The following is a 57671-nucleotide window of genomic DNA, read 5'->3' on the forward strand; positions in this document are numbered from 1 at the left end:
GTTTTTATGCCTGAGCATTTACTAAAGGTGATGCTTGAGGATGAATCAGGTTTAGTTCAAGATTTAATAGGCGCTTGTGGTGGAAATGCGCAAAGTATTTCTGACGCTGTGAATAATGCAATAAAAAAGTTTCCAATAGTCAAAGGTCCAGGAAGCAATAGCCTTCAACTCTCAAGAGAAGTAGCAAAAGTCTTTGAAGATTCAATTGGTATGGCTAGAAGGAACAAAGATTCATTTGTCACCGTTGAGCGTTTACTGCAGGGATTGACTGCACAAAAAAATGATACTGTAGGTAAAATTCTGGCAGAGAACGGCATCACACCACAAAAATTAAATTCAGTTATTACAGAAATGAGAAAAGGTAGCAGTGCAGATTCGCCTAACAGTGAGGAAAATTTAAACGCAGCGAAGAAATATACAAAAGATGTTACGGAGCTTGCTATGCAAGGCAAGCTTGATCCCGTGATTGGTCGTGATGAAGAGATCAGAAGAACCATGCAAGTATCACTGAGGCGAACAAAGAATAACCCAGTGCTGATAGGTGAACCTGGTGTTGGAAAAACCGCGATAGTTGAAGGGCTTGCAAATAGAATTGTTGCAAATGACGTGCCACTTGGTTTACATGACGCAAAAGTTTTAGCCTTAGATCTTGGTGCATTAATTGCTGGGACAAAATTTAGAGGAGAGTTCGAGGAAAGACTAAAAGCTGTTATCAATGAGCTTGCAAAAGCAGAGGGAAAAATTATCTTGTTCATAGATGAGCTTCATACTTTAGTTGGAGCAGGAGCAACAAGTGGTGCAATGGATGCTTCAAATCTGTTGAAGCCTGCTCTTGCACGCGGAGAAATTCGCTGCATAGGAGCCACAACTTTAGATGAGTATCGTGAACATATAGAAAAAGATCCTGCACTTGCAAGGCGTTTCCAACCTGTGTTTATTTCTCAACCAACTGAAACTGATACCGTCTCTATACTAAGAGGTTTGAAGGAAAGGTATGAAGTACATCATGGTATCAGAATCACAGATGGTGCAATAATCGCTGCCGCAATGTTATCCAATAGGTATATAACAGATAGATTTTTACCTGATAAAGCAATTGACTTGATTGATGAGGCGGCAAGCAGGGTGAGAATTGAAATGGATAGCAAACCTGAGATTATTGATGAACTTGAAAGAAAGATTGTACAGCTAAAAATTGAGTCAGAAGTTCTGAAAAAAGAACGTGATGAAAATTCTAAGCAGCGCCTAAAGAAGATAAATGAGGAAATCGAAAACCTAAACAGTAAATTTACTGACTTAAACAGTAAATGGCAAATGGAAAAGAATAAAATAGCTAGAATACAAGAAACAGCTGAAAAACTAGATAATGCGAGAAAAGAGCTGGAGTTAGCTCAGCGCAGTGGAAAATTAGAAAAAGCAGGAGAACTGATGTATGGTGTAATTCCTCATCTTGAAAATGAATTAATGAATCAGGAGAAAGTTACCGATAGCTTCTTAAAAAAAGAAGTTACTGAAGATGATATTGCAAATATTGTTTCAAAGTGGACAGGAATTCCAGTTGATAATATGATGCACAGTGAAAAGGAAAAACTCCTTAGCATGGAAAATGAGATAGGAAAAAGGGTGATAGGACAAAAGGATGCAATAGAAGCAATAAGTAATGCAGTTAGACGCTCCCGCTCTGGTGTTCAGGATACTAATCGACCTTTTGGTTCATTCTTATTTTTGGGCCCAACCGGAGTTGGAAAAACGGAACTTGCGAAAGCCCTTGCTGAATTTCTGTTTGATGATCAATCAGCACTTCTGCGCTTTGATATGTCAGAGTACATGGAAAAACATTCCGTTTCAAAGTTAATTGGTGCACCCCCAGGATATGTTGGCTATGAGCAAGGTGGAAGATTAACTGAAGCAGTAAGAAGAAGGCCATATCAGGTAATCTTGTTTGATGAAATAGAGAAAGCGAATCCAGATATATTTAATCTATTGCTGCAGATTTTGGATGAAGGCAGGCTCACCGATAGCCATGGAAAATTAATTGATTTCCGTAATACTATACTAATTTTAACTTCCAACCTTGGCGCTGAGATAATGCTTAAAGGAGTTGCTGACTTTGTAAAAAGCGAAGTGATGCAAATAGTTAAATCAGCATTTCGTCCTGAATTTTTAAACAGACTTGACGAAATTATTATATTCCATAGTTTAACCAAGGACGACATTTATAAAATAATAGATGTTCAATTCCTCTATTTACAAAAAATAATTGTTAAGCGTAAGCTAAGTATAAGTTTATCGCAGGAAGCCAAAGAACTAATAGCACAAGCTGGCTACGATCCCGAATATGGGGTAAGACCACTAAAAAGGGTAATACAAGAATGCATTCAAAATAATCTAGCTAAGTTAGTTTTATCGGGAGAAGTAGCAGAAGGTGATAAATTAATAGTGTACGCTTTTAATAATGAAATCTTAGTTAAAAAGGTTTAAGTTCACTGTGTATTTACGTTAAAAAAATGTGTGTAGATTATAACGTTAACACTGAGTCTTTATTTAAGCTAGTTAATCAAGAAAACCAGAAAGAAAAGGCAAAAATTAAAGAATTTATCAGATACTTTTATAATTTTGTTTATAATAGTGACTTAAAGATCAATGATAAATTCCTTTTATACGTCGTAGAAGATGCATATAACTTCATTTTCAAAAAAGAAAAAGAAGAAAGCAAATTGATGGTAAGTAATGTAAATGACATACCGGGAATAGAAGGCGATTTTACTACAATTAAGATAATAAATAACGATATGCCTTTCTTGGTTGACTCTGTTATTGCTACCATCAAGTCGCACGACCTAACCATATGTTACTATAGTAATAGTGTAATTAATATCCAAAGAAAAAGTGGCCTTATCAACGAGATTTGTAATTTGGAAGAGAATAATGGTACCAAGGAGTCAGTGATATATGTAATTATTAAAGGCATAAGTAATAGTTTTGTTGATACACTAAGAAAGTCCCTGCAAAAAACATTAAAGGCAGTCAATTATGTTGTAAAAGACTGGCCATTGATGCTCAAGAGGCTTGATGAGGCAAAAGATCTTCTTTCCATTGCCCAAGCAGTTGACACTGAGATCCAACCAGCACCCTACACTGGAATGATATCAGGTAGAGATTTTCTGGTATGGCTGAAAAATAATAACTTCGTATTTTTAGGTTATCAAGAACGTATTGCCGACAAAGATGGAAAGCTTGTTCCTAATGATGAAGAAAATCTTGGGTTAATGAAAGCAAGCAGAGAGTATCAGAACTCATCGATTTCCTCTAAGGGCTTATATCCTTTATATATATTAAGATCAGATCTAACCTCAATAGTTCATAGGCGTACATACATGAATTGTATAGGTGTAAAAGAATCTAATAAGCAAGGTGATGTAGTAAAGGAACGGCATTTTTTCGGGTTATTCACTTCTGTAGCAGAGGTTCAAGACATTCGAACTATTCCATTAATAAAGGATAAAGTTAAAACAATAGAAAAGAGAGCAGGGTTTTTACCTGGTGGCCACAACAATAAAGCTTTAATTTCTATTTTACAAGCATTCTCCTGTGGTGAGCTATTCCAATCAAATGAAGATGAGTTATTTAAGGTTTGTATTTCAATTATGTCTCTTGCAATTAGGCCAAGAGTCAAATTATTTTTAAGAAAGGTAGGAGACTTTATTAGTTGCATAGTGCTGATACCGATGCGTTATGCAAGTGCAAGGTTAATGTTCAAGATACGCGATATATTAAAGGATGAAATAAACGCAGCAAGTTCAGATATTTACAACAATCACATTATCAATGAATATGATTTAATGAAGTTGCACGTAGTGCTAAAGGTTAAGGATGCTCGTGTTTTTGACGATGAAGTTTTGTGCATCGAAAACAAATTAAGAAATATTACGGAAAAATGGGAAGACCGTTTTATAGATAATTTATATAACACTCTTAGCACCGTTGAAGATATATTCATCCTTTATTGCAAGGCATTTCCGATAAGCTATCAAGAGAGTTTTGAACCTCACGATGCATATTATGATATGAAAAAATTGGAAATAGTGAGGAAGAAAGGAGCTAGTGAAGTTGATTTAAGGCTTACTCGTGATAATCTCAATTACCAATTAAAAGTTTACACTCCGGGTAATGGAGGCCTTGAATTGTCGAAGATATTAAGAATCACTAAGAATTTGGGAGCAAAGATTCTATCCCATAATGGTTATTATATAGAAATCAATGGTGGAATATGGATACACCATTTTGTGTTGTCAAGAGTCGACAAATTGATAGACAACATTACTCTAAAAGAACAATTTGAAATAACGCTTGCGAAAGTGTTTAGAATGGAAATTAAAAATGATCATTTCAACAGCTTAATCATTATTGCTGGTCTGGAATGGAAAGAAGTGCTTTTAGTGAGAGCGCTAAGTGCTTACCTAAAGCAGATGTCATTTAACTATAACCCAGAATATATTCAAAAAGTAGTCTCAGAATATCCAAAAATAGTAAAGTATTTGATACAGCTATTTCATGTAAGATTTGATCCTAGCATAGACATTGATAGAGCAGAAACTACAGACATTTTCAGAGAAAAAATCGAGGAACTCTTAAAAGAGATCAGTAACGTTTCACATGATTACGTTCTGCGCTCAATATTTAACTTGATAATGGCTATTTTAAGGACCAGTTACTATCAAGACGATAAACCCCGCTTATCTATAAAATTTGATTCAAGTAAAATAAATGGTCTGCCCGATCCGCGTCCATACCGCGAATTGTATGTTTATTCAAACCTTTTTGAGGGAATACATTTAAGAGGAGGGAAATTAGCACGTGGCGGTTTAAGATGGTCAGATAGGACAGAAGATTTTCGTACTGAAGTTTTAGGCCTTATGAAGGCTCAGATGACGAAAAATGCAGTCATTGTCCCTGTCGGTGCAAAGGGTGGATTTGTAATAAAGAAAGTGTATAGAGATAAAGATATCTTAAGAGAGAAAGGCGTTGAGTGCTATAGGGATTTTATCAGAGGCATGCTTGCTATTACTGATAACATAGTTGATGGTAAAATAATTCCACCAGAAAACGTAGTTAGATATGACGAAGATGACCCATATTTAGTAGTTGCGGCGGATAAAGGCACTGCCTCATTTTCTGACTATGCTAACCAGATAGCCCATGAGTATAATTTTTGGCTTGGTGATGCATTTGCATCCGGTGGATCAGCAGGTTATGACCACAAAAAGATGGGTATTACGGCTAGGGGAGCGTGGATTGCAGCACAGAGGCACTTTTGGAAGATGAATAAGGACATTTATCAGAATGTAGCTGTTGTTGGAATTGGAGACATGGCTGGTGACCTATTTGGGAATGGTATGCTGCTTTCAAAAAATATACGTTTAATCGGTGCATTTAACCATATGCATATTTTTGTTGATCCAAATCCTAGTGCAGAAAAGAGTTTTGCAGAACGTAAACGCCTTTTTGAGTTACCATTTTCAACTTGGATGGACTATAACAAAGATCTGATTTCCCAGGGCGGGGGAGTATTCGAACGCAGCAGCAAGCAAGTAAATGTCTCTCAAGAAATGAAAAAGTGCTTTGATATAATGGAAGATACGTTATCTCCGAGTGATTTGATTCGATATCTGTTGAAAGCAAAAGTGGATTTCATATGGAACGGAGGAATTGGTACTTTTGTTAAAGCAAGGAGTGAAAGCCACGATATGGTTGGTGATAAAGCAAATGATGAATTAAGGGTGAATGGTGAGAACATTAGAGCTTCTATGTTTATAGAAGGTGGTAATCTTGGTTGCACGCAGCTTGGAAGAATAGAATATGCTGAAAGAGGCGGATATATTAATGCAGATTTTGTTGATAATTCAGCAGGAGTAATATGTTCTGACCTTGAAGTTAATATCAAAATCGCATTCGTCTCAGTTATGAAGGGAGGTAGTATTTCTTTGGAAAAAAGGAATGAAATACTGGCTAGCATGGTGGATGAAGTTGCATCTAAGGTACTTGAAGACCATAACAGAATTGAAACAAAAGCATTACTTTTTGAGTGTTTGCAAGCTAAAGAGAGGTTGGAGCAGCACCACAGGTTACTACTCAGTTTGGAAAAATCTGGACTATTAAACCGAAGTGTAGAGTTTCTTCCAACAGATGAGGAAATAGCAAGAATGTTAACTGGAGCGGGAGGTTTTAGCTCTCCCCAGCTTTCCGTTTTAATGTCCTATTCTAGAACAGCAATAAAAAATGAAATTATACATTCTGACTTGCCTGAAAAAGATTTCTTGTGCCACGATTACTTATTAAATTACTTTCCACAAAAGATGGTAACGGAGTTCAAGGATTTCATATTAAAACACCAACTTCGCAGAGAAATCATTTCCACTTGTATTGTAAATGATGTAGTGAATAGAATGGGATGTATATTCATTAATAATCTAGTTGAAAGTACTGGAATTAAAGTGTATGAAGCGGTAAATGTGTATATTGTTGTTAACCACTTATATGGTTTAAATAGCCTATGGCAAGAAATTGATAAACTGGATGGAAAGATTAATATTGACTCATACTTGCAAATAGTGAGAAATGTACAGAAATTTATTGGTAGAGTATCATTTTGGTTAGTAAAAAACCTCGGCAAACTTAGCTTTGTAGAGCTAGATGATGTTACAAAATTTAAAGATGCAATTGAAACTTTAGGCCAGAATTTAACTGACGTTCTAGACGAACATCTATTAAAAACCTATAACCATGGATCTTCTTTTTTAGTAGAGCTCAATATAAATAAAGATCTAGCAAGAAAAGTTGCTGACCTATGCGTTCTTGCTTACGCACTAGATGTTATATCCATTGCTGAGCAAACGTCCTTATCTATCCTTGACGCCGGTAAAATATACTTTGAGTTAAAATCGCTGCTGAGGTTCGATCTGATTAGGACAATTGCTATTAAGATAAAAAGTTATTCTTCTTATTGGGATCGTAGTTTAATTAACGATTTATTGGATGATTTAAGCAATTACCACTATAAGCTAGCTGTCAAAGTTATAAGGGCAACTGATAATTACGAAAATAAGGTTCAAACCTGGGCTTGCAATGATAAGGATTACATAGAACGTTACAACAGTTTTTTAGATGAAATGATTGCTTCCAAACTTGATTTAAGCAAATTAATATTTATAATTAGAAGAATTAAAGTACTTGCCTTATAGGAAAAATGTTTAGTATAGGTCTTTCAGAAATTTTAGTTGTAGTTTTAGTTAGTATAATTGTTCTTGATAAAAATAAGGTACCTGTATTCATTGACCTTATTAAGAATATATATAGGTATCTTACGATCATAAAATCAAAAGCTAGAAGATTATTGAAAGATGCTGGAATTGAAGAGTTATATAAAGAGTATAACACCGAGAAAGTAAATTACATAATTGGTAAAGATGGTAAACTTTATCCTACTTACAATATAGATAATACGCCTAAAGATAATGACAGCGAGGATTCTAGTAGTAGACGACGTGCCATCTAATGTTAAGCTTTTAGAAGCTCGACTAAAAGCAGAGTACTACACGGTTATTGTAGCTCATGATAGTGAAGAAGCTATAGATTTAGTGGCAAAGCAACAGCCTGATATTATATTACTCGATATCATGATGCCAAAAATAAACGGCTTTAAAGTTTGTAAGAACTTAAAGAGCACCCCCCTGACAACCCATATTCCAATAATTATGGTGACTGCGCTGCATGACACTCACGATAGAGTGCAAGGCATTAACGCCGGCGCAGATGATTTTCTAACTAAACCAATAGATGAAACTGCCTTATCTGCGAGAATTAAGTCTCTCACACGCCTAAAGATGGTTATAGATGAACTACGTTTAAGAGGAGAAACTAATGCTGAGATTTGTGGGGTAGCAGGAAGCAGTATTATGGATTATTCTAATCAGATCTTTGACTCTAATATACTTGTTGTAGATGAGGATATCTTTCAAGCAGAGCAGATACATAATGTACTAAAGCAACGCTTTAAGTTAATTAACATACTGAACGATCCAATGGAGGCATTGAAGGTTGGTATTGAGGATAACTATGATCTAATTATCTCTGACATGCAATTTTCAGAAACTGATGGCCTACGCTTATGTTCTGAGTTTCGTAGTAAAGTAGAAACACGCTATACACCAATTCTAATCCTTTCTGAAGATTATAATAAAAACAACTTAGTAAAAGCACTTGACGTAGGAGCTAATGATTACTTAACAGTGCCCCTGGATGAAAGTGAATTAATAGCAAGAGTCAATTTACAAGTGAAACGCAAGAGATATCAAGATGCTTTGAGAATGAATCTATTCAACAATGCAGAAATGTCTATAAAGGATCCACTTACTAACTGTTACAACAGAAGATATTTTGATACACACTTAAGAAACATTATTAAAGACTCTGTAGAAAAAAATAGAAGATTATCTCTTATGATACTAGATATAGACTATTTTAAGATAGTAAATGACGATTTTGGACATAGTGCCGGAGATGAACTTTTAAAGCAGATACAGAAGAGAATTTCTGAAAATATCAGAGTGACAGACTTGTTAGCTAGGTTTGGCGGTGAGGAATTTGTTGTTGTAATGCCAGATACCAATATATCAGATGCATACATTGTTGCAGAAAGGATACGCGAAATTATTGCTACAGAACCTTTTATACTCTCGGATAAAAACACAACACACAATGTGACTGTAAGCATTGGGGTTGTAGAAATGCAAGAATCTGATCTTGATAATATTGAAAAATTTATAGTACGTGCTGATAGATATTTATATAAAGCAAAAAATAGTGGCAGAAATAGGGTGGTTACTAGCTAACTAGGAGTGCGATGTCATAGAATTACCATTAACGAAATTTACAATAGGCTTCTTGCAAACCATACAATTTTTGCCTGGCCATCATTTAGGTAAGCCGAAAAAACTACTTGACAAACCTCGCTAGCCCCCTTATCCCGATACTGGAGGTATTAAGTTACCTTCAATCTGTGCAGATTAAAATAATAAAGTGTTATATAGTTAGCATCTTATGTTTAATTTTTTGCACTATATGTACCTTATGTCTTCACAATATTTCTAATTTTTTACCTATATAAGTTGAAACTCGCTTATAAAGCGTTTAGGACAGTATAATATACTAATTTGCAGGATTAGAGAGTAAATACTATCACCATAATATATCTTTTGCCTTTTTTTTGCCTAGTAAATTTCTAAAACATTTATGACTAAAGGTTAGTTGCAATAAAAAACAACTAAGTCGCGATTACTAAGTATTTAAAACATAAAAAAACGCTAGTGTTTTTAAATAGATATTAACTAGGGCTTCTTTTGTCTTTTTCTTACTTGGTGGATTTCTTAAATATTTGTAGCTGAAGCGATTCAAGAGCACGCGACTTAATGTCAAGCCTTTAGTTCAAGTTATGCAAGAGACCTATTTATAATGGAGATTAAATTATGGAAGTACAGAGTTACAAACGACATAAATCCATAACAGGAGCAGAAGTTGCTGTAGGTATTAGCTCTTGGTTATATTAAATTTCATTGAGAAAGATAGGCATCTTATAAAAGCTTACAACAAAAATTTCATATAGTTATTACTATAGATAGCTATCTTATAAATAAGTAAAAAAAGGTTATGAAAAATAATAGACTATTATAAAATCTTATGGTAAGGTATATATTTATTTATATAAGAGAGCAATATGAGCAACTCTAATGATAGCGATGATAAGAAGCATTCTGATTCTTTAGGCTACAAAGTAGGATAAAGAGTGAAATATTGGAGCGAGGATATACTCAGAAGGATTTAGCAAAAAAGATCGGGGTAAAATACTGGAATAATAATTCAACATGAGAAAGGAAAGCGCAGAATACCAATTGAAAGGTTATATGACATAGCAGAGATGTTGTCAGTAAGTATTATGGATCTAATCCCTATACAAAGAGGGCCAAAAAATTGGCTTAAAGACAAAGGAGAAGAAATATTAAATCTAGTAAGAAATTATAAAAAGATTAGTGATCAAAAATTACGTAAGATATTTTATTTGTTAATTAAATCTGCCCAGCTTAGTAAAAAAAGTAGTAGAAAAGTAGAGATAATAGAAATAGCCAAGAATCTGTTCAAAGCAGGAATTTCTATTAACATTATCTCCCAAATAACTGGCTTATCAACTGATAGAATTGCATGACTTGAAGTGTTTAACTGTAAAGAAACAAAATTTAGTATGATCCAACCACGGAATAAACTAGTGAATCTTTTGAAAAGTATATAAAATTCAAGTTTGAGTAAAGAATATGGCAGTTAGGCTCATTCCAGACAATCTCAATATTAAATTTAGTAAATATAGAAAATTGACTGCATTAATTAGCATTATTCTTGTCATTTTTTCACTTTTTATTGTCGTGTTACGTGGAGTGAATTTAGGCATAGACTTCACAGGTGGAATTTTGATGGAAATAAAATCTTCAAGCGAAGACCATGCTGTCCTTAATATATTGAAAGAAAATGGTTTTACGATACAGAGTTCAAAGGCTGGTAATAATTTAGTCATGTATTTTAGAGAGGAAGGAAATGAAGGTAAAATTAAGAAGATCAAAAGTGTACTGGAAGAAAAGCTGGGTAGCTCAATAAGCTACCGTAAAATAGACTATATTGGCCCACGAATAAGTTCAACACAGATACTTGAAGGAATCTTGTCCATGTTTATTGCAATTGTTGGAATATTTTTTTATGTTTGGTTTAGATTTAATTGGCAATGTGGATTTGGTGGAACAATAGCACTAATTCATGACGTGATTTTAACTGTTGGTTTTGTCAGCCTGACTGGTATTAAATTTAATATTTCATCGGTTGCAGCTCTCCTTACTGTGATTGGTTATTCAATCAATAATTCAGTAGTTATATACGATCGGATTCGAGAATATCAAAAGAGTGGTAAAAATAGGCAGATGAGTGATATAGTAGATGCAAGTATTAATGTTACATTGTTTCGCACTGTCTTAACCTCAGGTACAACCCTTCTTGCTACTATTCCTTTGACATTAATTTGTACAGATACAGTCAGGGACTTTAGCTTGATCATCTTTTTTGGTATTTTAATTGGCACTTGTTCTGCAATATTTATCTCTGCTCCTATATTAACCTGTAAAGTCTTAATAAGTAGAATTGCAGTATAATATCAGCTTATTACCTCTTATAGTAAAATGAAAATATTTTAAAAAACTCATTCCAAGCAGTGAATGAGGCATAGAATGGGTGTTAACGCTGGCTTGTACATCATTAATCAAAAAATTTCCTATTTTAATTTGAGGTATCTGAACCACTCCAGCTCTTATTTGACCTTTTGCAGTTTCATATATTTTAAAATCCTGAATATCTTGCAACTTAATACCAGCATATAATGCATCTTTTTGCGATAGAACAATATCGGTTGCACCGGTATCTAGCAAAAACGTTATGTTATGACCATTAACTTGAGCTTGAATATAAAAGTGTCCATCATATGATTTTGTAAATTCAACACTTCTGCTATCTTGAATTCTTCCTCTATATGGTAAAAAAGTGCTGAGAAATCTGTTTCTTAGTCTGTCCTTTTGTGAATCAATAAACATTGCAGTAATGACTATTATTAGTAGCCAAATAACTAAATTTTTCACCGCGTTCATATCAGACCTTAAATAACCACTATTTGAACAAAAAGTTAATAATACATTTCCTGAAGTCATTTCAACTCATGACGTTGGAATTTAAAAAAAAGAACATATATCCAATATCAAGCTAACTGGATGACAGAGAGCAGCCTACTGTTAAAATTTGAAACCATTAAAATAAATTTTAAAGATTAGCGTTAAAAGTTATTATTAAAAATAAGTAAATTTTATTGTTTTGGTACAATATTTAGTATACCCTTTAAGGGGATACATTCAGCTTAAGTTTTATGTCAGAAGCAAGAAATCTAATTTTGGCAGCTATTCTTTCTATATTAATTATAGTATCTTGGCGCATTATTTACGATAACTTTCTCAATGCAGAACAAGATCACCCATTAATTGAAAATATTGAACACATAGAATCTTTTAACGATCTTGCTCCTGTAATACACCAAAGCCGTTCCGAAATTATTAATTCTACTCGAGAACAAAGGATTAATTTGACCAATAATATGGTTAAAGGGTCGATTTCTTTAAAAGGTGCAAGGTTTGATGACTTAATTTTAACTAATTACTGCTTAGAACCAGATCCTTCTTCCCCACAAGTAGTGTTGCTGTCACCTGCAGAATCAAAAGATGTATATTTTGCAGAATTTGGGTGGCTCGATCCAAATGGTAAAACCAAAGTTCCAGATTCCAAGACATTCTGGCAAGCAGAAAAAACTGAACTAACTAACCAAAAGGCAGTCAATTTATTTTGGAACAATGAAAATGGTATTGTATTTAGGATGAAAGTTAGCCTTGATAATAACTACATGTTTAAAGTTGAGCAAATTGTTGAAAATAACACAAAGGATAATGTAGTTTTGGTTCCTTATGGTAAAATTAACCGTAAGCGTGATAATATTAACGAGTCTTATTGGATATCACATGAGGGGATACTAGGTGCATTTGATAACAAACTAGAGGAGTGGACATATAAAAATGTTGCCAAGAAACATTTAATAAAAGCAAGTACAAGTAAAAAAAACTGGTTTGGTTTTGCCGATAAATACTGGCTTACAGCTATCATACCTGAAAAATTTGATAAAACAAATGTAAGTATTAAGCATACGAATGCTAACAATGTTGATAAATTTCAAGTAGATTTTGTCAAACCTTACAAGAATATACTTCCTGGTACTAGTGCTTCTAATGTAAATTACTTTTTTGCTGGAGCAAAAAAGTTGAATTTACTAGATTACTATAAAAGCACCCTCAACATACCTTTATTTGATAAAGCTGTAGATTTTGGTGTTCTTTATTTTATAACCAAACCAGTGTTTTTACTGCTTGAATATTTTAACTTCGTTTTAAAGAATTTTGGCTTAGCAATATTGTTGCTGACTTTAGTAATTAAACTTTTGATGCTTCCTTTATCCAATAGATCATATGTTTCAATGTTCAAAATGAAAAGCTTGCAGCCCGAGGTAGCTCGTATAAAAGAGTTATATAAAAATGATAGCTTAAAGCAACATAAGGAAACAATTGCATTGTTTAAAAAAAACAATGTGAACCCAATGTCAAGCATTCTTCCTATACTAGTACAAATACCGGTATTTTTTGCTTTATACAAAGTATTATTTGTTACCATAGAAATGAGACATGCTCCTTTTTGTTTATGGATTAAGGATCTTTCAACCTCTGATCCAACGAATATTTTTACATTATTTGGGTTATTTAATTACAATTTCCCTATTTCTATAGGTATCTTGCCTATAATTTTAGGTATTACCATGATAATTCAGCAGAAGATCGGTGAAAAAGGTCAGACTAACAAGGATGATATTCAAGCAAATGTTATGAAGTTTTTTCCTTACATTTCCATCTTCATTTTCTCTTCTTTTCCTGCAGGTTTGGTAATATATTGGATATTTAGTAATGTCATAACTTTAATTCAGCAATCATTAATAAAGTTGTTTTTAACAAGAAAGTTAGGAATAAATGTCGAAAATACTAATAGTTAATTCAATTTATTATACCGAAATAGCAAATCTTTTGCTTGAAGGTGCAACCGATAAATTAAAAGGCAGCAATGCTAGTTACAATGTAATTGAGGTTCCTGGTGCATTTGAAATACCAGCAGCAATTCTTTTTGCAGTCAAAAGCAAGCACTTTAATTACGATGGTTATTTGGCTCTTGGGTGTGTAATTCGTGGTGAGACGGATCATTATCAATACATTTGTAAAGGAGTAATCAAGGGCTTAAACGAAGTTGTTATGCATAACACAGTACCTCTTGGTATGGGTGTAATCACTGCTGATAGCAAAGACAAAGCTCTAGTAAGGGCTGATAAAGATAAAAAGAACATCGGCGGCCGTACAGCCTCAGCTGTTTTGCATATGATAGATTTATATAATAAATTAAGATAATGGAGGAAGAACCTGTAGAGAAAAAGTGGCGTATAAAAAGAAGTGCAGCAAGATTTCTTGCTGTGCAAGTTGCTTACTCAAATATTTTTATGGGTTACGACAAAAGCACTTTTGAGTTGGAAAACTGTGGGCTTAGGAACTATGTAGGTAAGTTAGCAGATATTTTTGAATGCGAAGAATTTGATTATCAATTCTTAGAAAAACTGTTATATAAAGTTATAAGGAGCGGTGGAGAATATGATAAAATAATAGAGTATTATTTACATCCAAGCTGGTCTCTTTTGCGGTTAAACCTCGTAAGCTTATCTATTTTACGTGTTGCAGTATGTGAGTTAGCTAATTGTGATACACCAGCTCCAGTTGTTATTAATGAATATACTAACATTGCATCTGATTTACTTGATAAACCAAGCGAAATTGGTTTCATCAATGGATTATTGGATAAAGCAAAAAGTGCAGTTAAGCTAAATAAAAATTCTTGACACGTGCCGATGCCTGGGTCACTAGTAACCAAAAGAGAAAAACTTGAGTGATAAAGAATAGTACAAAAGGTCTTCTGTATTCTTTAAGATCTATATAGACTGACGCAGATTATTGAATTTTTATTTAATAAATGGTAAAAGACGAAAAATCGAAAACACTTTTTGAAGTGGAAGGAGCGGTAACTGCTTTATTACCCGCAGCAGAATTTAGAGTGAAGTTGGATAACGAGCATGAGATCATTTGTCATGTATCAGGGAAAGTAAGAAGAAGTAAAATACGCATCATTATTGGAGATAGAGTGTTGGTAGAGATGAGCATTTATGATAGAAATGCAAAAAAGGGTAGGATAATCAGAAGGCTTAAAGGTACAAGTGATAGAACAATTTCTAAATAACCTTATTCTTGCTTCATCGTCAGAAAGGCGTATAGCTTTACTAAAACAAATAAATATTGAGCCAGGTTTAATTTTACCAGCGGATATAGATGAAATTCCTTTAAGAAAGGAACTTCCAAAAGATTACTCAATCCGCATGGCAAAAAGCAAAGCTGAGAAAATACAAAGTTCAAATCCAGATTATTTTGTGCTCGGTATTGATACAGTCGTTGCTTGTGGCAGAAGGATCTTGCTCAAAGCTAAAAACATCGAGCAAGCAGAAAAATATATTCGCTTATTATCGGGACGAAGGCATAGAGTATACACCAGTGTGTGTTTATTAACTCCCGATCGGTCCAAACAACATATTAGAACTGTAGTTACAATAGTGAAATTTAAACGCCTAAGTGAACGAGAAATTAAGTACTATTTAGCATCAGAAGAGTGGAAAAATAGGGCAGGGGGGTGTAATATGCAAGGCTTGGCTGGAATGTTCGTATTATTTCTACGTGGCTCCTATTCTTCTATTATAGGTTTACCACTACATGAAACCTATTGTTTGCTAAGTAATTACTTTAACCTCAATTTATATTGATATACCTTTACCTTTTTCTTGTTGTTGCTTAACATGTTTAGTCCAAAGTAATTTTCTGTTTTTGTTGCCTAATGTGATTCTATTTCGATCATAATTATCAGTGTGTTTTGCTGAAGCACCTTCTACTACTTTTTCTATTACCCTAACTTTCAGTTGTGTCTTATCTTTTTCTAGCAATTTATATAGCTCGCTATTTTTATCTGTAGTCGGACTAGTGTGAGCATTTTTTCGTTCTATCGCTTTTCTTATATCTGTTGAACTGTCTTTCAGCAGTTCAGCTTCCATTAGGTATTCTTTAGTTTGTGGGCTAATGTAGCGTACTTTAGAGCTGATTTTTTTTAACTCATAGTTCTTTTGACTTAATCTTTGCTCAAGCTCCTTAAACGAGGTTGAGCTGTTTACATTAGTTTTTTCTGGTGTACTAAGATTAGTCTCTTCTGATTGAGTGTGACTATTTTGTTCAGCATCCATATTTCCATCAGTACTAACTGAAGATAGAGGCTTGTTAATAGAGACACTTCCTTCAGCAACTTGTTGCACTGTTTTTTCTGATTCCCTGTCTAGTTTTTTCAACACTTTTTCTAGCTTGCCTACCATTTGGTTGGATGGGTTAGTAAATTGAATACTTTTCGACTCTTTACCAGCTGGTTTACTTGGCACCATACAAGTTTCACTATTATGATCCTTACTATTTTTTCCGTACTCCAGCTGTTTTGTATTCCTCTTATCAGTGCTGGTTGATATAGGTCTGTCACCATCTTCAGAAAGTGCACTAGGTTGTATACCTTTTACGTCTAAATTACCTTTGCTATCGGATTGTGGTCTAGAATGTGACTGACCTTGTTGCTGGATTTCAGGTTGTTGTTGATTATCAAGTTTTTGCTCATTTCTATGCAAGTCATCTGGTCTTTTACTTCCAGGTAAAGTGTATACAAACATAGCAAATGTATGGTTGTCATATCGTTTATCTCTTTGCCTGTTGTCTTGTTTATCATCACATAACCAATCTGTATTTTCGTAAATATGCTCTAGGTTGTCATTACAATCACAATTTTCATACTTCTCTCCTCGTTTCGCATTTTTATCATCTGATTGAGGGTTTAAAAGCGTTAGATACTCATCTTTGTTACCGCTCCTATCATCTTCGGGATCAGAAAGCCCATCACCACGCTCACTCTCACTATATAAGAATTCAATTTCTGCTCTTCTCGCAAGAATTGAAGCTACACCATCTTGCGATGTTTGCTTATCTCTCATATTGTCTGACTTCTTAGCATCTTCAGACTTAAATGTACCTTCAACTTTTTTTAATGTTACATCTTGTGTTGGTAGTGCAAACACAGCGCTTTTTACTTGCAGATCCTCCTCAGTAACTGTTTTTTTTCTTCCAGATGTAGTGTATCTAAACATAACGAACGTAAGATTGTCGTATCGTTCATCCTTTTGCCTATTATCTTGGCTCTGGCTTATAGGCTTGAAAGAAATATTCTCGCCTTGTTCATCGGAAACATTTTTTTTGAGTGAGCTAGTTCTAAGTGGTGAAGGTGTAGGAACTTCAAAAAGCGATTGAAGGTTATAACCCTGATCCCCCGGATTTTCTTCTTCACGGCAATTTGCCATTATTACAAGACCTCTTTGCCTGAATAATTTTTCTGCATTTTTGTTATCAATACTATTCCAGCCCAAATTAATCTGTGTAGTATTTTGTTCTTTTTTTAAAAGTTCTAATAGCTTGGGTACGTTCATGCTATTTAACTCATGTAAATCTAAAGTGTTACTTTGTATGTATTTGTTAAATTCCACTTTTTGCCCATTACTTTGATGGTCTAAAGATTTGGTCTTCCTCTGTTCAACACCTTTTTTAAGTGAACTGACTCTATGTGGTGGCAGTGGAGGATTTTCTTTAGTAGGTGCATGAGAATTTGTAGTACTGGTCATTGCATTCTGAGATCCAATCTCTCGATTCATATCAGTAGTTTGAATGCTTCTACCAAAAATTTTTATTGCGGTTTCAAATGACATATTAATTTCATTCTCTCTTGTTTTCCTGAATTCTATCTCATGTAAGAATAGACCACCTATTTTTACATCCCAATTCGCTTTTGACAGATCTTTTAACTGCTCTTCAGTAATATTACCTCCAATAAGTTTTATGCTATTGGCGTTAATATTAATCCTGATAGTACACTTTTTTCCTTCCTTATCATACCAATTCAAAGTCATTTCATATGAACCATCGGTTACTACATAATGCCTTACTTTTCTCTTGTCTTTCCCTTCTCCTTCCTCAGCAACAAAACCGTGCATTCCGCTCTTCTCATCTCTGTGCAACGTTGAAAATCCAGAGATTCCATTCTTTTGACAAAAATCACTGTTTAAAAATTCGCTAATTTTAAACTCTTTCTTATTGTCCTCCAGCTTAATACTTGCGTGGTTACCGTATATTGAAACTCCTTTAACAGCACCCTTAACATCATCATCAATAATATATCTACTCAACACTCTTTCTGCTTCTTTTTCAAGTTCCTGCTGGGCTCTTTCCATCTTGTTGAGCTCTTTTTGCAGAACTTCATATATTTCATCTTTGTTCCAACCAGTACCACGTTCTATTAAAGACTTTACTATATTAAAACCAACCCTAGCATTATAAATAGGATCACCTTCCTTTTTTATTTTATCAAATAAAGGAAAAAATTCTTGTTGTATATTTTCAATGTTCATATTCTTCCTCACTAATAACCCTCTGCCTTTTAGTTTTAGCTAGTATAATTATTATGGAAATTAGTTTAATTTTTATTAAAAGAGGCTGTATTGCCGATGTGATAACATGAACTATCTTAGAACCTGTACATGATCTCATAAATCCCACTAACAAGTAGCGGAATAACGGTTGTCGTTTAGCTATAAGTATTTAAGAAATTTAATAAATAAAAAAAAGGCAAAAAAAACCCCGTGGTGTTAGTTTTTACCATATAATAATTTAAATTGGCACTTGTAATAATTTGCTGACGCTTAGTTTAAGCACGATTTAGCTAAATGTAGAAAAACTTAAAAGACATGCAACCACAATAATTGATGTAATCGCCAAAAAATACCTTAAGTTTTTTACTGAATTTTATCATTGAACCTTCGCAGATCAAAAATAAGCTGTGAGTCGAAGATATCCTTACTGCTAAGATAATTAGGTTGTTGAAATTTATCAAGTAGTTTTTTGCATTTCTGTGAGCTGCTTGAATGACCGGTAGCCGTGCAGGAAGTCTATTGTTTTATGACTCAGCACAGAAAGCAACAAGAACGACAAACAATCTAAAAATATAGCAATCTATTTTTGAATAAACTCCATTTGCATTTCTCGTATATTACTTTCTATTTGCTCTATTTGTTCTATTAGTCTTTCCTCTAAGCCAAAGTCACCGCCTAGCCTTGCTTCGATTCTTTCTCTTTGTAATACATTTAATTCCCCCCTTAACACTATATTATTCCATACAGTTTTCGCAGATTTCCCATTGTTTAATTGACTGTTTAGTATGCTAGTCTTTTCAAATATAAGCTTTATGGTTCCATCAACGTTAAACTGTTCTAACTCTTGTAATAAAACCTCTTTATTGAGTTCACTTCCATTATTTGCTACATTAATTATATGCTGTTGCAATCTTTTTATCTTCACATTAGTAAATTCAAAATGGGAAAATTGCTCAAAGTATATAGGATGGTTCAAGATTTCAGGAAATTCTAAGGTTATGCGTAAAATTATGGCCTGATTTTGTTCTGCTTCAATTAGCTCTGGAGATTTGTTGTAAAGATATTCACTTTTCGTTGCTCTTGTTTTATTATTAAAAACCTGCTTTTTGAAGCTATTTCTTAGCTCACTAGCTTTATCGTAAAAGTAATCTCTATAATACCTTCTAATACTGCTGTTACCGATAGCATTGACATATTCCATGAACTTGCGCTCAAGAATTGAATATTTTTCCGGGGCAAGTTTCTCATAGTTTTGCAAATTGCTACCAATTATGTAATGCCACAAATATTCAGAATGAAGTTTTGTTGAATGGTCAAGCGCGGAGAGTACGGTTTCTTTCTTATGTTCCAGCTCATTACATACATCGTATGGGTCTTTATCGGTTGGCAAAGTCACAAACTTTAACGTGTATCCAGGCTCTAATATTGGCAGAACAAGTTCCGCAACTCTAATTGCAGCATTACGTCCAGCACTATCGCCATCCATACAGATAGAGATTTCTTTAGCAAATTTCCATAGACTTTTTATTTGTTCTGCAGAAATTGCGGTACCCAGTGGAGCAACTATATTGCTAATTCCCGTTTGATGCAGTGCTATCACATCCATATATCCCTCAACAACAAATACATGCTGTTTTTTGTGTATTTCACTTAAAGCAAAGTTTAACCCGTATAAGTTTTCCCTTTTCTTGAATAGTTGACTTTCTGGGCTGTTTAAATATTTTGGCTGTTGTTTAGAGCTCAGCGCGCGTCCGCCAAAACCAATAACTTTTCCTGCGATGTTATATATAGGAAATATCAGCCGGTTACAAAAATAATCACGAGAATTTTTATTTATCAATCCAACATCAATTAAAATTTTGTCCTCAATACCCAAGGAGTTTAAATATTCTTTCAAACCAGAACTTGGTGCATAACCTACCTTAAATTTATCTATGATTTTAGGTGAAATCTTGCGCTGCTTTAGATAAGCTATAATACCTTGATTTTTTTGTACAAACCAACTTGCAGCTAAATTCAGCGTCGAAAACAGTTCGCCGTTTTCTTTAGCTAAATTAAGGGTTTTAGGTAACTCAACGCCTACAACTGATGCCAGCCTTTCCAGTGCTTCTTTAAAACTCAGCCCCTCAGTTTGTGAAATGAAATTGAACACATCACCATGAGCCGAACAACCAAAGCAGTGATACGATCCTTTAGTATTACTCACCAAAAAAGACGGTGTTTTTTCGCTATGAAATGGACAGAATCCAACAAAACTATCTCCTCTTTTTGTTAGCCTGACTTTCTTACCTACTATATCGGATAATAATAATCTTGATTTTATAATATCTATATAATCCATCTTATTGAATTAGTAGTGGTAGGACAAAGATTATACAGAATTTATGCACATCTAGCTCAAAATTTATTTTGAGCTTCAGAGTTTCAAAAAGATTAGAAGCATTGGGTGGCTTGACAGAAAGCTTAAAATGGATTACTCATATTAGATGTCCTTAAGTGATGCAAGATCAATTTCTTATATGTCAGATATAATATCAATCGCTTCAGACCATGCTGGTTATGAATTAAAATCAGAAATAAAGTCTTACCTGGAAACTCTGGGTTGCAAAGTGCTAGACCGTGGTTGTACTGCTGAGCAAAAGTGCGTAGATTATCCAGACTATGCTGTTAAAATTGCAGAAGATATAATAAACAAAAAAGCAGATTATGGGATATTAATCTGTGGCACAGGTCTGGGTATGAGTATCGTAGCAAATCGCTTTAAAGGGATCCACGCCGTTTTATGTAATAGTGTTGAGATCACGAAATTAGCCCGCGAACATGGCAATGCAAATGTATTGTGCCTTGGTGCAAGATTTACTGCCAGTGGATTAGCAAAAGATATAGTCAAACAATTCCTCGAAACAGAATTTTCAAAAGAAAGCAGACACAAAAGACGCCTTGATAAACTCAGTAATATAGCCTCTTTTAGTAAGAGAAAAAAAGTACAAACTTATAACGAAGATGAGGTGTCAAAATTTGCTAAAATGGTAGGCGAATGGTGGGATGAGAATGGCAAATTCAAGCCATTACACATGATGAATCCTGTGAGAGTATCTTACATTATCGAGAAGATAAAAGAGTTAAAGAAGTGTGATCTAAAGAAATTATCATTGCTTGATGTTGGGTGTGGTGGTGGTATTTTATCAGAATCAATAGCACGCGTCGGCATTAACGTTTTAGGAATAGATGTATGTGAAGAAAACATAAAAGTGGCACAGTCACATGCGAAAAAAGTAGGGTTGAATATAGAATATACACACACTAGCATTGAAGAGCTAAGCAATAACCAAAAATACGATGTAGTTCTATTGATGGAAGTAGTTGAGCATGTGGATAATTTAGAGCTTTTCATAAAAAAAGCAATAGAATTGCTAAAACCAGAGGGACTGATATTTATATCAACAATAAATAGAACTTTTAAATCCTTCTTTCTTGCAATAATTGGTGCAGAGTACATATTAAACTGGCTGCCGAAAGGTACGCACAATTGGAATAAGTTTCTCAAGCCATCAGAGATTGCAAATCACCTAAGGGAAGGCAATGTAACACTGCAAGACATGGCAGGTATGGAGTATAACATAATAAAGAGCGAATGGAATTTAACTAAAGGTGTGGATGTTAACTATATACTTTGTGGTGTGATGAATAGTTAGATTTTACTCATAAAAGTACCATCTTTATTTCCAAAGTAGTAAAGAAGAATCAACACATCTTTTCTTATTATTGAACACCAATCCAGGAATGCAGTTTACTTCACCTCCAGAAATTTCATGATCACCCTGACCCACGAATTCATACCCAGAGGAACAATAACACATTTCCATTCTGCACCATTTGCTTCTCATAAAAGCAGCAAGTCTCTTTTCCTGTTATCGTTCTTACAATTTTAGATGCACCAAAAAATACAGCAATAAACATATCAGGTGAGAAAAGTGCAGACCAAGGCATTCTTCCAAATATTGTAAGCAAATTTGCACCAATTGTTACATTGTAAAAAAGTAGTCCACCTATTCCATGAATGTAATTTACTACATTACATATTATATCTATTACCTTATCAGTTGAGCATAAAGATTATATTAAATATACTTAACCACTTTTCACTATCATAAATCCGTAGAGTTTGCAATGAAATCCGGTAGTCTATTGATTTTTATCACTAGTATAGGTACGATAAAGCTTTAAGTACTAGATAATGGAGCAATTTGAGAATTTTTATATAACCACGCCAATATATTATGTAAACGACAAACCGCACATTGGTCACGCATATACCTCCCTCATCTGTGATGTTACAGCTAGGTTTATGAAGCTAGCTGGAAAAAATGTTAAATTTACTACCGGTACAGACGAGCACGGGCAAAAAATCGAAAAAGCAGCTAAAACAAAGGGAATGCATCCAAAAGAATTTACAGATAAAGTGAGCGTTTCATTTAGGAAATTAGCTGAGTTCATAGATTTTCAATATGATGATTTTATTCGCACCACAGAAGAACGTCACGAGAAAGCAGTTGTAGCTTTATGGGATAGGCTTGAAGAGAGGGGACAAATATATCTGGATTCTTATTCAGGTTGGTATTCAGTCAGCGATGAGGCATTTTATCAGGAATCGGAGCTAATAGATGGCAAAGCACCAACAGGTGCTGAGGTTGAATGGGTAAAAGAAGAGAGTTACTTTTTTCGTTTATCAAGTTGGCAAAATAAATTACTAGAACTATACAAAAATCAGCCAAATTTTATCTTTCCTGAAAGCAGAAAAAATGAAGTGATATCGTTTGTAAAATCAGGACTGACTGACCTTTCAATTTCTCGCATTAGTTTTAACTGGGGGATAAAAGTGCCAAGAAATGACAAACACATAATCTACGTTTGGGTAGATGCATTAACTAATTATCTCACATCAATAGGTTTTCCTAACACGGAAAATGAAGAATATAAAAAGTTTTGGGCAGAATCACAGTCTGTCATCCAAGTAGCTGACACTTGGATCCAGAAGGAAATACAGATTTCGGCGTCACGCGCTAGAATGACATCGAATCTAGCTGATAACTCCTTCAATATTCATGTAATTGGCAAAGACATATTACGCTTTCACGCCGTATACTGGCCGGCAATTCTCCTTGCAGCAGACTTGCCACTGCCAAAACAAATTGTAGTTCATGGTTGGTGGTTAAACGAGGGGAAAAAAATATCTAAGTCTCTCGGTAATGTCATAGATCCAATTGCCTTGGCTAAAGAGTTTGGTGTTGATCAGCTGCGCTATTTTCTCCTTCGGGAAGCAAGCTTTGGCCAGGATGGTAATTTCAGTAAGAAGAACATGATCAGCCGAATAAATTCAGAACTTGCAAATAATATAGGTAATTTAGTGCAAAGAACGATTTCATTTTTACATAAACGATGCTTTGGAGTTGTACCAACAGTTGACAAAAGCCTACTTAAAGGTGAGGAAGGCCTTCCAAATTACAGAGCTATATTCAATCAAGTAATGGATCATTTATCAAAGTATGAATTTAACCACATTATACTTCTAATTATCAACATTTCTTCCGAAGCCAATGCTTATATAGATAAAAGCGCGCCTTGGATACTAAGCAAAACTGATAGAGAGCGCATGAATCTAGTGATCTACAAACTACTGGAATATATCAGGATAATTGGTATTCTATTACAACCAATTGTCCCGAGGCCAGCAGAGGTGATACTTGACCAGTTGCAAATCCCGAAAGAACAACGAGATTTAAAATCTCTGTGTGGCGCGTACGTAAGTTCAGGCACTACATTGCATAAACCTACGCCGGTTTTTTTGAGGATTGAGTAGAGGTCACATAATATGCCCTCTACTTATTTTGCTTTAGGATTTAGTTATGCTAGAGTTAACAACAAATGATTGAGTTACGTTAACATCATCAAATGATGCTGATACGGGAGTAGTAGCATAATTATAAAAAACGTAAGGTAAATAACTCATAGCTAAATAAGGCATAACTTTTGTTGCTTGACCAGCAAGCCAATTAATTGCGCTCACTGCTTGATTAAAATAACCATTAACTTTAGTTCCTTCTTCAGTTTGCTGATTTCTATGCTGGAAACCTCAGTATCTTGACTTTATGCATCAAAATATGAGTAATATTCTAAATCATTTAAATTTTTAGAAGTCGTAAGACCTAAAAAATCCAAACCATTAGCTTGTTTTCCTTGTCTGTCAGAAGGAACTTCGTGATCTAGGTAGTTCAAATGACCTCTTCTTTAGATGATTGCTCTTGCTTATCAAAAAGTTCAGTATTCTTTTTAGCAAGACGAGTTTCCTGTTCAGAAATCCTTTCTTTCGAGCCTGCACTAAAGCATCTTTCCCAGCAAGTTGAGCATCTTTCTCAGAAATGACTTTGTTCTTACTAATTGCTGCATATAAAAGTGCAATAGTTACAATAAAAAACACAGCACAGCTAACAATAAGCAAGAGGGTCAACACTTAACGCTGCAGCTGAAGCTAAAAAACAACATAAGGAGCTATAGCAAACGTTCCTGATACTAATAGGGTTGAAGTAGCTGAGGTACCAATTATATAATAAGGTACATTATTCTTATTTATGATTACCCAGCAATTATTTATGTCATTGTGACAATTACAAAAGCAACCGTCAAATTAAATTTTACATAACAAGCAGATAAATCTTGAAACGCGATTTAAGATTTCTGTGCAACACGTACATAAGTCCAGGACCACATTACCTAAGCCTACGCCAGTTTTTTTTGAGGATTGATGCTTAAATAACCCTTGGTAGACCATTAAGCTCATATCTATACCAACACTGCAATTTGCAGGTAATTTGCACGACACTCACTAGTAGAGATCGCTTTTGTAATTGCAATGTTGGTGTAACCTAAATTGTCTTAGCTAAAATGCTTAAGGAACTCACCAAGCAGGAAAAAAAGCAAAAGAAACCCTAGTGATATCTCTTGTAGGAACTTGACATTAATGTCTTATATGCTTGGTAAGTAGTCAACCTTGGAATTATAAATATCCATAACGTCACGATAAGGGTAATGCAGAAGTTTTTCAAATAATTTCTTTATAAAAAAAGAAGATTAGTTGATTTTTGAACTAATTCTTAAATAAAGACAAAAAGAACAATGCAATGTGAGTTGTTTACTGTTCTCTCAAAAACTTGGCGCTTATTACATTACTTAATAAGCGAGATTCAGCTAACGTAGATAAAAATTTATAAAGACATGGAGTGTCTATATAAGAAAAATTAAACATAACACACCTAGTTTAATAATGTGCTTTTGTCACTTAAATAAAGATTAAGGATAAATTTTAGGTCTAAAACATCCCCATATAAGGGTTCTTAAGGCCTGTAAAATGGGCTTTACATTTCTGTGAGCTGCTTGAATTCCTGAAATCAAAATGCTCGTGCAATTGTGTACGTGGTGCTGAAATCTAGCTTATGATCAGCCATATGATATAGAAATGAACTTCGTTAATCATGCAAACTTTCACAGAAAATAGGCTTAGGTATTTTCAACTTTTGTTTGTATACTAAGTCAAAATGCTTACCTTCAGCACGTAGATGGATATAATAAAGTTTGTTTTATTACTACCAACAATATTACTAATACTAACTGCTGGTGTTTATCTATCAGTTAGATTGAAATGGTTACAGATATTTAGGTTACCACATGCCCTTTCACTTATTGGAGTTAAGAAAGGGGAAAATAAATTTTCCTCTATAGCTGCCCTATTTACAATCTTAGGAGGAAATTTAGGAGTAGGGAATATTTCAGGAACTGCTGTTGCTCTAAAAACAGGAGGACCAGGTTCTATTTTGTGGATGGCGATAATTGTTATTATCACTTCTGTAATAAAATATGTCACTTGTTACCTGAGTATAAAGAACAGAAAGAAAAAGAATGGACGATTTATAGGTGGCCCTATGGCCTATATGGTTGATGCATTTAACTCTAGAAAAGCTACAGTTGTATTCCTAGTTATTATGATAATGGTTTCGATAATCGTCGGTAACCTTGTTCAGGTAAATTCCCTGTCAATACCACTTGATATGATAAATGTACCTGTGGTCACTGGTGGAATTATTATGACCATAATATTTTTTGTTGTTGCGGCTCTTAGCTTAAAAAAAATCAAAATTTTCATATCAGCTATGATACCAATAATGACAATAAGTTACCTCACACTTTGCGGTATTATATTATTTAAATTTAGTGAAAATATTCTTCCTTCTCTAAAGCTAATAACAAGCAGCTTTTTTACAACTAGTAGCTTTAACTTTGGTTTATCTTTAGGTTTAGTTTTAGAAATGTTAACTATTATTCAAGTAGGAACTTTACGAGGTATTTTTGCAACAGATATAGGGCTTGGTCTCGAAGGAATTGTACACTCTTCAATTATTCCTAAGAAAAATAATAATAAATTTATTATCGAACAGAGTCTAATCACAATAATATCGCCTTTTATAGTTGCATTCATAGTATTTATTACAACAATGGTACTGCTTGTTACAGATTCTTGGGTTACTGGTTTAGAGAGTACTAACATGTGCATATTTGCTTTCAGAAAAGCAATGAATTGGCCTTATATTGACTATTTAATTATGGCCATAATGTTTTGTTTTGCTTTTACTACTATTTTTACCTGGTTTTTTTGCTCGAAGCAGACAATACGTTATGTATCTCAAAATGATAAATACACTAAAATCTGGATTATAATCTTCACTGCGGTTATCCCACTTGGTTCAATAAGTAAGGTTCAGTTGCTATGGGATGTTGCCGATATTTCTATCGCTGCTTTGTTGTTTATCAACATATTAGCTATACTCAAACTGACTTCTCGAGATCCAGAAGTGTTCACTGTGAGCAGCAGGTATCTGAAGTTGAATCAGCCGATTTTCAACAAAAACAAAACTAGAAACTGGCTAGCTATTCTCATATTAAGGGGTTGATTTTCATACTTGTTACTTGTATAGTTCGTGTCGTTATATTAACAATACAACTGTCTTTTTTAAAAATTTAATCAGTTTTCATAATAATAATACTAGCTAAAGCTAAAAAGTGAAGGGTTATTAGTGAGGAAAAATATGAAAGTTAAGAGCACATAGCAGGAATACAGCTATCATGAATTCATTCAAAATTTTTCATTTTTATTCGGTTAAAATAAAAAGAGAAAATGACCTAAATTTACAACGTTAGAGCTGGTTTAGGTACAGTAAAGTTTTTAATAAAACACGCCGGCTGGGATTGAGACGAAGATAAAGACAAAAATAAAGCTTATAGCGTTATTCTTCAAGGATACAACAAGATAAAGGGAGATAGATAAGAGCTTTAAGAAAAAGCCAAAGAAGAGTGGAGGAAATATATTAAAGATGGTGTTAAAGAAGTTTCAATGTACGGTAATCACGCAAGTATTAAGCTGGAGGACAATAAGAAAGAGTTTAAAATTAGCGAATTTTTAAACAGTGATTTTTGTCAAAAGAATGGAATCTCTGGATTTTCAACGTTGCACAGAGATGAGAAGAGCGGAATGCACGGTTTTGTTGCTGAGGAAGGAGAAGGGAAAGACAAGAGAAAAGTAAGGCATTATGTAGTAACCGATGGTTCATATGAAATTACTCTAAACTGGCCAGTAAACGGGGAAACCCATATAATTAAGATACGCATTTATCCTGATGGGGAGAAATTGACGGAGATTATTGAGTGACTACAAAAATAAAAAGATAAATGTTGCTGTAACAAAGACGTAAAATTATGGAATTTGTCTTTAGAGGATGCATTAAAAAAAGGAAGAGAGATAAAAAATGAAGTGCGATATCAGGACAGTAATAAGCTGTTATTTGAAGTTGCAACAGAAAGTGATGGTGATAGAGATATTAGCATTTAAGCTACTGATATAAATCGAGAGGTTAATTCTCAGAACATTGGATTATGGCCTAATAGTGAAGACGGGTCAGGTTACGGCAGTCAAGAAGAGAATCCTCAGGACGGAAGAACTTCTCTGCTACTACTACTTAGCACTATTCACTTCCATCTAAAAAAGACGTTTCCAATGAGCAAGGGGAAAGCACCTCTACCAAGTCTGTGAGCTAAAATCAAGATGATGGACAAAATGAAATAAGTTCTAACACAGTTGATGTAGCGCAAAAACGATTCTTGGAGAACATTCTAGCAAATATAAACGAAGGCAAACAATATAACCCTATACGTAAGTGGTTAAAGGGCAAGATTAAAGGTAGAGAGAAAAATCAAAATCTGTATACGCTCTAGAAAAAAGCTGTCTCCAAAAAAAGTGGCCAAGGTAATAGCCTCTCATAGTAATGGACAGGAACCTGAAGGAGAAGAGTTAAATTACCGAAAAACACATGAAGCATTAGAAAGGTGGAAGGAAAAATGGCCAAGTAATTATAAAAGAATTAACAAAGTTAACGCATCATCCTCAACAGAGCAAGGAAAGACTGGAAAAATGGGAGTTCAAACTGATGAAAAAACCGTGAATTATTTGATGAGAAAGACAAATATATCAGAACAGAATTCTCAGATCCAAACCAGATTCCTTCTAATAGATCAGGAAAATCAAGAAGTTAGGCTAGCTTTGTTGCATAGCTACCAGCCACCTAAGTAGCTTACAGAAATGCAAAAAACTACTCAACAAACTTCACCAGCTTCCTTATTGTAACATTGAAGCTAATTATTTATCTTCTCTATACAGATTTAAACGACAAAAGACTCAATGTACTTGATGCCTCATATTTAATTTTTTGCACTATGTGCACCGTATATCTTTATAACCTTTCAGGTTTTTACTTAATATAATTGAAATGCGCTTGTTAAAGCATTTGACACAGTAAAAAATGCCAATTTAAAAAGATAGGTAGTGAATAATTAGCTAACAGGGTTTTTTACCTTTTTTCTGCTTAGTAATTTTTCTAACGTTTAAATTTAGATCAGCTATGACTTAAAAGGAGCTAGATTGGACGTTTAGAATAAAAAAATGCTAACTATAAAGTTAATATAAATAACTCGCCACCAACGGGTTTTTTGCCTTTTTTTCTATTTAAAAAATTTCTTAAATATTTGTAACTACCGTCGTTCCTTAGCGAGATCTAAAGATACTGTGGAGTATGATGAGGAATTGCCATTCCAGTGTGTTGAATCCCAATGTCGGAGCACTGGAATGACAAAAAGAGGGGAGTGGAATAAACAGCAAGAACGCTCACTAACATAGAAAATATAAACTTTCTCAAACTCATTGAGTTATGCTTTCAAAACGGTAGTACGGGATGTGAATATAATGATTACTAATATATAAAAGTCATAGCGAACAGACTTGAAGCGGCAGGCACTGGTGCAGTGAGACGAATAATATTTAGTATGCCTTCACGCTCGAAGAAGCCCATATGCGTAAGAGTAATAATTGTGAGCTATTCCCAGCGAAAAGCACTCGCTCGATACTAGGTGCGTAATGTAGTCTGATTGGTATAAAAAGCTATTTCTAGAAGTAGAACTATCCATAGAACAAAATACTAAGTATAAATTTCAAACAGTGCGGAGAGAATACAAAATTGCAACGTCTGTTGGGGGAACATTAACCAGCAAAGAAGGTGATTTTATTATTGTCAACGACCAACTGAGTTCCGCTCAAGCTTTAAGCGAAACGCTTAGAAAGCGTGCCACAAGCTGGTTTGATCAGACTTTAGTAACTAGGCTCAACAATAGAAAAAAGGAATAATTGTGCTTGTGATGCATAGGCTACATCAGGAAGATTTAGCCTGACACCTTCTCTCCAAACCGAAAAATATGTTGCATTAAATTTGTTTGCCAACAATAGCTAAAAATAAGGAGTCTATCTATTCAATTGAAAAGCCAATGTCTCCTTCTCTTATTCCTGTAATCAGAGTAACTACAAATAATTACAAGAGCTGAATTACAGCATCAAGTGCTAAAATAACGCCATCGTAATATTACCCTCGAGGGAAGAAGGTCAGTTGCTATATCTTCTAGATGGAGGAAAAGAAGAGATTGAAACGATAAAAATTGACTTGGGAATTACGCTTTTGCTGTACAATATCAACAAAAACCCTCTGTCGCTTTTAAGTGATATAATTAAACAAGAGTGGGCTGGAAGCGCTATAGAAGTTTTCTTGATGATCTCTTTGCCTATAGCTTAAAGCTAGAATACTGCAGTTTTAATAGGCGACGCTAGCAACTTTAGCGTCCGCACTACCTGGGCAAAAGTAGGTAAAAAATTCTATTTACTTGATGTATAACGTGCAAAATTTGAATATCCAAAACTTAGTTTTGTCCTTAGCAGAAAGATGGATGCCACATGCAATTTTGATTGAAGCAGAAACAAGTGGTCAACAATTAGTACAAGATCTGAAGGTAAGCAGTGATTTAGCCATTGTCGAAATAATGCCACATAATGATAAGCTCACTTGATTTCATTAAATTAGTTCCTACTATAGAGTCTGGCAAGGTTTTTCTACTGCATCAAGCAGTATGGCTAGAAGATTTTGAGTATGAGATTTTAATGTTTCCAGGAATCCGTCATGATGACCAAGTGGACAGCACCATACAATACCTGCACAGTGAATAAGAAAAACTAACACCAATACCTTCAGAATCAGGAGTTTTTCCCACAACTTTATTTGAGATATTCATGGTAAAATCAGCACACTTAATACTATTTATTGCATAAATTACCTGTAAATTGTAACGTTTGTACAGTTGCGTGTAAAAGCACTGATATGATTTTAACATAGCTCCAAAGGTCTATAAACTACCGCATAAGTTCAAGTTCCTATTATTATCTTACATTTTTATCATAGCCCCTATAAATTACGCATAGTTTCTACTAAATCATTATACCATTTATTGTAAAATTGTATTTTATATCTTAGGATCATATTATACATCTATTTAAGTTTTTATCCTATACGTGAACAACGGCAGCATAGCGCTGTCTTCTATACTTAGTGCTATTACTGATACAATCTTAGGTACTCTAAAAAACACAGCAGTAAACACACCTAATGTGAAAAGTACTGGCTACAACATTCTGCCGAATACTGCAAGCAAAGTTGTACCAGTTGTTATCACTGTTATCATTGATCCACCTATACTGTGAGTATAAGAGCACCATTCTACATAGTAGAATGTTCGGGTTCTCAGCATTTATATCAAATGCAAAGGAGAAAAATTAAAAACATAAGTAGAAGAATTTTTTTTATTATGTTTTATCTACAACAATTTTTGCTTTGTTTTAGATTATCCCTCACCTTGATTAAATTTGGATAAATTGTGCAAGAAGAACTCTGTTGCGTAGCGACTAATAAAAAGAGCAAGGATGGAGGAAAATATTTAAAATGCCGGTGATATTGGACTGATAGTTTAAGAGATCTTCTAAATAAGTTATCTTATTATACACTGTGCAGCATAATGGTGAGGTCTATTACCATCAGTCCTTCAGGTGTTCTTCAGCATATTTGAGTAAGCCGTATATAAGAATTGCGATTGTAGAACATATAACTGTCAGCAGTAAATTTGACAAAACACCATAAGAGAAGAATTTTCCCACTATATATATTCCGGTAGCCCCAAACATCATATTGCAGAATGAGAGAACTGCACTACCAAGCCCTATGCCTTCGATCGTTTCTAATGCAGAGGTTACGTTGTTGCTTATTATCAATGCAAGTCCAATATTGTTTGGAACCCAGCACATTATGAGGGTGTATATATTTAATTTATCTATTAAGTAAAGATATATCAGCGAACAGTCAGATATTATTGGTAATACTAAACCTATCATTAACATCCTGCTAACTCCCACCTTCTGTACACATCTTCTGTTAATTAAAGTTCCGATTATGTAAAATATGACTATGATTGATATAAAATAACCAAAGTGTCGCACCTCAATACCCATAGATTCAAATATGAAAGGATAGTTAACGATATATGCCCAAAGCCACATGAAAGTTAATCCATGAATAGTTGAAAATCCAAGAAAACGATAATTCCTAAATGTTGATATATATTGCTTAGAGACATCAATGATTATCTTAGTTATGTTAGTCTTATTTTTATTAATATTGAGTGTCTCTTGTAACTTAAAGTAAATAAAGATAAGCATAATAATTGCCGCAAGTGATATAATAAAAAACAAAAATTTCCAGTGATAACCATGTGAAATTATATGACTACTTACCACTGGAGCAATTCCAGGTGAAAGTGCTACTATCATATTTAACTTTGAAACTACCCTTGAGTATTCACTACCCGAGTACATATCCCTTATTGCTGCATATCCAACAACGCCTGCAACCCCAGCTCCTACCCCTTGTATGAAGCGAATGAGTATTAAGAGCACAATATTATCAGCTATATAACACGCAATACTTGCTAAAGTAAAAATTGTCATACCAATCAGCATTACCGGACGTCTACCATAATGATCCGATAATGGACCATAAATTAATCCAGACATTGCAAGTCCAACTAAATTTAAGCTAATTGTAAGTTGTACTACACGGCCTCCTACTTCAAAATAATTGGCAATGCTTGGTAGTGCAACTGAGTACAGGTCAGTTGCCATATCGACAATTGCTACAGAAAATATCATGATAAGAGAGATGACCTTTTGTGAAAGAACTATTACCACTTAATGATTCGCTGAGCTACAGAAGTTTGATTATAATATATTTTTTCTATTAGTACATTAATTTAACTACCTGACTTGAAAGTTCCTCTTGTCATCCAAATAGTCAAAACTAATTCTTCTTTTCTAGGTTCCAGCGTCATGTGTGGCATTTTGGAATTCCATAAAATTGCCATAGTGGTCAAGTTTTTTTTGAGCTTAGCAAAACCATCTAAGTTGAAAAATGACATAGAAAAAGCGGGTATATAAAGATATGTCTAATGTTTATGAAGTATACTCTAGTCTTCTTATTATAAATGATGTGTCTGTATCCTATTGTAATAATAATTACTTCGCATTTTGCAGTGTTTACATGACATATAATACAATAATCGTCAACTCTTAACTTTCCACGCCCTTTTTAAGCTATAGTGCAATGGTTCAGCAAGATTTATCTGAATTAATTGTAAAGAATTTTTTACCTGTTTCAATAAAAAATTTTAGGCGTACTGAATTTTATAACAAATGGTACAAAACTAAGTATAGTATTGTAAGACGTGACTAAAAATTAAGAAGGTATTCTAGCGGTTAACACTGAATGTATTTTTATGATAAGGGTTCAACAACTTTACATAATATCTAATAAAAGTTAAGAAGGGCATGAATAAATCACAATTGGTCAAAAAGGTTTTCGACTCTGTGGCGTATCGCTATGACATCATGAATGATATAATAAGCCTAGGAATACACAGACTATGGAAGGATAAGATGGTAAATAGCGTGCATTTTACAAAAAACTCTCAGGTTTTAGATGTTGCTGGGGGAACCGGAGACATAGCAATAAGAATAGTAAGAAGAGAGCCGAGTGTTCAGGTTACAGTATGTGATATAAATCAAAACATGCTAAGTAGAGGACGCAATAAAGCCATAAACTCAAATCAGCTTAATTTTAATTGGGTGTGTGCAAACGCAGAAAGTTTGCCATTTGAAGACTCTGAGTTCGACTGTTGCACAATAGCTTTTGGTATTCGGAACGTTTCCGATCGTAAAAAAGCTTTAAGTGAGATACACAGAGTACTAAAACCCAATGGACAATTTATCTGCTTGGAATTTGCTCCTATGCACTATAAAAATGAGATATTTACCAAACTTTATGACTTATACTCACTCAAAGTAATTCCTAAAATCGGCAACATAGTTACTAAAGATGAAAGTCCTTATCAGTATTTAGTAAGGAGCATTAGAGAGTTTCCAGTTCAGACTGACTTCAAAATGGAAATTGAAGAGGTGGGCTTTAAGAAAGTTAAATTTCACAATATGAGCTATGGAATAGTGGCATTACATACTGGAACAAAGTAAATAATTAAACTTTGGTATAGAACACTGGATTACTATCTCATCCTTCCGGTAATTTTTTGTTAACTATAAGCTTCATTCTCGTCTATTTGGCAAACCCTGTAATTGCACAGCGTCTTTCTTTACTACAAGATTACTTTATACGGAGCCACATAGTTTATATAGTTTTATCGCTGATTACCTTAGTGACATTTTCTTTTCTCAATACAAAAACCATACTTAATCTCTCATTTGCAAATTTTACTTTAATTTATTATTTTAATAGTAGCCGTGTTAGTACTTGGTATAGAGACAAAAGGCGCAAAACGATGGTTACATATCGTCAAAATTTCAGTTCAACCTTCTGAGTTTGTAAGACCATTTTTTCTGTTGTTATAGTTAGTATCTTTGCCAGTAAAATAAAGTTTAAAGTATACATGTCAATTATAATATTCATGCTAGTCTTCACGTTGTACTTTTGCAACCTGATTTCAGTATGTCTGTGCTTTTAGTGTATTCTTTTATTAGTCAAATATTTATTGCATGTGTACCACTTTTATACTTTTCATGTATAGCAGGAATAGTCACAACTGGAATTACAACATCCTACTTATGTTTTCCACATATAAAGCAAAGGATTCGCAGCTTTCTCCTCATTCGCACAGCACGATAATTTTCAAGTTATAAAGTCATTGGAAGCATTCAAAAAAGGTCAGTTAACTGGTGTTAGGCCTGATGAAGGCAACGTAAGGATCTTTCTCCCTGATTGTCACGCAGATTTTGTATTCTCTGTTTTAGCAGAGGAGTTTGGGTTGACTATGTATTTAGCCACATTGATATTACTCGGCATCATTTCTGCTCGCTTGCTTTACTTTGCATATAAAGGAAATGAACTATTTAATCTGCTGGTAATTTTGGATATCTCAATTCAACTTATTACACAATTTATAATAAACATAGGGGTAACGTTGAACATTGTTCTAACCACTAGCATAACTTTGCCGCTACTTAGCTATGGCGGCTCTTCTTTTTTATCTTCGAGCATTGCACTTGGCATAATGCTGTCTTTAGTAGAAACCAGACTATCATATTAAATCTTCGTGAGCGTATTTCTTTTTAAAAAACACGCTACAGACTAGTTCCTTTATACTATACCTTTCCTCTTTCTCCTGAAACCAAAATCCATATACTTAACTTCAGAAACTTCAAAATAAGATGCGATCTAATATCAGGCAATTATTTTATTACATAAAACCTAATCTGCATTATTTCATCATAGCTTTTATTGCAGTTTTATCTTCAGCTTTAACGATTCTCCTTTTTGGCAGAGGCTTGAGTAACATAATTGATTCTGGTGCAGAGCACAACTTTACCACTAAGCTATTAGTTACTATATTTATAGTTTTAGCCATTTCTCTCACTGCATTTATTAGATTGTATTTCATTGGGATTGGCAGCGAGAAAGTTATTGCAAGAATAAGATATGACTTATATGGAAATATTACTGATTTGCAACCAAGTTTCTTTGAGAATACAAGTGTTCAAGATGTCATCTCAGCACTAATTACTGATACCTCTGTGCTGCAATCAATAATGAATAGCAGCTTACTAACCATATTACGAAATTTTATAATTTTGATTGGTAGTGTTGCCATGCTACTATATACAAACCTACATTTAACTACATATGCTGCTGCAATAATACCAATGCTACTTATTATCATGACTTCACTTGGGAAAAAAGTGCGCAATTATGCACGCTTTGCTCAGAATAAGCTAAGTGAGCTTGCATCATTTAGTGAAGAAAATTTCAGGTCTATAGTAACTATAAAATCATTTGTATTGGAAGAAAACGAAAAAATCCGTTTTAAGGAGCATCTAGATTCAGTGTCAAAATCATATGTAAAATTAGTATTCTTGCGCGCTATTTTAGTAACCTTGGTTATCGCGTGTGTGATAGGCTCACTAGTAATTTTGCTGTTTTTCGGTATTAAAGAAGTCTTAAGTAATAATATAACTGTTGGAGAACTATCTTCATTCGTGTTTTACTCAGCACTTGCAGCAGGAACTGTAAACAATTTGAGTGATAACATCAGTGATCTACAGCGAGGCTTTGGAATAGTAGAGCGTTTGTTTGAATTTAAAAATATGAAAAGCTCTATAATGGATGTCGATAATCCTATAAAAATTTGTGGTGTTAAAAAAGGAATTTCCTTTAATGGCGTAACATTTTTTTATGAATCTCAACCTGATAAGCCAGCGCTAGATAATGTATCATTTTCTATAGAGACAGGCCAAGCGGTATCAATCATTGGCCCATCTGGCAGTGGTAAGAGCACCATTTTAAAGCTCCTGCTCCGTTTTCATGATCCAGGCAAAGGCAGTATTACTATCGATGGGTATAACGTTAAATCAATTGCTTTAAGTAACCTTAGATCATTGTTTGGTTTGGTGCCACAAGATCATATTATATTTTCGTGTTCAATAATGGAAAATATACTGTATGGTAAACCAGGTGCTGAATATGAGGAAGTGAGGCAAGCAGCTATTAGTGCTTATGCGATGGAGTTTATTGAAAAGCTACCTGATAAATTTGACACATTTGTAGGAAAAAGAGGATTAAAACTTTCCGAAGGACAAAAGCAACGCATTATAATAGCAAGGGCCATACTAAAAAACCCCCAGATTTTGATACTGGATGAAGCAACTTCTGCTCTTGATTATAAAAGTGAAAACCTTGTACAAAAGGCACTGAGTAAATTAATGCAAAACAGAACAACAATCATGATTACACATAGGTTATCAACCGCACTCAAAACTGACAAGGTTATAGTAGTCAATCATGGGAAAGTAGAAGAAGTAGGAACTCATGACTCTTTAATGAGTAAAGGTGGATTGTATGCGAAACTAACGAAAATATAGTAGGCATGACCTATTAAAGTACCATACAAATCAAAAAAAATTCAAATCATACTGTTGTCAATTGGATAGATATTCTAAATTTAGAATAAAATTATTAAACTATTAACTATTTTAACTTATAATAACTTAATATTATTTTTTTAAAGACTATTATGATTTATACTCATGCTTTTTTACTAAGACAATAATGTATGACTTCTTACTTACCATTACCAGTTTTTTCCAATGCATACATCTTGTACGCCTACGTACACACCTTATGCTATTAACTCATGTCATAATTTACATGACATATATCACAATCCTTGTGATGTATTATGACCTTTTTACTAAAAGATTGTTTTAAACAACTTACCACACATATAATGCTGCTTTAGCATATACGTGCCCTAAGCCTTTCTAAGAGCATATGGACATTATTTGAATAATGTTCACTAATCCTATATTTCTCTTAATTTAAAGAAATTTCATAAGCAAGAGCTATCTACATGACAACTTCACCCACAACTCATTTTAGCAACACAATTAATCTAACCATACTTACAATTTCTCTTTGAAGTCTTATCATTTTTTTGCAACAAAACCTCTGAACTCCAATATCTGCTACTTATGCGACGGCTGGTTTGCCTACAATTATTAATGCGGCATAAACAAATCTTCTAGCTATGAAGCGACTTTGCTAAGCATATATTGCTTAGCTGCATCACTGTCAATATCGTATTTTAAAACGTATTGCAAATTAAGGATCTCAGATATGCTAATTTAGTCTTCATGTTATAAAATTATTAATTATTTTATCCTATAATAATCTAATAGTCATTTTTTAAGGATTTTTATGACTTGTTATTCAGTTTTACAACTATACGATGCTTATTCCCATGGTATAGATAAACCTTATTTCTCAGATTGTAAACCATTATACATATTTGATAGATTTGACAATAGGCCTTACTTTGATAGGGATTACATGACCACGAAAAAATTTTCCCTGCAGGCGATTACCGCATCATAATTTACACACGTCTTCCAAACATCATCATATTCCATTCTAAGGTGATCATAACCCATATTTCAAACATTATTGTAATCCATATCACAGTAATCATCGTGATATAGCATGGTGTCATGCTCACGACTTTGGTAACACAGTAGTGCTAAATATACCAACATATTGAACTCGAGGTGAAAGTGGAAAAATAGGAACTAGGATAATAGAAGTTGCAGAACTGCAGGAGTATCTGATGGTCTAGATGCTGCAGCATTTGGTTCTAGTGCAGATGCACTTTTAGGATAACAAATTGTTGCAGGTAATTGTAAGCGAAGGTGATAAAAGACGTGAAAAGTGCGTAGAGAATTAGAAGTGAGCAATATCATATTATGATTACAAACAGCGTTGACTTAATATGATAAATAGAATATAAGAAAAAGAAGGGATGTGCACTATGTACACCTGTCTATCAACTTATAACCTTTATAGCTCATTTGATTATAGTCTTTCTTGTCTTTCCTACTAGTACTGTTAATTTGAGATAAAGTTTTAAATTATATAGAAGATTTTTATGCCAGAAAATGATGAGAATTTAGAGACTACAGTAGAAGAAAGCAGCGAAGAGGAAATCTCATAACTTATGCTTTAAGCATTGTCGTGATCCATATTATTATATTATAATACTGCATGTTATCATGCCCATGATTCTGGCAATATAGTGGTAATATCTTATTGTTGGAAAGGTGGCTACCCATAGTAAAAGTTGGAGGATATACAGAATTTTTTAATTTAAATAAACCAGTACTGATATCTGATCTAGGTTCAACATTTTGATTATTATTAACTGCAAATAAAGAGCTGTTTAATTTTGATAAACTGTGTGAACGAAGATAAAGAGAGGACATTTTGCAAATATATGTGCTTTATATTTTACAAGTTGTCCTGTACCGTTGTCTGAGAAAATACGGCATTATTGGTAGACTTTTTCCTCTTAGCAGTTCTTGTATAAGTTACACAACATAACCCTTCCATTAGTCTTGTTTATTCGCTATATTGTTGGAGGTTTTCATAGTCTTTCCAATCGATGAATATTTTTAAACGGATTTCCTCCTTAATTTTGAGCAAATTAGATAAGTTGAAGCAAGGGGTATCAAGTGTAACAAATTTTATTGTGGAGCCTCCAAGCAATAGAGCACATGGTGATATTTACACAAATATTGCTATGGTGCTCGCAAAGCACGAAAAGAAGAAACCTGTGGAAATTGCAGAGGTTTTAGCCAAAGAGTTTGCACTGTTTGATGAGATTGCAAGGGTAGAAATAGCTGGCCCTGGTTTCATTAATATGCACTTAAAAATAGAAGTATGGCATGGGATTTTAGAGCAAATAAACGAGCTAAAGACGGAGTTTGGCACTCTTAACATTGGAAATAACCAGGCTATCAATGTTGAATTTGTATCTGCAAATCCAACCGGCCCACTGCATATTGGTCATGCAAGAGGTGCAGTGTTTGGTGATGTTCTAACAAATTTACTAAAAAAAGTTGGTTATAGGGTCACTAAAGAGTACTACATTAATGATGCCGGAGCACAGATAGATACGCTAGTTCGGTCGGTGTATTTACGATATAAAGAAGCCCTGGGAGAAAAAATTAGCATTGAAAAAGGCTTATACCCTGGTGAATATTTAAAGCCAATAGGAGAGGAGCTAGCCAAAAAATACGGCAGAGAGCTTCTAGAAAAGCAAGATAATCGAGTAATTAGAGAATACACTTTAAGCTCTATCTTAGAACTAATAAAGGAAGGCATGAACTTGCTTGGAGTAAGTCATGATGTCTTTACTTCAGAGTATGAGCTACAAAAAAGTGGTAAGATCGAGAAAAGCATAAAGCTGTTGTCTGATAAGGGCTTAGTATATGAAGGATACCTAGAAAAACCAAAAAGTAAAGAGAGTGAAAACTGGACTTCCAGAAAAGAGATGTTATTTCGTTCTACAGAGTTTGGTGATGATGTTGATCGTGCACTGAAAAAAGAGGACGGCAGTTGGACTTATTTTGCCTCAGATATTGCTTACCATTTCGATAAGATATCACGTGGTTTCAACAATATGATAGTAGCACTCGGTAGTGATCATGGTGGCTACATCAAAAGGTTAAAAGCGGTTATCTCTGCGCTGAGTGATAATCAAGCAAAAATAGAGGTAAAACTTCATAACGTTGTGAATTTTTTTGAGAATGGAAAACCCGTTAAGATGTCTAAAAGATCAGGAAACTTCCTGACAGTAAGGGATGTGGTAGAAGAAGTCGGTAGGGATATTACTCGTTTTATAATGCTAACGCGCAAGAACGACATGGTTCTTGACTTTGATTTTACTAAAGTTAAAGAGCAATCAAAAGACAATCCTATTTTTTATGTGCAATATGCGCACGTTCGTGCTCATTCATTGATGCGCAACGCTCCAAAAGAGCTCCCAAAAGCGAATCCTTCACTCCTAAAGACTAATGGAGAGCTCTTCCTCATAAAAACCTTGGCAAAGTGGCCAGATGTAGTAGAAACTGCAGCAAGGCTTTGTGAGCCGCACAGAATCACTTTCTATTTGCTTGAAGTTGCAGAAGCATTTCACATTTTATGGGGTTATGGCAAGAGTGATTTAAATATGCGGTTCATACTGGAGGACAACCCAAACCTCACCGCTGCAAGAATGTTTCTCGTACAAGCCTTAGTACACGTCATCGCTTCTGGACTTTCCATGTTTAACATAGAGCCTTTGGAAGAGATGAAGTAAATAAAAAAATATAAAAAAACTCTAACCCACTTGTGTATTAAGCTGCAACCGTATAACGTTTCTCTTTCCTGCTGTTGATGATTATTTTACCTGTTGTAACTACTGCTAAAATAAAGCGATAATACACCTTGGGTTAATAAAGAAATAGGTGGCACGGAAGCTATACTACCTGCCAGCAATAGTTGAGAACCATAAGGTAAGATGTCTTTTATAGTAGAGTAAAAATATCCAGTAAGTATACACTCATTACAGTACAATATTATGCTCTGTGCAAGTCTTTTTGTAATATTATCACTTAGTGAAATATCTATGGTGTTATTAGCAACTAAAATAGTAAACATAGATGCTGTACCTGCTATAAACTGTTGTTATTTTGTTTACTTTTTTAAAACTACCTTGTATGTCATTAGAATATTAAATTACAGTATAGTCAGGAAAAGTTGTTCCTAGTACACCAGCAATAATTATGTTTACAGTTGTTGTCGCTAGAGTGCTCTCTTTAAACAAACCCATAATCATTAGAGAAACATAGGGAATAACTTTTGCTATTGATAAATAATCTAAATTAGATGTAAGAACAAATTCTATACTATGTGAGGTAACTGCTGGTAGATAAGTGTTATAATGCTTGAAATAAACGCAACTTTTAAATTTGCTTTAAGTTTTTCTCTTACCAAAGCTCCTTGTGAAGAAATAGATGCAATAGTAGTATCAGATTATAATTGAAAGGTTGTCACTAAGTACAGCATCACCTACCCAGCCGCAGTTCCTATTTCAAGATCAAAAGCTCCATTTTTCGCTAAGTTAACAGCCATTGGTACCATTAATGCAATAACTTCCATAGATCTGCTAATTGCAGTTGAAATAAAAGCGTAGGCTAAAAATATTCCAGGCAGTAGTAATTTTGCTAGAGGAAAGTTAAGAATTAAGTTAGCAACAGTATCTGCGCTACTAATTGATTGAGTAATTGCAGAAAGTGCTCTGGAAGACAGAAAAGTTAAACACATAGTAAGAGCGTTTTTATTACCCATGCCCTCGATAACAGTAATTGAAGTTGCGCTGAATCTTATTTATACTAGGGAGATGGCAGAAAAAAAAGTGCTGGTAACAAGTAGATTACTGGTGAAACTTGATGAAGTGGATTGCTAATTCCGATAAAGGAAAAATAAGTACCACTTCAAAGATACAACATAAAAAATAACTAGAGAAAAAAAAGCTGTCATTTTACTGTACTTAAAACTTAGAAAGTGTAACTAGTTAAGTGGGCTTTTTAAGCAAGCACTAATATTTGGGTTTCGCTAATCATGCAGGAAACCGACAGCAGAGTTTTGAACTCTATATTCAATCTGTTTGCTAGATGGTACATGTAGTTCTTGACAATAGATCCTACTAAGCTCCAGCTCCGCTTACTGAAATGACATCCTAACAAGTGATTTCGTAGAGTATATTTTGTGCTATACTTTCTTATGTCATGCAAATAACTGACACTGGTGTTTATCCAAATAGAGTAAATGGGGAATATAAAAACCATATCAGTAAAAGATAATAACGTTAGACTAGACAGGTACATCAGAAGAATCTTTCCCAATTTAAAGCAATCCGTAATTGAGAAGTCTTTAAGGAGAGGACTGATCAAAGTTAATGACTGCAAAGCTAAGTCTAGTGATAGAGTAAACTCTGGACAAATTATAACGATAAAATACTTAGATTATATTGAAAACGCTAATTCTGACTGTAAACATAATGAAAAGTTGGTAGAGCTGTTAAGAAGCAACATATTATATGAGGACGAATATATATTAGCCATTAACAAACCTGCAGGAGTAATTGTTCAAGGTGGCATAAAAGTAAAGATTAGTATTAGTGATTTGCTTGATCAAGTCAGAGAGGGAGAAACATTTAAAATTGTCCATAGACTAGATAGAGACACAAGTGGAGCAATAATATTTGCACGTAATGCTAATGTTGCCAGATACCTTATGGAGGAATTTAAAGGACGGAGAGTAAAAAAAACTTACTTAGCATTAACCTCTGGCATACCAAGTAAGAATAGAGGAGTAATAGACTACCCATTGGTGAAGAAATATGTTTCAGGCCAAGAGAAAGTGGTCATTGACAAAAATTCACCCCAGGATGCCACTACGCGTTTTTCGATTATAGCAAAATTTAAACTCAATAAACCTCTCGTGCAACGCCCTATTATTCAAGTAGCTGATACACAGCTGTACGAACATTGTAATTTAAGTCTATCAAGAGTGTGTCATCTAAGCAGCCTTTCTTCCTGTTACTCCAGTGCTCTCCTTTGTCATCTCAGTGCCCCGATACTGGTATCCAGCAAAACTGATCATAAACAAGCACACTATACAACATTTTCAATCAAAAAACTGGATTCCAGTATCATGTGCCGGAATGACACCAGATCGGTTGCTTATTTAAAATTACAGCCAATTACCGGCAGAACTCATCAGTTGCGCACACATTTAGCCTATATAAACTGTCCTATTCTTGGTGACGGTAAATATGGTGGTAAAAAAGCTTTTGTTGATGGCATAGCGAGTAAAATCCATCTCCACTCATATTCTTTATCTTTAAAACTACCAAATAATAAAAAAATCACTATTACTGCCCCTCTCCCTGAGCACATCAAAAAGTCCATTGAAGCACTACACACTCCCTTTTGAGTAACAAATGCTAGCTTGCAAAGCAGTGGCTTAAAAAAAGGCAAAAGAAGTCCTGTGGTGGCTAGTTATTTACTATGTACTTTCAATATTAGCGTTTTTTATTCCAAACGCTTAATGATTAGCTGCTTTTTAAATTGCGACTAACCTTTAGCTGTAAATATTTAAGAAATTTACTAAGTAAAAAAAAGGCAAAAAAATCCCCGTGGTAGCTGGTTATCCATTATCATTTTATCAGTTGGCGTTTTTTTAATGTTTTTAGCGCTCAGCAAGCACGATTTACAGCACTAGCTAATAATGTAGACAATAATATAAAAGACATGAGGTGCACACAATGCAAAAAATTAAACATGAGACGCCAGATATGTTAAGTTTTTTTCGTTTGATCTGTACAGAGAAGGTAAATAACTAACTTCAGTGTTATGGGAGCTGGCGAAGTTTATCAAAGAATTTTATGTTTAATCTACAATGAACGACTGGCAGACTTGTAAACGTCAGTATATAGCTCATCAATGTTTGGCTCTTCACTATTTTTGGAAAAACCTTCTGACTTTTTCACTAAATCACGTATTTCCTTGTCAATTGCTTTACATTCTTCCTCTGAAGCAATTTTATTATCTATAATGCACTTCTTTAAAGTGCTTATAGGATCATGATTTTGCTTCATATCTTCAACTTCTTCTTTCGAACGATAAGTAGCAGGATCTGACATCGAATGGCCGCGATATCGATATGTCTCCATTTCAAGTAAAATAGGTCCTTTTCCGCTACGCGCGTACTCAGCTGCTTCGCTTGTAGCCGCATAAACAGAAAAGAAATCCATTCCATTAACTTGCTTCCCAGGAATACCAAAACTCTCCCCTCTCTTATATAGCTCAGTTACTAAAGTTGACCTTTGCACGGAGGTTCCCATCGCATATTCGTTATTTTCTATGATGTAAACCACAGGTAACTTCCACAAAGATGCCATATTAAATGATTCATACACTTGCCCTTGATTTGCAGCACCATCACCAAAATACGTGAATACCACATTATCTTTTTTCTTATATCTATTAGCAAATGCTATTCCTGTGCCAATTGGAACTTGTGCACCCACTATTCCATGTCCACCAAAGAATTGCTTTTCAACATCAAATATATGCATTGAGCCACCTTTACCTTTTGAACACCCAGTTTCTTTACCGGTCAGCTCTGCCATCACAACATCTGGATTGGAGTCACATGCAAGCATTAAACCATGGTCCCTATAACTTGTGACAAAAGCATCACCAGGTCTTGATGCAGCGTAAGTCCCAACTGCAACTGCTTCTTGTCCTATTGATAGATGACAAAATCCACCTATTAGTCCCATTCCATATAATTGCCCTGCCTTTTCCTCAAATCTGCGTATGAGTAGCATTTTTCTGTAAAATTCAATTACCTGCTCTTTAGTGAAATTTTCTGCTTTCATCTTGATTTCTTTTTCGTTAAACTGAGATAATATCAGAAATTTTTAATATCTTGTAACAATATCTACATGGATTATTACCACTGGCTCGAGGCTTTTCATATTATTTCCGTCATTATGTGGATGGCAGGTATGCTTTATTTGCCTAGGCTGTATGTTTACCACGCAACTGTAAAGCCAGGATCAGAAAGTGACAGCTTACTTCAAACAATGGAAAGGAGATTTTTAAGATACATCATAAACCCTGCAATGCTTTTTTCACTCAGTTTTGGGATTGCATTAATGATTATTAGGGAAGCGTACCGCGAAGGGTGGTTTCATGTAAAAGCACTAGCATTGTTTTTTATGTTTGGTATTCATGGGCTACTTGCAATGCACAGGAAGAAGTTTGCAATGGGTTCAAATGAAAAGAATCACGTTTATTTTCGCGTTTTAAATGAGATGGTAACGGTATTGATAATAATCATAGTTATTATGATTGTTGTGAAGCCGTTTTAGTGGATACTGTTTATGTGAAATATGTTTGTCAAGAAAAACCAGAAACAATGGAAGAAAAGTTAATATACTACTTTAGTCAGGACAAATGTGAAGGGAATGCAGAAATGAAAAGTCTGCTAGGAGGGAAGGGAGCAAATCTAGCAGAAATGTGTAACATTGGTATTCCCGTTCCACCTGGTTTTACAATTTCCACTTCTGCTTGTAAAAGTTATTACCAAGGTAATGGACTATCTGACGACCTATGTAGCACAATCAAAGAATACATGACAATGCTCGAAAATGATATTGGTTGCAAATTTGGAGATTCAAATAATCCCTTATTAGTTTCAATACGTTCCGGTAGTGTTAATTCAATGCCGGGCATGCTCGATACAATTTTAAACGCTGGCTTAAATGATACAACCGTCATTGGTCTTGCAAAAAAAAGCGGAGAACGTTTTGCTTACGATAGCTACTGCCGTTTCATCATGATGTATTCCAATGTTGTATTACAACTCGACCACCAACTATTTCAAAGCATTATTGATAACGAACGACAAAAAAATGGAGCAAAAAGTTTAGCTGATCTTAATGTTGATGTTTTAAAGAGGATTGTTTGCGATTTCAAAAAGATAGTGCATGAAAAAACAGAGAAACATTTTCCGCAGGACATTGAAGAGCAGCTGCTAAGCTCAGTAAATGCAGTGTTCGCTTCTTGGCAAAATGAAAGAGCTGTTTCCTATAGAAAAATACATAATATTCCTGAAAACCTTGGAACTGCAGTTAATGTACAAGCGATGGTTTTTGGTAATCTGAATAATAATTCCGCAACTGGTGTGATATTTACACGCAATCCTTCAACTGGAGAAAAAAAATGTTTTGGTGAATTCTTGGTCAATGCTCAAGGTGAAGATGTGGTTTCTGGTGTCTATACTCCTATACCGATTAATGGGAAGCAAGAAAACACCATGGAAAAGTTAATGTTAAGCGTTTATCAAGAATTATGTGAGGTATGTAAAAAACTTGAGGTGCACTATAAAGACATGCAAGATATCGAATTTACTGTGCAGGGCGGCAAGTTATGGATTCTACAAACTAGATCTGGTAAGCGTACAGCTGAAGCTACTGTTCGTATAACAGTTGATATGGTAAACGAAGGAACAATTACAAAAGAAGAAGGAATACTAAAAATCGATCCAAAAATTTTTGATAATTTATTACATCCAGTCCTCGAAGCTAGAGGCGATCAAAAAGTAATAGGGAAGGGACTGCCAGCTTCTCCAGGTGTTGCTTCAGGATATGTAGTTTTCAGCGCAAGTGATGCGGAAAAAGCTGCAGAACAGGGCAAAAAAATAATTTTAGTAAGGCTAGAAACGAGCTCTGAAGATATCAACGGAATGAATGCTGCAAGTGGTATAATAACAGCACGAGGAGGAATGACTTCGCATGCTGCCGTTGTAACCCGCGGGATGGGTAAACCATGCATTTGCAGTGTAAATGGACTTCATATCGATAAAAACGGAAATTTCTTTTCTGTAGGAGATACAACAGTAAATAAAGGGGAACCAATAACCATCAATGGAGGAACAGGTGAAGTTATGCTCGGCATCCTTCCCACAATTTTACCTGAGTTGTCGCAAGAATTCAAAACGATAATTAACTGGATAGATGAAACTAAAATGATTAAAGTGAGAGCGAATGCTGATACTCCAAAAGATGCAAAAATTGCTAAAGAATTCGGTGCTGAAGGCATAGGTTTATGCCGTACAGAGCATATGTTTTTTGCTAGTAACAGGATTGAGTTCATTCAAAGATTGATAATAGCTGATGACAAAACCGAAAGAGCAAGTGCATTAAGCAAGTTAGAGGAAATGCAAAAGTCCGATTTCAAAGAGATATTTTCCATTATGGGGGGCAGGGAGGTTACTATACGTTTGCTTGATCCACCTCTACATGAGTTTTTACCCGATAATCAATCTACTATAGAAAAGATTGCTAAATCACTGAATAAGTCAGTTGAATCAGTAAAAAACAAAATAGTACAGTTATCAGAAAAAAACCCAATGCTTGGCCACCGAGGCTGCAGGCTTGCCATTTCTCATCCTGAAATATATAGCATGCAAACCAGGGCAATACTTAGTGCCGTGGACGAGTTAAAGAAGGAAAAAAAGGCAGAAGTTAAGCCAGAAATTATGATTCCTTTTATCATGAGCGAAAAAGAGTTTATCTTGATATGCGAGTTATTAAAAAAAGAGGCTAAAAATTTCGATGTGAACTATTCAATTGGAACGATGATAGAGCTACCACGGGCAGCACTGATTGCTGATAAGTTAGCAAAATATGCAGAGTTTTTTAGTTTTGGCACTAATGATTTAACGCAAACAACTATGGGGCTCTCAAGAGATGATTCAGTTAGTTTCCTCAATTCTTATAAAGAAAATAATATATTTGAAAACGATCCATTTGAAGTACTAGATGTCGAAGGGGTAGGGGAGTTAATTAAAATAGCTATTGAAAGAGGGAAAAAAACCCGAAAAGAAATTAAACTTGGTGTATGTGGAGAGCACGGAGCAGATCCAAGATCCATAGAGTTTCTTATCAAGTCAGGGGTAAGTTACATCTCATGTTCACCTTATAGAGTACCAATTGCAAAGCTTGTGGCGGCTCAGAAATCTAAGTGTGTTGGATAAGCGGAAAACAATAGCAAATGGTACGTACTATTCCAGGGCGTACTGCACGAATTGCAATATTTCAGAATAAATGTATACCAAAAATGCAAAAAAAACACTTGACAAATCTTACCAGCCTCTTTATTATAAATAATAAAGTTGTTTTGTAATTCAAAGTCTAGGTGTATATTTAATTTCTATGGTATTTTTCCTATATTCTTTCTAGATTTTTTTTGTAGTAGAGTTGGTTTATTGTACCTAATATTATGTGTTGTACTTATCAAGCGTTTAAGGCAGTATAGAACACCAATTTTCAGGATTAGAAAGTAAATAACTATCTACTATGCGGATTTTTTTACCTTTTTTCTACTTATTAAATTTCTTATAACCGTTCACGGAGATAAGGGATTTACAAAGTGATTGTAAAAGTGTAAAGACATGAGAAGCTAAGTATAGAGTGGGTATGATAACAGGGCTGCAGAAAAGATTGTGGCGTACAAATCAAAAAACGCTAATCTCAAAGAAGAAATAAAGGCTCTGATTATAGAAAATGATGGCTTAAAAGCAAAAATAATTGAGCTAGAAGATAAACTGGGTCTGAACTCAAAAAGTTCATCTCTACCACCATCGCAAGATATATATCGCAAAAAAACAAAAAAGAAAAGTGATAAAAAACCAGGAGGTCAGCCAGGGCATAAGGTATATAAGTGAGATTTGATGGTAGCAAATATAGTAGTAGACTATACAATTTTATCAGGTTTGTGTGTGTGGAAATAAGGTTGTTTTAGAAGATGAAATTGTCCATTAAAAGGTAGAATTACCAGAAATCAAACCAATCGTAACTGAGTACAGGTTGCAAAGAAACTATTACAGAGCTTGTGATAGGAAGGGTTCAGCTAGTTTAACCATGGGGGTTTCAAGAGGTCCTCTAGGGTTCAATGCTAAAACAACAATTAGCAGCCTAAGTGGCTTTTTTATTAACTCGAAAAGAAAAGTACAACAAATTTTAAGCAGTATATTTAACCTCAATATAAGTCTTAGTTTAGTATCAAAGACTGAGCACAGAGTATCAAAAGATGCGCATCTGAATATGAGAAAATGAAGGAAGAATTGAAAGAAACCTGCATATAGATGAAACATAGCACAGAAATCAAGGAGAAAGAGGCTGGGTTGGGTAATAACAACAAAGCGCTCTGACACTTCTAAAGATGACCGAGTCTCGTGGCAAGAAGGTGTTGCAAAGTTTACTGCCAGAATACAATGGCATAGTTGTAAGCAACAATACGCTGCGTACAATTATTTTAGTTTGAAAATAGATAGATATGTTGGACACATTTGACAAGAGATTTTCAAAGATTTGCGTATAGTAAAAATATTGAAGTGAGCAAAATTGGCCAGGCGCTCAAGTCACTCAATAACAGAGTATTTGTGGTACAAAAGCAAAAAAATAAAATTTGGTAGATGATTTACGATTTTATCAACTAATGTAAAAATTTTGAAAAAGGGTAGAACATCTTTTGTGTAAAATGACTAGGGTTATAAATGGTACTCAAACTTTGAGGATGGCTGCCAAGATGTTAAGATCTGAGGATATGGAAGTTTTTACGAAAACTTGAAGTGATAGATACAACCAATAACCTTGCAGAACGGTAAATGAGGCGCTATGTAATCTATTGTAAGAACAGCTTTTTCACTTGGTCAGAACGTGGAGAAAGATTCATAAAGATGTTGTCGATATTTTAACTTCGCGTCTAAATGGCCAAAATTCCTTTCAAAAGTTACAGAATCTAGTAACTGTTACTGCTTAATTCTTTATTCATTTCCACAATTTGTAAACGGTTACTTTTTCTTAAATATTTATAGCTGGAGCAATTTAGGGGCAAACGAAAACGGTATTACTCCAGCGTGTAACGCTGTAATCCAGACTGAATTCCATGATCAAACCATAGGGTGATAAAAATAATTAACTTTTTCCAAATTTAAAATTATTTCGGTTGCTTTTTTTATCTCATCAACAGAAGGCAAGTCTTGTGTACTGAGTGGTAAGCGGACAGTTCTGTGTTCTATAAGTCCAATGCCATGTAGCAGTGCTTTAGTAGGTATTGGATTGCTAGCAATAAATAGAGCTTTACAAGCTTGTTGCCAGACATCTGCGTGAAAGCTCTTGCCATTGAGGCACTGCTTAACATATTCATGCGCTACATGTGGCCAGGCATTAGAAGCAACAGAAACTAGGCCTGCTGTACCGTAGGCAGCCATGTCATGTATCATATTGTCATCTCCACAAAAAACCTCGACATTTGGTGCAACTTTTTTATACTCAATTAAAGTATCAACGGTTCCACTTGAATCTTTAATAGCCCAAAATCTTTCATGGCTAGATAAGTTGTATACAGTTTCAACATGAAGGCTTACTCCTGCTCTTGACGGAATGTTATAAAACATAGCCGGCACATGAGCTTTTTCAAGTAGCTTTTCGAACCATAAAGTTTGCCCCATAACACCAGGCTTTGTGTAAATGGGAGTTGTCATTAGATAGCCATGAATAGGTATATCCTTGCAAAAGTTAAGCCACTCAAGAGTTTGATATAAATTTACTCCCGGCACACCAATTATAATTTTCATGTTTAATTTCAGCTTACATGCAAATTCAACTAACGTACGTTTTTCAGAATCAGTAAGCGATAGACTTTCACCTGTACTACCTAGCAACACTACGCCATTTTCAGCTTTGGCTTGCATTGTCAGTAAGTGCTGCAAACTGCAATAATCTATACTACCTCCGTTGTAATTAAAGGGAGTGACGCAAGCAGTCCATAAAAATGTAGATGATGATTTCAATTGCAATTATTAAAATGGTATTTCATCGTCGATTAGCTCTTCTTTTACCTCACTATCAAAATTTTCATACTGATCTTTTTGCCCTGTTTCGTCTTGCTTGTATTCATTTGATTTGTAGTCAGAGCTTGCTGCGTTATTTCGTGAGTCCAAAAGTGTAAGGGTACCATTAAAATTCTGTAGCACTACTTCTGTTGTATATCTTTCACTACCATTTTGGTCAGTCCACTTTCTAGTTTTCAAAGAGCCTTCAATATAGACTTTACTGCCTTTGCGTACAAAATCTTTTACAACTTTTACTAATCCTTCACTAAAAATTACGATATTATGCCATTCTGTCTTTTCAGAGCGCACACCGGAAAATTTATCAGTCCAGCCTTCAGATGTAGCTATTGAAAAATTCGCCATTTCTTTTCCATTTTGCATAGTTCTAATTTCAGGATTCCTCCCTAAATTACCAACTAATATGACTTTATTTACAGTACCATTTGACATAATTGTGCTTTGAATAAACTCTTTACATTATCTTATGCAAAAATAGTATTGTCAAATTTAATAGAAAGTGCATTACACATTTTACATCTAAATTATCTAGCACTGAAGGTAAAATAAGACATTTTAAATGAGATCCAACTAGATCATCTAAAAGTGATAGACTTCAGGAGGAACGAGATACCGCTACTATGGAGCGAGTAATTGGAAAAGTTTTATGGATCGACAGAAAAAGCTGCTTAGAGAAGAGGTATGTGAGGCTAAGTCTTATTTTTACATGTAACCCTTGTATAATTTTTAGCATTGTATAAAGTGGTCGACAGCTACTGAAATGCAAATTGAAATATTAGCATAATATATCATGGGCAGATAAAGTGGATTTTAACCAACATGTGGAAGCTAATGCTTTAAAAGTATTAGATACTACGGTCAATATAAGCAAGCTAGTAAGTTTTTTACAAAGTAACAAGCACATTGTAAAACTTAGTTTAAAATATGTAAGAATTGATGATGAAGATGCAAAAGAGTTAGCTAAGCTAACACATCTTGCTGCACTTGATCTAAGTATGAACAGAATTGGTTACAAAAGGAATAGAGGCTTTAGCTAATAGTAATCTCACACATCTTATTTCACTTGATTTACAGTATAACAATATTGGTGACAAGTTAGCTAGTAAAGCTATCCTTACTTCATTGGGAAAAAACATAATAAAGTAAAGAGAAACAGAAGAGAGGCATACCGGAGGCAATTAGATTAAGAGAAGAAAACCATCCAGGTAGTAAGTTGGGTGAGATACAGCTAATATCGCGTAACCAGTCACTGAGCCCTTCATGTTCTGACGATAGTGCAGGGTTACTAGACCGTTAATCTGGCAGTTTTGCTGCATAGTCACCTGTTATGTAGAGACTGGATATTAAAAGTAAAAAACGCATGGTAGTGTGCTGCAGGTATGATATGTGTAAACTACGCCTCATGAGTGGCTCAGGCGTTTTATGAAGATAGACTTTTTTCTTGATCAAGTCGTTAATGCGCTTGGAGGGATTTGAACCCGCGGCCTTTGCCTCCGGAGGGCAACGCTCTATCCAGCTGAGCTACAAGCGCACATCTGTTAAATTATTTAATAGATAAGCTATCTAAGTCAAATTTTTGCTTCGGATAAAGTGTAAACATAATATTCCCATACCCAAAGTATACATTTTTGGAATCATTAGGTTGTTTTTTTGTCATTTTTTGATTTACAGTCCACACAAAAGTTACATAATTTTCAGTTACTGAATAGACTTTTAGATTCTTAGTGTTCGTAAATAATTTTCTATTTACCCATATTTTCCATGTGTCGGGGGAAAGGTATAAAATTGAATCTAAGCTTACTACCTTACTGTTAAAATTATCTAATATCTCCTCTTTTGCAGCTCTTGAAGATCGTAGGTTAAATTTTTTCATTTCACTGACCATTTTATTGACTGATTCCTTGTCAAAGAAAATGCTTTTTATATCATTGTATTGTGATAAGACGTCAAAGTTACTTTCCACTGCTTCCTTTATTATATAGTCACGATTTGTGTAGCTTGTCTTTTGATTACTTATAAAAAAACATTCCTTTGCACGCAGGTTTGCTATATCAATAAAATCATTGATTTCTTGATTGCCAACTTTGAAAATGCTTTCAAGATATTTTTTCTCCATCATCATCCCATACTTAGAATGGTGGCAAACCATCTCATCATTATCTTGTTTTTCTATATATACACATAAATCTTTGCTGCTTAGTCCTAGTATTTTATGCTCGATAAAGTCTTCATTACCAATATATTGTTGACAAGTATATTCTTTACAAATTTCTATACTTTCTATAATATCCTCACAACTGCAATATGTACTAGCGTCGAAGAACAGTAGAGTGAAAATAAAAAACAGCTTTATTTTCATTATTTCATCTACTTAGTATAGTATACCAGTCAAAGACTATGTTAGCTCTTACTGTTTCTATCATATTACCATTTAAAATCTGATTCATAGTTGCAGTATCAATATTTCTCTCTTTGTTCAAGATAAGAGATTTGATCATAACATAACCAGGCAGACTTGGAACGGATTGTAGAAATAAAAAAATGTGCTTATCACTAATTGAACTTAAATTTAGGGTTACTTCACTTTTTATCACTTTTGTGTGTTCACTTTTGTTGTATAGTTCAATTTCTTCAGGTATGGAAATTGATATTTCAGGTTCTAATATGCAGTACTTTTTATATAACTTGCCAAGCTCAAAATTTAAATTTGTAATGTATCTGCTGCTGTGTAAATTTGAAGAGGAAATTTTTTGCCATAAATCTAGGTTTTTATCTAAAACAACTTCCTTTTTTTGAACATCAGTAATTTGTAAATTAATAGAGTGTATTTCATTAATAGCACTCTGATTTTTATTATAGACCTTTCTGTTATAAATAACAGCGTACATTAGTAATCCTATTAGTCCAATAGATAATAACAGATATAATATAAGCTGAATTGCAACTCTTCTTTTTAACTGAGAAACGTTCACTAGCTTACATAGCCTCTCCTATTTTAACATTAATAGGTATATTTTCCTCTTCAGTAGCAGGCAAGCTAGAAATACTAATATCATAGGTGCGAAAATTATTGTTCAATTTTTTTTGTAATTCCTTATACTGATAGGAAACATTTTTACCAGGCTGAAAATTAAACCTTAAAGTTGTGGTGATGTAATTTTTCGCCTCATTATAATTCCACTCAAACGATTGAAGCTCTACATCTGGTACTTTCAATTTTTCTACATATTTAACCTGTGTAAGGGGGGAATATTCCATCTTCAGTAGAATATTATTGATATTAATGAAATCGTAAACTTCATCTATTTTTTTTACGTTGTAGCTCTGGCTTAGCTTTGCTAATTGCTTATCTAAAGCTTCCTTTTTTGCTGATAGATTATCGGCAACATTAAAATTTGAATGCAAATTTAGCAAACAAAGAATGTTGATTGTAATTAAAATTGAAGTGAAATATAGAAAAATTCGAGGAGAGTTCAGATGGAAGTAATTTAACAAATAAAATTCTTTAGTTTCTTTTGTGTAAAAAACAGCTATTGGCTTATTCTTAAAACTATGAAATAAGATTATGGTATCACAGAAGCTATCTTTTTCACTGACAGCTAATTCTGACCCTAATAATCTGCCTAACTCATGTGGGGTTAATATGTTCACGCTATTCTCTGAAAAATTTATAACTGATAAGCTAGTCTTAATATCTTCTTGTACTACCATGCAAAGATCGATTGGGTCGTTTCTTTTGAAACCAAACTTAGTTAAGGACCGAATGGTATTTTGCACTTCCTGATATATTCCACCCGCAATAATTCCTGGTAAATTATCATTGGTAAATGGAACTAAGCGCGTAAATATCATTTTGTTTTCTTTAAAAACTACTTGTCTATAGCCTCCAGTTTTGGTTGCAACTACTATAATTTTCCAATTATTGAGATCATTATAAAAAACCTTTTTTGCTATGTTGTTTATTTCTATAGGAAACATTAATATTCCCTTAAAGTTAGAGCCTATTCCAATAAATACATTTAGCCAATATTCTACTAAACGCTTTGCTTTTGATGAAACAAGAAGGTAATACCAATTTTGGTTGAGTTTGTTTGGCTTTTCAACCAGAAGAACTGAGCTTATATCATTATTGCGAGTGAGGTGTTCCATCTTCGTTTTTGCCGATAGATAGGCGCTAATTCTATTTACTCTTGGAATGAGCTGTAGCGAGTAATTTTGATCTGCATGGTTTAACACCAAGTATAAAGGTGCTTTTTTGTTGGATGAAAGACATGAATTTAAGTCGAACACTGCTTTGTCGTTTTTGTCCTTGACAAAATACCTTTTATTTAAGGTATTATTTTTGAAATACAGCAATATTGTGCCTTCTTCTCCAATAGAAAGCATGAACTTACTTTTGGGTTTTGAACTAAACATGTTAACAAAGCGTATATCTACCTAGAATTCAAAAAAACAATTTATTGAAATTCGTTAGACGTTATCAAGAAATATTGTTATAGATTTCCACGGCAACATCATTTACATTATTATTTTTAATAAATTTATTATCAATGCTAATCTACTCATATAACAAAATTTATTCTACAATTTTGATTGACATAAATTATTAGCACGGTTATTATCAACATTGTATTAATGTATGAGGTAGAAAATTAGGCAATTCTAAGGTACTATTTCTATTAAGATATTCAATTACTATTTTTCACTATGTGCATTTAACCTTGTAGCTAAGGTGTTTGCTTATCCTATATTTTTGGCAATTTTTAATGCTACTGGGTGCCAATGCTTTTTAAGGTAATTGCTTCTTTTCCTATAGTAGTTGCATTAAGTTCAGCAGTATATCTTTTCAAGTTAACTGTTTCTGCAATAAATGATAAGAAGAAATAGATCTTAATGTCGTAGACGGCAGTGCAATAACTTTGGATAATGATGTCAGCACAAAAACGGAAACAATAACTTCTTAAGCACTGCTGGTAACCAACTCCTCCTCCATTATTGCCATCTCCTACAGCTGCACCACCTTCACCTCCTCTACTAGTCGAAGTAAAAATGGACTGTTACCTAGTGGATAGTAAAGTAAAAAGCCCACCCCTCTTGACCAAGGTTTTTAAGAGACACAAGAAGGCAAGAAGAACAAAAAACATCTGAACGCATTAGTAAATAAATGGACTGTAAGATAAAGGGAAGTAACAAACACTGCTTTTATTAACCACTTACTGAAGAATGTTCATCTTCTGTGGTATTTGATGATGAAGCAACTAATTTACTCAAAATCTCATCCCTTGGTCCCATAGTGTAAATAACACCGTCTGACATGAGTATTACTTTATCAGCCAAAGATAATAACGGTAATTTGTGAGTTATGATGATGGTAGTTGTATTTTGCTTCCTTGCAACATTGATTGCGTTAATTAAGCATGCCTCTCCATTACTATCTAAGTTAGCATTTGGTTCATCGAGCACCAAAAGTTTTGTATTCCCATAAAAAGCTCTTGCAAGACCGAGTAGCTGTTTCTGCCCACCAGAGAGCGTCACTCCAAAATTCCCTATCGTTGTATCATACCCATTTGGTAGACTTAGTATTAATTCATGTATTCCTGCGATTTTTGCTGCTTTGATTATTTCTTCAGTGTTTGGATCTGGTCTCATACGAGCAATGTTAGCTTTAACACTGGTGTTAAATAACTCAATATCTTGAGGTAAGTAACCAACATAATTACCAAAAATTTCTCGATTCCAAGTGTATACATCAGCGCCGTCCAGTCTCACTACGCCAGATATGGGTTTCCATACACCAACAGTTAGCTTTGCTATGGTTGACTTGCCAGAGGCACTTGGACCAATGACACCAACTACATCACCTGGTTCTATTACAAATGATACGCCCTTTATCGTTGATTTGTTGCTTCCATAAGGAGTAAAAAATACTCTATCAAATTCCAATTTTCCTGCAGGTTCTGGTAGAGCCATGGTTTGCTCTCTCTTTGGTGACGTTAATATAAGCCTTTGCAGTCTTTCATATGACATCCTTGCCTGATTTAAAAATTTCCAAGTGTGAACTGCTGCATCAAATGGAGCTAATACTCTACCCATTAAAATCGAAGCGGCAATGATACTACCAGCAGTCTTATGAGCTGTAATTGCAAGTAATGCACCTGTTCCAATTACCGATATTTGCAGAGTTGAGCGCAAAAACTTAGTGATACCAGTAATCACGTTAGAACGATTTTGTGCTTTAATTTGCATTGCTCGGTTTTGGTCGTTTCGTTTACACCAATCAGAGACTATGAATTCTGACATACCCATAGCTTCAACTACTTCTGCATTTCTTGTTGCAACATCTATGGCATTGATGTTACGTATAGTTTCTTCATTGGTTTCTTGTAATATGCGTTTAGTGGCAAGCTCATTCCACACTGCCATAGAGACTAATATAATAATTCCGATAGTAG

At 34.3% G+C, this 57671-nt stretch carries 43 protein-coding genes, 1 tRNA gene and 1 pseudogene (2 of these 45 running past the window's edge); 28 read left to right on the forward strand and 17 right to left on the reverse strand.

Annotated features, from left to right (window positions below):
• From clpB to secF, 6 genes are all read left to right on the forward strand, one after another.
• A protein-coding gene (gene clpB / locus WBM_RS01075) for an ATP-dependent chaperone ClpB (RefSeq protein ID WP_011256382.1) crosses the window boundary here: on the forward strand, nt 1-2481 show its 3' portion. The gene continues 81 nt to the left of window position 1, outside the view; the window shows 2481 of its 2562 coding nt (coding positions 82-2562); its start codon lies off the left edge, out of view; it ends in the stop codon at nt 2479-2481.
• A gap of 26 nt (nt 2482-2507) precedes the next feature.
• Nucleotides 2508-7241 (forward strand): NAD-glutamate dehydrogenase, encoded by a 4734-nt coding sequence (locus tag WBM_RS01080; RefSeq protein WP_011256383.1) that lies wholly within the window; start codon nt 2508-2510, stop codon nt 7239-7241.
• A gap of 5 nt (nt 7242-7246) precedes the next feature.
• Nucleotides 7247-7555, forward strand: a complete 309-nt coding sequence (locus tag WBM_RS01085; RefSeq protein WP_011256384.1) for a Sec-independent protein translocase subunit TatB — start codon at nt 7247-7249, stop codon at nt 7553-7555.
• Nucleotides 7515-8891, forward strand: a complete 1377-nt coding sequence (locus tag WBM_RS01090) for a PleD family two-component system response regulator (RefSeq protein WP_011256385.1) — start codon at nt 7515-7517, stop codon at nt 8889-8891. The genes WBM_RS01085 and WBM_RS01090 overlap by 41 nt, the downstream gene beginning before the upstream one ends.
• A gap of 1100 nt (nt 8892-9991) precedes the next feature.
• Nucleotides 9992-10258, forward strand: coding sequence for a hypothetical protein (locus WBM_RS06810; protein WP_050707658.1), 267 nt, complete (start codon nt 9992-9994; stop codon nt 10256-10258).
• 106 nt (nt 10259-10364) lie between these two features.
• Entirely contained in the window at nt 10365-11246 is an 882-nt protein-coding gene (gene secF / locus WBM_RS01100) for a protein translocase subunit SecF (protein WP_011256387.1), read from the forward strand.
• Here the strand turns inward: secF and WBM_RS01105 are convergent.
• Complete coding sequence (locus WBM_RS01105; RefSeq protein WP_041571541.1) at nt 11223-11735, reverse strand: TIGR02281 family clan AA aspartic protease; 513 nt, start codon at nt 11733-11735, stop codon at nt 11223-11225. The two genes, secF and WBM_RS01105, sit on opposite strands and share 24 nt — an antisense overlap.
• A gap of 272 nt (nt 11736-12007) precedes the next feature.
• On the opposite strand from WBM_RS01105, the gene yidC reads away from it, so the two are divergent.
• The 5 genes from yidC (at nt 12008) to WBM_RS01130 (ending at nt 15583) form a co-directional block, all read left to right on the forward strand.
• Complete coding sequence (gene yidC / locus WBM_RS01110) at nt 12008-13726, forward strand: membrane protein insertase YidC (RefSeq protein WP_011256389.1); 1719 nt, start codon at nt 12008-12010, stop codon at nt 13724-13726.
• Nucleotides 13704-14132, forward strand: coding sequence for a 6,7-dimethyl-8-ribityllumazine synthase (locus WBM_RS01115; RefSeq protein ID WP_011256390.1), 429 nt, complete (start codon nt 13704-13706; stop codon nt 14130-14132). Before yidC ends, WBM_RS01115 begins: the two co-directional genes overlap by 23 nt.
• Nucleotides 14132-14614, forward strand: coding sequence for a transcription antitermination factor NusB (gene nusB, locus WBM_RS01120; RefSeq protein WP_011256391.1), 483 nt, complete (start codon nt 14132-14134; stop codon nt 14612-14614). Before WBM_RS01115 ends, nusB begins: the two co-directional genes overlap by 1 nt.
• Before the next feature lie 131 nt (nt 14615-14745).
• A complete protein-coding gene (gene infA / locus WBM_RS01125; RefSeq protein WP_011256392.1) occupies nt 14746-15009 on the forward strand; it encodes a translation initiation factor IF-1 in 264 nt (87 codons plus the stop codon).
• Entirely contained in the window at nt 14987-15583 is a 597-nt protein-coding gene (locus WBM_RS01130) for a Maf family nucleotide pyrophosphatase (protein WP_011256393.1), read from the forward strand. Before infA ends, WBM_RS01130 begins: the two co-directional genes overlap by 23 nt.
• Here WBM_RS01130 and WBM_RS05020 read toward each other — a convergent pair.
• On the reverse strand, nt 15575-18304 hold the full coding sequence (locus WBM_RS05020; RefSeq protein WP_011256394.1) for a hypothetical protein: 2730 nt from the start codon (nt 18302-18304) through the stop codon (nt 15575-15577). The two genes, WBM_RS01130 and WBM_RS05020, sit on opposite strands and share 9 nt — an antisense overlap.
• Before the next feature lie 601 nt (nt 18305-18905).
• Nucleotides 18906-20666: a DNA primase gene (gene dnaG, locus WBM_RS01140; protein ID WP_011256395.1), complete on the reverse strand. Its 1761-nt coding sequence runs from the start codon at nt 20664-20666 to the stop codon at nt 18906-18908.
• Between the two features lie 178 nt (nt 20667-20844).
• Between dnaG and ubiG the strand changes: the two genes are divergently transcribed.
• Nucleotides 20845-22020, forward strand: coding sequence for a bifunctional 2-polyprenyl-6-hydroxyphenol methylase/3-demethylubiquinol 3-O-methyltransferase UbiG (gene ubiG / locus WBM_RS01145; protein WP_041571543.1), 1176 nt, complete (start codon nt 20845-20847; stop codon nt 22018-22020).
• Nucleotides 22021-22044: 24 nt separating this feature from the next.
• Here ubiG and WBM_RS05690 read toward each other — a convergent pair whose 3' ends face one another.
• Nucleotides 22045-22212, reverse strand: a complete 168-nt coding sequence (locus WBM_RS05690) for a hypothetical protein (RefSeq protein ID WP_158676321.1) — start codon at nt 22210-22212, stop codon at nt 22045-22047.
• Nucleotides 22160-22417, reverse strand: a complete 258-nt coding sequence (locus tag WBM_RS06135; protein ID WP_136132044.1) for a TrbC/VirB2 family protein — start codon at nt 22415-22417, stop codon at nt 22160-22162. Before WBM_RS06135 ends, WBM_RS05690 begins: the two co-directional genes overlap by 53 nt.
• A gap of 145 nt (nt 22418-22562) precedes the next feature.
• On the opposite strand from WBM_RS06135, the gene metG reads away from it, so the two are divergent.
• Nucleotides 22563-24185 carry a methionine--tRNA ligase gene (gene metG, locus WBM_RS01155; protein WP_011256397.1) on the forward strand — a complete coding sequence of 541 codons (1623 nt, stop codon included), beginning with the start codon at nt 22563-22565 and terminating at the stop codon, nt 24183-24185.
• A gap of 33 nt (nt 24186-24218) precedes the next feature.
• On the opposite strand, the gene WBM_RS05695 is transcribed toward metG, so the two are convergent.
• A complete protein-coding gene (locus WBM_RS05695) occupies nt 24219-24392 on the reverse strand; it encodes a hypothetical protein (protein WP_158676322.1) in 174 nt (57 codons plus the stop codon).
• 1546 nt (nt 24393-25938) lie between these two features.
• Between WBM_RS05695 and WBM_RS01165 the strand changes: the two genes are divergently transcribed.
• The 5 genes and pseudogenes from WBM_RS01165 (at nt 25939) to terL (ending at nt 30974) form a co-directional block, all read left to right on the forward strand.
• The gene (locus tag WBM_RS01165; protein ID WP_011256398.1) at nt 25939-27327 is read left to right on the forward strand and encodes an alanine/glycine:cation symporter family protein; all 1389 of its coding nucleotides are present in this window, start codon (nt 25939-25941) and stop codon (nt 27325-27327) included.
• A 440-nt stretch (nt 27328-27767) separates the two neighbouring features.
• Nucleotides 27768-28082, forward strand: coding sequence for a hypothetical protein (locus WBM_RS01170; protein ID WP_011256399.1), 315 nt, complete (start codon nt 27768-27770; stop codon nt 28080-28082).
• A 54-nt stretch (nt 28083-28136) separates the two neighbouring features.
• A complete protein-coding gene (locus WBM_RS06720; RefSeq protein WP_255324096.1) occupies nt 28137-28262 on the forward strand; it encodes a hypothetical protein in 126 nt (41 codons plus the stop codon).
• 405 nt (nt 28263-28667) lie between these two features.
• Entirely contained in the window at nt 28668-29000 is a 333-nt protein-coding gene (locus tag WBM_RS01175; protein WP_011256400.1) for a hypothetical protein, read from the forward strand.
• Between the two features lie 608 nt (nt 29001-29608).
• Nucleotides 29609-30974: pseudogene (gene terL, locus WBM_RS06815) on the forward strand (phage terminase large subunit).
• A gap of 861 nt (nt 30975-31835) precedes the next feature.
• On the opposite strand, the gene WBM_RS01200 reads toward terL, so the two are convergent.
• Nucleotides 31836-33041, reverse strand: a complete 1206-nt coding sequence (locus WBM_RS01200; protein ID WP_136132034.1) for a Bcr/CflA family efflux MFS transporter — start codon at nt 33039-33041, stop codon at nt 31836-31838.
• Between the two features lie 636 nt (nt 33042-33677).
• On the opposite strand from WBM_RS01200, the gene ubiE reads away from it, so the two are divergent.
• The 5 genes from ubiE (at nt 33678) to argS (ending at nt 41044) form a co-directional block, all read left to right on the forward strand.
• Nucleotides 33678-34376: a bifunctional demethylmenaquinone methyltransferase/2-methoxy-6-polyprenyl-1,4-benzoquinol methylase UbiE gene (gene ubiE, locus WBM_RS01205; RefSeq protein WP_011256403.1), complete on the forward strand. Its 699-nt coding sequence runs from the start codon at nt 33678-33680 to the stop codon at nt 34374-34376.
• Between the two features lie 267 nt (nt 34377-34643).
• Nucleotides 34644-34751: an FtsW/RodA/SpoVE family cell cycle protein gene (locus tag WBM_RS06160; protein ID WP_233417516.1), complete on the forward strand. Its 108-nt coding sequence runs from the start codon at nt 34644-34646 to the stop codon at nt 34749-34751.
• 293 nt (nt 34752-35044) lie between these two features.
• Complete coding sequence (locus WBM_RS06165) at nt 35045-35446, forward strand: FtsW/RodA/SpoVE family cell cycle protein (RefSeq protein ID WP_233417517.1); 402 nt, start codon at nt 35045-35047, stop codon at nt 35444-35446.
• Between the two features lie 121 nt (nt 35447-35567).
• Nucleotides 35568-37274 (forward strand): ABC transporter ATP-binding protein, encoded by a 1707-nt coding sequence (locus tag WBM_RS01215; RefSeq protein ID WP_011256404.1) that lies wholly within the window; start codon nt 35568-35570, stop codon nt 37272-37274.
• 2072 nt (nt 37275-39346) lie between these two features.
• Nucleotides 39347-41044, forward strand: a complete 1698-nt coding sequence (argS, locus tag WBM_RS01225) for an arginine--tRNA ligase (RefSeq protein ID WP_011256406.1) — start codon at nt 39347-39349, stop codon at nt 41042-41044.
• 86 nt (nt 41045-41130) lie between these two features.
• Here the strand turns inward: argS and WBM_RS06170 are convergent, their stop codons facing one another.
• Both WBM_RS06170 and WBM_RS06175 read right to left on the reverse strand, forming a co-directional pair.
• Nucleotides 41131-41385, reverse strand: coding sequence for a hypothetical protein (locus WBM_RS06170; RefSeq protein WP_225416059.1), 255 nt, complete (start codon nt 41383-41385; stop codon nt 41131-41133).
• A 411-nt stretch (nt 41386-41796) separates the two neighbouring features.
• Nucleotides 41797-42075 (reverse strand): hypothetical protein, encoded by a 279-nt coding sequence (locus WBM_RS06175; RefSeq protein WP_225416060.1) that lies wholly within the window; start codon nt 42073-42075, stop codon nt 41797-41799.
• A 480-nt stretch (nt 42076-42555) separates the two neighbouring features.
• Between WBM_RS06175 and WBM_RS01235 the strand changes: the two genes are divergently transcribed.
• Nucleotides 42556-43725 (forward strand): RluA family pseudouridine synthase, encoded by a 1170-nt coding sequence (locus WBM_RS01235; protein WP_011256407.1) that lies wholly within the window; start codon nt 42556-42558, stop codon nt 43723-43725.
• A 460-nt stretch (nt 43726-44185) separates the two neighbouring features.
• Here WBM_RS01235 and pdhA read toward each other — a convergent pair whose 3' ends face one another.
• Nucleotides 44186-45175: a pyruvate dehydrogenase (acetyl-transferring) E1 component subunit alpha gene (gene pdhA / locus WBM_RS01240; protein ID WP_011256408.1), complete on the reverse strand. Its 990-nt coding sequence runs from the start codon at nt 45173-45175 to the stop codon at nt 44186-44188.
• Between the two features lie 66 nt (nt 45176-45241).
• On the opposite strand from pdhA, the gene hemJ reads away from it, so the two are divergent.
• The 3 genes from hemJ to WBM_RS06180 all read left to right on the forward strand — a co-directional run bounded on the left by hemJ (nt 45242) and on the right by WBM_RS06180 (nt 49029).
• Nucleotides 45242-45670: a protoporphyrinogen oxidase HemJ gene (hemJ, locus tag WBM_RS01245; RefSeq protein WP_041571401.1), complete on the forward strand. Its 429-nt coding sequence runs from the start codon at nt 45242-45244 to the stop codon at nt 45668-45670.
• A 47-nt stretch (nt 45671-45717) separates the two neighbouring features.
• A complete protein-coding gene (gene ppdK / locus WBM_RS01250) occupies nt 45718-48339 on the forward strand; it encodes a pyruvate, phosphate dikinase (RefSeq protein WP_041571546.1) in 2622 nt (873 codons plus the stop codon).
• Between the two features lie 468 nt (nt 48340-48807).
• Nucleotides 48808-49029, forward strand: a complete 222-nt coding sequence (locus WBM_RS06180; protein ID WP_083750408.1) for a DUF6444 domain-containing protein — start codon at nt 48808-48810, stop codon at nt 49027-49029.
• A gap of 1227 nt (nt 49030-50256) precedes the next feature.
• Here WBM_RS06180 and dapA read toward each other — a convergent pair.
• Together dapA and ssb are read right to left on the reverse strand one after the other, a co-directional pair.
• Nucleotides 50257-51159, reverse strand: a complete 903-nt coding sequence (gene dapA, locus WBM_RS01260) for a 4-hydroxy-tetrahydrodipicolinate synthase (RefSeq protein ID WP_011256411.1) — start codon at nt 51157-51159, stop codon at nt 50257-50259.
• A 9-nt stretch (nt 51160-51168) separates the two neighbouring features.
• Nucleotides 51169-51651, reverse strand: a complete 483-nt coding sequence (gene ssb / locus WBM_RS01265; RefSeq protein ID WP_011256412.1) for a single-stranded DNA-binding protein — start codon at nt 51649-51651, stop codon at nt 51169-51171.
• Nucleotides 51652-52022: 371 nt separating this feature from the next.
• Here ssb and WBM_RS01270 point away from each other — a divergent pair, with 371 nt between their 5' ends.
• Nucleotides 52023-52256, forward strand: coding sequence for a hypothetical protein (locus WBM_RS01270; RefSeq protein WP_011256413.1), 234 nt, complete (start codon nt 52023-52025; stop codon nt 52254-52256).
• 420 nt (nt 52257-52676) lie between these two features.
• Here the strand turns inward: WBM_RS01270 and WBM_RS01275 are convergent.
• From WBM_RS01275 to WBM_RS01295, 5 genes are all read right to left on the reverse strand, one after another.
• Nucleotides 52677-52750 (reverse strand) — tRNA-Arg (locus WBM_RS01275).
• Nucleotides 52751-52762: 12 nt separating this feature from the next.
• Complete coding sequence (locus WBM_RS01280; protein WP_011256414.1) at nt 52763-53578, reverse strand: hypothetical protein; 816 nt, start codon at nt 53576-53578, stop codon at nt 52763-52765.
• A gap of 4 nt (nt 53579-53582) precedes the next feature.
• Entirely contained in the window at nt 53583-54191 is a 609-nt protein-coding gene (locus WBM_RS01285) for a hypothetical protein (protein ID WP_011256415.1), read from the reverse strand.
• Nucleotides 54192-54195: 4 nt separating this feature from the next.
• Nucleotides 54196-55635 (reverse strand): hypothetical protein, encoded by a 1440-nt coding sequence (locus tag WBM_RS01290; protein ID WP_011256416.1) that lies wholly within the window; start codon nt 55633-55635, stop codon nt 54196-54198.
• Nucleotides 55636-56424: 789 nt separating this feature from the next.
• Nucleotides 56425-57671, reverse strand: the 3' portion of a protein-coding gene (locus WBM_RS01295) for a type I secretion system permease/ATPase (RefSeq protein WP_041571405.1). 496 nt of this gene lie beyond the right edge of the window; 1247 of the gene's 1743 nt are visible here — the last part of the coding sequence; its start codon lies off the right edge, out of view — the gene reads right to left on this strand; it ends in the stop codon at nt 56425-56427.

This window comes from Wolbachia endosymbiont strain TRS of Brugia malayi, assembly GCF_000008385.1.
In the GTDB taxonomy this organism is placed as follows: Bacteria; Pseudomonadota; Alphaproteobacteria; order Rickettsiales; family Anaplasmataceae; genus Wolbachia.

Bases quoted from the DNA above. Each gene is read 5' to 3' on its own strand.
- WBM_RS01080 (WP_011256383.1), top strand. From the start codon at position 2,508: ATGTGTGTAGATTATAACGTTAACACTGAGTCTTTATTTAAGCTAGTT.
- WBM_RS01085 (WP_011256384.1), top strand. From the start codon at position 7,247: ATGTTTAGTATAGGTCTTTCAGAAATTTTAGTTGTAGTTTTAGTTAGT.
- WBM_RS01090 (WP_011256385.1), top strand. From the start codon at position 7,515: ATGACAGCGAGGATTCTAGTAGTAGACGACGTGCCATCTAATGTTAAG.
- WBM_RS06810 (WP_050707658.1), top strand. From the start codon at position 9,992: ATGGATCTAATCCCTATACAAAGAGGGCCAAAAAATTGGCTTAAAGAC.
- secF (WP_011256387.1), top strand. From the start codon at position 10,365: ATGGCAGTTAGGCTCATTCCAGACAATCTCAATATTAAATTTAGTAAA.
- WBM_RS01105 (WP_041571541.1), bottom strand. From the start codon at position 11,735: ATGAACGCGGTGAAAAATTTAGTTATTTGGCTACTAATAATAGTCATT.
- yidC (WP_011256389.1), top strand. From the start codon at position 12,008: ATGTCAGAAGCAAGAAATCTAATTTTGGCAGCTATTCTTTCTATATTA.
- WBM_RS01115 (WP_011256390.1), top strand. From the start codon at position 13,704: ATGTCGAAAATACTAATAGTTAATTCAATTTATTATACCGAAATAGCA.
- nusB (WP_011256391.1), top strand. From the start codon at position 14,132: ATGGAGGAAGAACCTGTAGAGAAAAAGTGGCGTATAAAAAGAAGTGCA.
- infA (WP_011256392.1), top strand. From the start codon at position 14,746: ATGGTAAAAGACGAAAAATCGAAAACACTTTTTGAAGTGGAAGGAGCG.
- WBM_RS05020 (WP_011256394.1), bottom strand. From the start codon at position 18,304: ATGAACATTGAAAATATACAACAAGAATTTTTTCCTTTATTTGATAAA.
- dnaG (WP_011256395.1), bottom strand. From the start codon at position 20,666: ATGGATTATATAGATATTATAAAATCAAGATTATTATTATCCGATATA.
- ubiG (WP_041571543.1), top strand. From the start codon at position 20,845: ATGTCAGATATAATATCAATCGCTTCAGACCATGCTGGTTATGAATTA.
- WBM_RS05690 (WP_158676321.1), bottom strand. From the start codon at position 22,212: ATGAGAAGCAAATGGTGCAGAATGGAAATGTGTTATTGTTCCTCTGGG.
- metG (WP_011256397.1), top strand. From the start codon at position 22,563: ATGGAGCAATTTGAGAATTTTTATATAACCACGCCAATATATTATGTA.
- WBM_RS01165 (WP_011256398.1), top strand. From the start codon at position 25,939: ATGGATATAATAAAGTTTGTTTTATTACTACCAACAATATTACTAATA.
- WBM_RS01170 (WP_011256399.1), top strand. From the start codon at position 27,768: ATGTACGGTAATCACGCAAGTATTAAGCTGGAGGACAATAAGAAAGAG.
- ubiE (WP_011256403.1), top strand. From the start codon at position 33,678: ATGAATAAATCACAATTGGTCAAAAAGGTTTTCGACTCTGTGGCGTAT.
- WBM_RS01215 (WP_011256404.1), top strand. From the start codon at position 35,568: ATGCGATCTAATATCAGGCAATTATTTTATTACATAAAACCTAATCTG.
- argS (WP_011256406.1), top strand. From the start codon at position 39,347: ATGAATATTTTTAAACGGATTTCCTCCTTAATTTTGAGCAAATTAGAT.
- WBM_RS06170 (WP_225416059.1), bottom strand. From the start codon at position 41,385: ATGTTTACTATTTTAGTTGCTAATAACACCATAGATATTTCACTAAGT.
- WBM_RS06175 (WP_225416060.1), bottom strand. From the start codon at position 42,075: ATGGGTAATAAAAACGCTCTTACTATGTGTTTAACTTTTCTGTCTTCC.
- WBM_RS01235 (WP_011256407.1), top strand. From the start codon at position 42,556: ATGGGGAATATAAAAACCATATCAGTAAAAGATAATAACGTTAGACTA.
- pdhA (WP_011256408.1), bottom strand. From the start codon at position 45,175: ATGAAAGCAGAAAATTTCACTAAAGAGCAGGTAATTGAATTTTACAGA.
- hemJ (WP_041571401.1), top strand. From the start codon at position 45,242: ATGGATTATTACCACTGGCTCGAGGCTTTTCATATTATTTCCGTCATT.
- ppdK (WP_041571546.1), top strand. From the start codon at position 45,718: ATGGAAGAAAAGTTAATATACTACTTTAGTCAGGACAAATGTGAAGGG.
- ssb (WP_011256412.1), bottom strand. From the start codon at position 51,651: ATGTCAAATGGTACTGTAAATAAAGTCATATTAGTTGGTAATTTAGGG.
- WBM_RS01280 (WP_011256414.1), bottom strand. From the start codon at position 53,578: ATGAAAATAAAGCTGTTTTTTATTTTCACTCTACTGTTCTTCGACGCT.
- WBM_RS01290 (WP_011256416.1), bottom strand. From the start codon at position 55,635: ATGTTTAGTTCAAAACCCAAAAGTAAGTTCATGCTTTCTATTGGAGAA.